General features: G+C 48.6%; 42 protein-coding genes and 1 pseudogene (1 of these 43 running past the window's edge). 29 read left to right on the top strand and 14 right to left on the bottom strand.

Annotated features, from left to right (window positions below; genetic code table 11):
- The 5 genes from Tfer_RS09935 to Tfer_RS09915 all read left to right on the top strand — a co-directional run.
- A protein-coding gene (locus Tfer_RS09935) for an EAL domain-containing protein (protein WP_052218273.1) crosses the window boundary here: on the top strand, window positions 1-1,857 show its 3' end. Its footprint begins 2,193 nt before the window's first position; only the last 1,857 of its 4,050 coding nucleotides appear in the window; its start codon lies beyond the left edge, outside the window; its stop codon occupies window positions 1,855-1,857.
- Between the two features lie 109 nt (window positions 1,858-1,966).
- Window positions 1,967-2,116 (top strand): DUF1540 domain-containing protein, encoded by a 150-nt coding sequence (locus Tfer_RS09930; protein WP_095522510.1) that lies wholly within the window; start codon window positions 1,967-1,969, stop codon window positions 2,114-2,116.
- 115 nt (window positions 2,117-2,231) lie between these two features.
- Window positions 2,232-2,585, top strand: coding sequence for a PadR family transcriptional regulator (locus tag Tfer_RS09925; protein ID WP_052218272.1), 354 nt, complete (start codon window positions 2,232-2,234; stop codon window positions 2,583-2,585).
- A gap of 14 nt (window positions 2,586-2,599) precedes the next feature.
- Window positions 2,600-3,079: a hypothetical protein gene (locus Tfer_RS09920; protein ID WP_052218271.1), complete on the top strand. Its 480-nt coding sequence runs from the start codon at window positions 2,600-2,602 to the stop codon at window positions 3,077-3,079.
- A complete protein-coding gene (locus Tfer_RS09915) occupies window positions 3,079-3,612 on the top strand; it encodes a permease (protein ID WP_052218270.1) in 534 nt (177 codons plus the stop codon). The genes Tfer_RS09920 and Tfer_RS09915 overlap by 1 nt, the downstream gene beginning before the upstream one ends.
- Before the next feature lie 94 nt (window positions 3,613-3,706).
- Here the strand turns inward: Tfer_RS09915 and Tfer_RS09910 are convergent, their stop codons facing one another.
- The 3 genes from Tfer_RS09910 to Tfer_RS09900 are packed head-to-tail and all read right to left on the bottom strand — an operon-like array spanning window position 3,707 to window position 6,203.
- Window positions 3,707-4,462 (bottom strand): ABC transporter permease, encoded by a 756-nt coding sequence (locus Tfer_RS09910; protein ID WP_013119886.1) that lies wholly within the window; start codon window positions 4,460-4,462, stop codon window positions 3,707-3,709.
- A complete protein-coding gene (locus tag Tfer_RS09905; protein ID WP_052218269.1) occupies window positions 4,459-5,208 on the bottom strand; it encodes an ABC transporter ATP-binding protein in 750 nt (249 codons plus the stop codon). Before Tfer_RS09905 ends, Tfer_RS09910 begins: the two co-directional genes overlap by 4 nt.
- 17 nt (window positions 5,209-5,225) lie before the next feature.
- Complete coding sequence (locus Tfer_RS09900) at window positions 5,226-6,203, bottom strand: ABC transporter substrate-binding protein (RefSeq protein WP_052218268.1); 978 nt, start codon at window positions 6,201-6,203, stop codon at window positions 5,226-5,228.
- A gap of 188 nt (window positions 6,204-6,391) precedes the next feature.
- On the opposite strand from Tfer_RS09900, the gene addB reads away from it, so the two are divergent.
- The 10 genes from addB to Tfer_RS09850 all read left to right on the top strand — a co-directional run bounded on the left by addB (window position 6,392) and on the right by Tfer_RS09850 (window position 22,379).
- Complete coding sequence (gene addB / locus Tfer_RS09895) at window positions 6,392-9,856, top strand: helicase-exonuclease AddAB subunit AddB (RefSeq protein ID WP_052218267.1); 3,465 nt, start codon at window positions 6,392-6,394, stop codon at window positions 9,854-9,856.
- Window positions 9,857-13,696 carry a helicase-exonuclease AddAB subunit AddA gene (gene addA / locus Tfer_RS09890; RefSeq protein WP_052218266.1) on the top strand — a complete coding sequence of 1,280 codons (3,840 nt, stop codon included), beginning with the start codon at window positions 9,857-9,859 and terminating at the stop codon, window positions 13,694-13,696.
- Window positions 13,697-13,713: 17 nt separating this feature from the next.
- Window positions 13,714-15,078 carry a metallophosphoesterase family protein gene (locus tag Tfer_RS09885; protein WP_052218265.1) on the top strand — a complete coding sequence of 455 codons (1,365 nt, stop codon included), beginning with the start codon at window positions 13,714-13,716 and terminating at the stop codon, window positions 15,076-15,078.
- Window positions 15,044-17,986 carry an AAA family ATPase gene (locus Tfer_RS09880; RefSeq protein WP_052218264.1) on the top strand — a complete coding sequence of 981 codons (2,943 nt, stop codon included), beginning with the start codon at window positions 15,044-15,046 and terminating at the stop codon, window positions 17,984-17,986. The genes Tfer_RS09885 and Tfer_RS09880 overlap by 35 nt, the downstream gene beginning before the upstream one ends.
- A gap of 150 nt (window positions 17,987-18,136) precedes the next feature.
- On the top strand, window positions 18,137-18,619 hold the full coding sequence (locus Tfer_RS09875) for a hypothetical protein (protein WP_052218263.1): 483 nt from the start codon (window positions 18,137-18,139) through the stop codon (window positions 18,617-18,619).
- A gap of 12 nt (window positions 18,620-18,631) precedes the next feature.
- Complete coding sequence (locus tag Tfer_RS09870) at window positions 18,632-19,105, top strand: nuclear transport factor 2 family protein (protein ID WP_013119894.1); 474 nt, start codon at window positions 18,632-18,634, stop codon at window positions 19,103-19,105.
- Between the two features lie 250 nt (window positions 19,106-19,355).
- Window positions 19,356-20,033 (top strand): rhomboid family intramembrane serine protease, encoded by a 678-nt coding sequence (locus tag Tfer_RS09865; protein ID WP_052218262.1) that lies wholly within the window; start codon window positions 19,356-19,358, stop codon window positions 20,031-20,033.
- 71 nt (window positions 20,034-20,104) lie between these two features.
- Window positions 20,105-21,325, top strand: coding sequence for a putative DNA modification/repair radical SAM protein (locus tag Tfer_RS09860; RefSeq protein WP_052218261.1), 1,221 nt, complete (start codon window positions 20,105-20,107; stop codon window positions 21,323-21,325).
- Window positions 21,306-21,989: a DUF4130 domain-containing protein gene (locus tag Tfer_RS09855; protein ID WP_160315551.1), complete on the top strand. Its 684-nt coding sequence runs from the start codon at window positions 21,306-21,308 to the stop codon at window positions 21,987-21,989. Before Tfer_RS09860 ends, Tfer_RS09855 begins: the two co-directional genes overlap by 20 nt.
- 195 nt (window positions 21,990-22,184) lie before the next feature.
- Window positions 22,185-22,379: a hypothetical protein gene (locus tag Tfer_RS09850; protein ID WP_052218259.1), complete on the top strand. Its 195-nt coding sequence runs from the start codon at window positions 22,185-22,187 to the stop codon at window positions 22,377-22,379.
- A 131-nt stretch (window positions 22,380-22,510) separates the two neighbouring features.
- On the opposite strand, the gene Tfer_RS09845 is transcribed toward Tfer_RS09850, so the two are convergent.
- The 3 genes from Tfer_RS09845 to nuoE are packed head-to-tail and all read right to left on the bottom strand — an operon-like array spanning window position 22,511 to window position 25,603.
- On the bottom strand, window positions 22,511-23,170 hold the full coding sequence (locus Tfer_RS09845) for a 2Fe-2S iron-sulfur cluster-binding protein (RefSeq protein ID WP_052218258.1): 660 nt from the start codon (window positions 23,168-23,170) through the stop codon (window positions 22,511-22,513).
- Window positions 23,163-25,067, bottom strand: a complete 1,905-nt coding sequence (locus tag Tfer_RS09840) for an NADH-ubiquinone oxidoreductase-F iron-sulfur binding region domain-containing protein (protein ID WP_052218257.1) — start codon at window positions 25,065-25,067, stop codon at window positions 23,163-23,165. Before Tfer_RS09840 ends, Tfer_RS09845 begins: the two co-directional genes overlap by 8 nt.
- Window positions 25,064-25,603: an NADH-quinone oxidoreductase subunit NuoE gene (nuoE, locus tag Tfer_RS09835; RefSeq protein WP_052218256.1), complete on the bottom strand. Its 540-nt coding sequence runs from the start codon at window positions 25,601-25,603 to the stop codon at window positions 25,064-25,066. The genes Tfer_RS09840 and nuoE overlap by 4 nt, the downstream gene beginning before the upstream one ends.
- A gap of 335 nt (window positions 25,604-25,938) precedes the next feature.
- Here nuoE and Tfer_RS09830 point away from each other — a divergent pair, with 335 nt between their 5' ends.
- From Tfer_RS09830 to Tfer_RS09775, 12 genes and pseudogenes are all read left to right on the top strand, one after another.
- On the top strand, window positions 25,939-26,838 hold the full coding sequence (locus Tfer_RS09830) for an ADP-ribosylglycohydrolase family protein (RefSeq protein WP_083436886.1): 900 nt from the start codon (window positions 25,939-25,941) through the stop codon (window positions 26,836-26,838).
- 346 nt (window positions 26,839-27,184) lie between these two features.
- Complete coding sequence (locus Tfer_RS09825; protein WP_052218255.1) at window positions 27,185-27,763, top strand: hypothetical protein; 579 nt, start codon at window positions 27,185-27,187, stop codon at window positions 27,761-27,763.
- Between the two features lie 18 nt (window positions 27,764-27,781).
- Window positions 27,782-28,435: a tetratricopeptide repeat protein gene (locus tag Tfer_RS09820; protein ID WP_052218254.1), complete on the top strand. Its 654-nt coding sequence runs from the start codon at window positions 27,782-27,784 to the stop codon at window positions 28,433-28,435.
- 40 nt (window positions 28,436-28,475) lie between these two features.
- Window positions 28,476-29,420, top strand: a complete 945-nt coding sequence (locus Tfer_RS09815; RefSeq protein ID WP_052218253.1) for an NHL repeat-containing protein — start codon at window positions 28,476-28,478, stop codon at window positions 29,418-29,420.
- A 58-nt stretch (window positions 29,421-29,478) separates the two neighbouring features.
- A pseudogene (locus Tfer_RS17315) lies at window positions 29,479-29,928 on the top strand (cytochrome c3 family protein); the annotation flags it as partial.
- 789 nt (window positions 29,929-30,717) lie between these two features.
- Window positions 30,718-31,716, top strand: a complete 999-nt coding sequence (locus Tfer_RS09805) for a 6-bladed beta-propeller (RefSeq protein WP_052218251.1) — start codon at window positions 30,718-30,720, stop codon at window positions 31,714-31,716.
- A 64-nt stretch (window positions 31,717-31,780) separates the two neighbouring features.
- A complete protein-coding gene (locus Tfer_RS09800; protein WP_052218250.1) occupies window positions 31,781-34,228 on the top strand; it encodes a fibronectin type III domain-containing protein in 2,448 nt (815 codons plus the stop codon).
- 14 nt (window positions 34,229-34,242) lie between these two features.
- Window positions 34,243-43,398: a cytochrome c3 family protein gene (locus tag Tfer_RS09795; protein ID WP_052218249.1), complete on the top strand. Its 9,156-nt coding sequence runs from the start codon at window positions 34,243-34,245 to the stop codon at window positions 43,396-43,398.
- 69 nt (window positions 43,399-43,467) lie between these two features.
- Window positions 43,468-44,448 (top strand): cytochrome c biogenesis ResB family protein, encoded by a 981-nt coding sequence (locus Tfer_RS09790; RefSeq protein WP_052218248.1) that lies wholly within the window; start codon window positions 43,468-43,470, stop codon window positions 44,446-44,448.
- Between the two features lie 14 nt (window positions 44,449-44,462).
- A complete protein-coding gene (locus Tfer_RS09785; protein ID WP_052218247.1) occupies window positions 44,463-45,308 on the top strand; it encodes a cytochrome c biogenesis protein in 846 nt (281 codons plus the stop codon).
- A gap of 17 nt (window positions 45,309-45,325) precedes the next feature.
- The gene (locus Tfer_RS09780; protein WP_052218246.1) at window positions 45,326-46,258 is read left to right on the top strand and encodes an NHL repeat-containing protein; all 933 of its coding nucleotides are present in this window, start codon (window positions 45,326-45,328) and stop codon (window positions 46,256-46,258) included.
- A gap of 46 nt (window positions 46,259-46,304) precedes the next feature.
- On the top strand, window positions 46,305-47,774 hold the full coding sequence (locus Tfer_RS09775) for a hypothetical protein (RefSeq protein ID WP_052218245.1): 1,470 nt from the start codon (window positions 46,305-46,307) through the stop codon (window positions 47,772-47,774).
- 87 nt (window positions 47,775-47,861) lie between these two features.
- Here the strand turns inward: Tfer_RS09775 and Tfer_RS09770 are convergent, their stop codons facing one another.
- Window positions 47,862-48,143 (bottom strand): zinc-ribbon domain containing protein, encoded by a 282-nt coding sequence (locus tag Tfer_RS09770; RefSeq protein WP_013119914.1) that lies wholly within the window; start codon window positions 48,141-48,143, stop codon window positions 47,862-47,864.
- A gap of 621 nt (window positions 48,144-48,764) precedes the next feature.
- The gene (locus tag Tfer_RS16555) at window positions 48,765-48,926 is read right to left on the bottom strand and encodes a hypothetical protein (protein ID WP_160315550.1); all 162 of its coding nucleotides are present in this window, start codon (window positions 48,924-48,926) and stop codon (window positions 48,765-48,767) included.
- A gap of 519 nt (window positions 48,927-49,445) precedes the next feature.
- On the opposite strand from Tfer_RS16555, the gene Tfer_RS09760 reads away from it, so the two are divergent.
- The gene (locus Tfer_RS09760; RefSeq protein WP_013119916.1) at window positions 49,446-49,661 is read left to right on the top strand and encodes a hypothetical protein; all 216 of its coding nucleotides are present in this window, start codon (window positions 49,446-49,448) and stop codon (window positions 49,659-49,661) included.
- Window positions 49,662-49,732: 71 nt separating this feature from the next.
- Here the strand turns inward: Tfer_RS09760 and Tfer_RS09755 are convergent, their stop codons facing one another.
- The 6 genes from Tfer_RS09755 to Tfer_RS09730 form a co-directional block, all read right to left on the bottom strand.
- On the bottom strand, window positions 49,733-50,158 hold the full coding sequence (locus tag Tfer_RS09755) for a gamma-glutamylcyclotransferase family protein (protein WP_052218243.1): 426 nt from the start codon (window positions 50,156-50,158) through the stop codon (window positions 49,733-49,735).
- Between the two features lie 239 nt (window positions 50,159-50,397).
- Window positions 50,398-50,937, bottom strand: coding sequence for a YpiB family protein (locus tag Tfer_RS09750; RefSeq protein WP_052218242.1), 540 nt, complete (start codon window positions 50,935-50,937; stop codon window positions 50,398-50,400).
- 400 nt (window positions 50,938-51,337) lie between these two features.
- Entirely contained in the window at window positions 51,338-51,691 is a 354-nt protein-coding gene (locus tag Tfer_RS16720; protein WP_052218241.1) for a hypothetical protein, read from the bottom strand.
- Between the two features lie 267 nt (window positions 51,692-51,958).
- Window positions 51,959-55,045, bottom strand: a complete 3,087-nt coding sequence (locus Tfer_RS09740; RefSeq protein ID WP_052218240.1) for a DNA polymerase III subunit alpha — start codon at window positions 55,043-55,045, stop codon at window positions 51,959-51,961.
- A gap of 11 nt (window positions 55,046-55,056) precedes the next feature.
- On the bottom strand, window positions 55,057-55,299 hold the full coding sequence (locus Tfer_RS09735) for a DUF6504 family protein (protein ID WP_052218239.1): 243 nt from the start codon (window positions 55,297-55,299) through the stop codon (window positions 55,057-55,059).
- Entirely contained in the window at window positions 55,280-56,398 is a 1,119-nt protein-coding gene (locus Tfer_RS09730) for a DNA polymerase thumb domain-containing protein (RefSeq protein ID WP_152909027.1), read from the bottom strand. Before Tfer_RS09730 ends, Tfer_RS09735 begins: the two co-directional genes overlap by 20 nt.
- A 239-nt stretch (window positions 56,399-56,637) precedes the next feature.
- Between Tfer_RS09730 and Tfer_RS09725 the strand changes: the two genes are divergently transcribed.
- A complete protein-coding gene (locus Tfer_RS09725) occupies window positions 56,638-57,375 on the top strand; it encodes an N-acetylmuramoyl-L-alanine amidase (protein ID WP_052218237.1) in 738 nt (245 codons plus the stop codon).
- Window positions 57,376-57,671: the final 296 nt, after the last annotated feature.

Here is a 57,671-nt window from a genome sequence, read left to right as displayed (position 1 = left end):
TTGCCCGGATTATATAAACAGGGTTATATTCGGACTGAGGCCGTTGGTCGCAAAGCAGACGGTTCCTTTTTCCCCCAGGAGGTATCCCTGACTCTGATAGAAGGAGGCGGCACGGTATGTGTGGTAAGAGATATTACTGAGCGTAAACAGGCTGAACAGGCTATTTGGGAAGAAAAAGAAAGGGCCCAGGTAACCCTCCATTCCATAGGAGATGCCGTAATAACCACTGACGGCCAAGGAATCATTACTTACCTTAACCCTGTGGCTGAGGTTCTTACGGGCTGGACCAACGATGAGGCCTGCGGCCGGCCGCTGCTGGAAGTCTTTAACATAATCAACGAAACAACAGGTCAGGTAGTAGAAAACCCGGTGACAAAATGCCTCCGTGAAGGCAATATTGTAGGCCTGGCTAATCATACGGTATTGATACATAGAAGCGGTAGAAGATATGCTATCGAAGATTCGGCGGCGCCCATTAAAAATAGAGAGGGAGAAATTATAGGTGTTGTTCTGGTTTTCCACGATGTCAGCGAAAAACGTAATATGATAGAACAGCTTACCCACCAGGCTTATCACGATCCTCTAACGGATATCCCCAATAGGGTTTTATTTAATGACCGCCTCAATGTAGCTTTGGCTCATGCCAAACGCAATAATGAAATGCTGGCAGTAATGTTCCTGGATTTGGACAGGTTTAAACTGGTCAACGATATGTTAGGCCATTCTATTGGGGACCGGTTGCTGCAGGAAGTGGCCAAAAAGCTAAGTATCTGCTTACGAAAGGGCGATACTATTGCCCGTTTGGGCGGCGATGAATTTACGCTTTTACTGCCGCAGATCAAAAGTGAAAAAGAAGCAGCCAAAATTGCGCAAAAGATATTAAAGGTTTTCCAAAAACCTGTAACCTTGAGCGGCCATGAGTTTTATATCACCGCCAGTATAGGCGTTGCCTTATATCCCAGTGACGGAGAGAAGGCAGAAATCCTGATGAAAAATGCAGATACGGCTATGTACCGGGCTAAGGAACAGGGACGCAATACGTATCAGTTATATACTCCTGCCATGAACAAAAAAATTGTCGAACGGATGGCTATGGAAAACAGCCTGCGCCATGCTTTGGAGCGCCGGGAATTGGTGGTTTATTATCAACCTTTGGTATGCATCAGGACGGGCCGGATTACGGGAATGGAAGCCCTTATACGTTGGCGGCATAAGGAATTGGGACTTGTTCCTCCGGCAGAATTTATCCCACTGGCCGAGGAAACAGGGTTAATTATTCCCATCGGCGAGTGGGTACTGCGAACTGCCTGCGCCCAAAATAAAGCCTGGCAGGATGCCGGGTATATGCCCGTGCGTGTGACGGTCAACCTGTCCGCCTACCAATTCCAACACCAAAACTTGGTGAATACGGTAGCCAAGACATTAAAACAAACTGGGCTGCATCCGCAATACTTGGAGTTGGAAATAACCGAAAGTATAGCCATGCAGGATGTGGATTATACTGTTGATGTTTTGCGTAAATTAAGGGAAATGGGGGTCCAGATAGCTATTGACGATTTCGGTACAGGATACTCTTCTCTGCGTTACCTGAAACGTTTTCCCATTAATACGCTTAAAATAGACCGTTCTTTTGTCAGGGATATTGCCTGTGACCCTAATGATGCCGCAATTGTTTCCACGATCATAGTTTTGTGTCGGAATATGAACCTGAAAGTGATCGCTGAAGGAGTTGAAACGGAAGAACAACTGAATTTCCTGAAGAATCAGCATTGCTATGAAATGCAGGGCTACTTTTTCAGTCAACCCGTTCCTGAAAAGGAATTTGAAGAGTTGCTGAAAAGGTATAATATGCCATAGTAATGGTTATTTCACCATTACAATATTATTAATTCATATTTAGTCCCGTATCAGGGAAAGATTAAAAATGGAGACGGAAAAACTAAACCAGACCGGAGGAGGTGATTCTGTGCCGGATATCAAATGCAATGTGGTAGAATGTCACTACAACAAAAACATTATGTGCAATGCGCCCATGATTCAGGTAGACCATAGCGGTGTTTCCAGGTCAACTAACTCTGAACAGACTAAGTGTGAAACATTCAAACCTAAAGCTTAAGAAAAACAACCTCCTGCACGGGAGGTTGTTTTTCTTGACAAACAAATGTTAATAACACTATAATGTTAATAACATATATATGTATAAAGCGATTTGCTGCAGGAGGTGAGAATATTTGCCTAAATGCAGATATGGCCGGCATATCCCTGCATTCGTATTATTGTTCCTGGCTCAGGAACCCGCCTACGGACTAACCCTATTTAATAAAATGGAAGAGCAAATGCCTCATAACAGGGCTGATAGCGCTGCTGTATACCGTGCTCTCCAGGAACTGGAGAAAATGGGTGCTGTTGAATCTTACTGGGATACTTCGGAACCGGGACCGGCCAAGAAGTGGTATAAAATTACTCGGCTGGGGAGAAAGAAATTGGTTGAATTTAAGGAAGATATCGAGATGAAGAAAAAAAACCTGGAATTCTTCCTGACTACTTTTGCGGCTTTGCCCGCGGTGGATGACAACGATGAATGAAGGTGGTGGATTGAATGAGCGGGGCAATTTTATATGGTTTGGCTATTGTAGGTTTGCTTTACTCTTTTGCAAAAGACCGGAAGAAAACAAAGATGGCTGTTCTTAAAGCCTGGAAATCTTTTGCGAACCTGGCGCCGCAGTTACTGGCCATTTTGATGTTCGTCGGTATATCCCTGGCAATTTTGAGTCCTGCTACCATTTCCCGATTAATGGGCGAAAAATCAGGTATTATCGGCATTATCATTGCTTCTGTGGTTGGTTCAGTCACGCTGATTCCCGGGTTTGTCGCTTTTCCGCTGGCGGCAGCCCTGTTAAAAGGGGGCGCCGGTTATCCCCAGATTGCCGCTTTTGTTTCCACCCTGATGGCTGTAGGAATAGTGACTCTGCCAACGGAAATAAATTACTTTAACAAAACGGTGGCGCTATTAAGGAATAGCTTTGCTTTTCTGGTAGCCATGATTTTTACTGTGATAATAAGTCGGGTGATGATGTGATGAATTTGCGACGGTATAGCTTTGCCTTTGTTTTTGCCCTGATAATGGTGGGTATGTATTTCTATGATCATTCTACAGGACTGAAAGCTGTCAATATTACAGTGCAAAATTTCAGGGAAATGCTTTTGTTTCTACCGCCCATTTTTATTCTGGTGGGCTTGCTTGATGTATGGGTGCCGAAGGAAACCATGATTAAACTTATGGGTGAAGGGTCGGGCCTGAAAGGGATAATGATTGCCTTTATTCTTGGCTCTGCGGCGGCAGGACCGCTGTATGCGGCTTTTCCGGTAGCGGCCGTGCTGATAAAAAAAGGAGCCAGGTTGGCTTATGTGCTTTTCTTCCTGGGGGCATGGTCGAGCACAAAACTACCCCTGGTAATATACGAGAGCGCTTCGCTGGGATTAAGGTTTACTCTCATCCATATTACAGTGAGTATTGCGGGCTTTCTTTCGGCTGCATTTTTTATAGAGAAAATGATACCTGCCCGATCCAGGGAATTAATTTATGAAAAGACCCGAAGCCAGGAGGTCTGAGTTCGAAGGGACGAACGTATTTATAAAAATCAAAATCTGCCCATAAAAAGTTTAAAAATTTCCATTAAAGGATAATTATAACCGGCAGTTTTTTTTAAAAGCGCTGCCAGCGGCAGAATATGGCTTCAGCCAAATCCACAATAGCGTACAGAATCAGTCCCAGCAGACTCATACCGATAATGCCGGCAAACATTTCGGCGTAATCCATCCTGCTCCAGGCATCCATAATGAAATAACCCAATCCTTCTGTGGTGGCGAAGGATTCTACAAAGAAGAGGACGGCAATGGCAGTACCCAGGCTGATTCTTAAAGAGGTAATGATTTTAGGCAGGCTGGCCGGGAAAATCACGTGGCGAAAAATTTGCCACCTGCCGGCGCCCAGTGAACGCATGGAGTAGATATTTTGCCGGGGCACCCCTTTGGCGGCATCGCGGGCCGTGACGAGAATCTGGAAAAAGACGATTAGCCAGATCATAAATATTTTTGACTGGTCGCCCAAACCCAATATTAAAAAGACAATAGGGAGTAGGACTATTTTGGGAATTGGGTAAACGATGTAGACCACCGGAGCGAAAAGGCGATCCAGTTTTTCAACGCGTCCCAGCAGAAGGCCCAAAGGAACTGCAGCCAGTAACGCCAGAGCAAGACTGGCGAAGACCCGGTAGGCGCTTACATAAAAGTGAGACCATAAACGCCCGGTAAAGACCTGAACAAAGGTGCGCAGGGCCTGGTAAGGTGTGGGCAATATACTGCTGTGCAGGACCAGGGCCAGTAGATGCCAACAGAGCAGAATGAAGATAAGAGCGACCAGCAATTCCGTAATTCTGGTCACTATAGCCTTCGTTTTCATATTGCGCCCACCCCCAGCATCCTGCGCAAATTATTGCACTGGGTATGAAAATGCTGAGACTGGCGAAAATTCTTGCTGCCGGAACCGGCGTTCTCGACCAGGGAAACTATACGACCTGGCCGGTCAGACATTACCGCAATATAGTCGCCCAGGTAGGCGGCTTCATCAATGCTGTGTGTAACCAACACTAATGTAAACCCGTGTCTCTGCCATATATCAAGAAGGAAGTCCTGCAGGTTTTCCCGGGTTAATGCATCAAGGGATGAAAGGGGTTCATCCATCAGCAGCAAATCAGGCTGCAGGGCCAATGCCCGGGCAATAGCCACCCGCTGTCGCTGACCACCGCTCAACTGCGTAGGGTAGTGGTGGGCAAATTCCCCAAGACCCAGTTGTTCCAGAATCGGTCCCACAATTTTGCGCTGCTCCGATGGAGCAACCCCTCTTATTTCCAGGCCCAGGCAAGCGTTCTGCCATACGGTCTTCCAGGGGAAAAGGCCGTAGTCCTGCAAAATTAGGGCTGTTTCCTGCCGCGGACCGGTAATCTTCTGCCCGGATATATAAATTTCTCCGGAAGTCGGCCGGTACAGTCCGGCGATTAAAAAGAGCAGGGAACTTTTCCCGCAGCCGGAAGGGCCGATTATGGCCAACCGGGAGCCTGTCTTGATTTCCAGGCTGACATTCTGCAGTGCCTGCACAGAAGTATTTGCTTGGTTATAGGTAAGACTCACGTTTTCCAGTCTGATCATGGCAAAAACTCCACCGATTACTTGAGTAAACTCACGTCGACCATTTCATCGTAACTGTATTTTTTGTCCAGTAATTTCTTGCCCACCATCCAGTTCAGGACTCTGTCAATATCTTCTTTTGACGGGACAGTCGGTTTGGAAAAAGTCGGTGATTTATAGGTGTCTTTGATTGGGTCGGGAATTTTGGCCTTTTCGATCAGCAGCGAACGGTATTTATCCGGATTTCTGGTTAAATTCCGTGCCGCTTCGCTGTACACCTGCACAAGTTTCTTGATGGCGGCCCGTTTTTTATCGATCGCATCTTTCCTAAACAGCAAAACTACCTGTGAAACATTGGTTTTTATCTTGGTATCGTCAATGATTACCTGCGCTCCCTGTTTTTCTGCCAAACTGGCCAGCGGGTCAGGCAGCAGGGCGGCTTTGACCTGATTGTTGGTCAGCATTTGCAAGCGGATAGGCATTTTGGGTACGCTGATTTTTTTGATTTCTGCAGGGGCGAAACCGGCGCCCAGCAACAATTGGTCTGTGATATATTCTATAATGGTATTTTCCGATACGGCAATGGGCACATTTTTTAATTCTTCGACCCTGGTAATATTTGATCCGGGAGCTGCCAGGAGGACAAACCGTCCTTCCTGCGGAGTGGCGCCCAGGGTAATAGACGAAATGCGCACATCGGTGCCGCCTTTTTTAAGCAATGCTGCTGCCACCAGGTCGGCAGCTTCACCGTCTATCTGGCCTGCCTGTAAGGCTGCATCCCGCTCTGCAGCGCTTTGGAAGGGTATCAGTTTAACCTTTAAGCCGGCCTTTTCAAAGGCGCCTTCCTGTTCGGCAATAAAAAAAGGCAGGTTATCTTCTATAAAAAGTACGCCTATGTTGAGGGGCTGGTTTAAAGTATTTTCGGCAGTTGATTTGGGGGTTGTCGCTTTTTGACAGCCGGTCAGGCCTGTGAAGGCTGTTAAACAGACTAAAATAGAGATAACAAATTTTTTCAAGTTGTTCTCCTCCTTTTTGCGACTTCCTTTTTGGGCCTTTTCGTCACCTGTACCTTTTTCGACAGAGGTACAGCGATTCCTGCTTTTCCGGGAAAAAGTAAAGGAATCCCCGGAACCGGTGGCGAATTAATTTTTATTCTGCACCTTTGTGTTCAATTTAAACATTTCTGCTGTAAGGAGTGTCCGGTTTGTCACTGCGTTTTATCATCGGTCGGGCGGGAACGGGAAAAACGCAATACTGCCTTGAAAATATCAGGCTGGCTCTGGAAAAAGAGCCCATGGGCAGCCCCATTATTTTTCTCGTCCCAGAACAGGCCACTTTTCAAATGGAATATGCCCTTGCCCATAATTACGGTTTGGGCGGGATTATCCGGGCCCAGGTTTTAAGTTTCCGCCGGCTGGCCTGGCGGGTACTGCAGGAAACGGGCGGCGCCGCCCGGGTGCCTATCGGTGAGTTGGGCAAGAGAATGGTATTACGCCGTCTCTTGGACCACCACCGGGGTGAACTGCGGGTTTTTGCGCGGAGCGCGGACAGGCCCGGGTTTGCCGATGCCCTGGCGAGGTCCATCGGAGAAATGAAAGTCTATCGGGTGGGTCCCGGGGATTTGGCTCTGGCGGCGGAAAAAACCGACGAGACACCGGGATTATTGAATGCCAAGTTACAGGATCTGGCCTTAATTTATAGAGAATTTGACGCTTTTTTGGCCGGCTGTTATACGGATCCCGATGACTACTTGACGCTCTTGGCTGAGAAACTCGACGGTTCCTCTATTCTTGAGGGGGCGGAGGTGTGGGTGGACGGATTTACCGGGTTCACTCCCCAGGAGCATTATGTTATTGAAAAAATCCTCGGTAAAGCTGAAAAGGTGCATGTGACTTTGTGCCTTGAGCCTAAAGATACCGGGCGGGAACTGCAAGAGCAGGACCTTTTTTATCCTACCTGGGAAACTTTCCGGGAAATTACCGACCGTGCGCAAAAAAACGGGGTAAAAATTGAACCGCCTGTATTGTTGGATGCGGCCATACCCTTTCGGTTTCAAAACAGTGACAGTCTAGCTCATTTGGAACGGTGTTATTTCCGGCATCCGACGGAAACGGCCGGAGCAGGGGAAGGGATCGAGCTGGCTGCGGCTGTCAACAGACGGGCAGAGGTGGAGGCGGTAGCCCGGAAAATTGTTTACCTTTGCAGGGAGCAAAATTATCGCTGGCGGGACATTGGTATCCTGCTTCGGGATCTGGGTCCCTATCGGGACCTGATTGCCGACGTATTTCAGGATTACGACATCCCCTTTTTTATGGACTGCAAGCGGAATATGCTACATCATCCACTGGTGGAACTGATCAGGTCAGCCGTGGAAACGGTGATTAAGGACTGGTCCTACGAGCCGCTTTTCCGGTGTTTGAAAACGGATTTGCTGCCGGTAAGTCGGGAGGATGCCGATTTACTGGAGAACTATGTTCTGGCCCACGGAATCAGGGGCTATGCCAGGTGGGCTTCCGGCCCCTGGCATTACCTGCGGCAATTTACCCTGGGAGAAGATGCGGAACCGGTGCCGGAAGAAAAAGCTGAACTGGCGGCTGTAAACCGGGGGAGGCTACAGGTAGTCAGCAGTTTGGGCCTTTTCACGGAAAAGCTAAGGCAGGCGGGAAATATTGCGGAAATTACTGCCGCCGTATATACCCTTTTGGAAGACCTGCATGTGCCGGAAATTTTACATAAGTGGGCGCGGGAAGCAGAATTGGCCGGCCGGCTTGAGCAGGCCCGGGAACATTTGCAGGTATGGGGCGGTATTACGAGCCTTTTTGACGAAATGGTAGAAGCCATTGGCGAAGAATCTGTTTCCCTGGAAGATTACCTGGCCGTACTGGAAGCAGGGTTGGAGAGTCTGCGCCTCGGGCTTATTCCACCGGGGTTGGACCAGGTGGTTGTGGGGACGATGGATAGGACGCGCAGCGCCAATACCCGGGCTTTGTTCATCCTGGGCGCCAATGAAGGGGCGCTGCCTGCGCGCCAGGCGGACGACGGTATATTTAATGATTCAGAAAGAGAGAGGCTGGCCGAGGCAGGAGTGGTTTTGGCTGCCGGGGGCAGGCGCAAAGCTTTTGACGAACAGTATTTGATTTATATGGCTTTAACCAGGGCCAGTGAAAAGTTATGGCTGAGTTTTCCCCTGGCGGACGAGGAAGGCCGGGCGCTGACTCCCTCGCCGGTAATCAGGCGGATTAAGGAGCTTTTCCCCGGCCTTAATGAAACCTTTTACCAGGTTGACAAGCTGCCGGACGGGACAGCAGGCGGGTTAGAATATTTTATCCACCCTCAGCGGGTATTGGCTGATTTGGCTGTCCAATTGCGGGAGTTAAAAGCGGGGCGGGCCATCGATCCTGTTTGGTGGGATGTCTACAACTGGTTTAACGGCAGCGCCGACGGGAGGGGCCGGTTGGCTAAGGTTCTACGCGGGGTTTTCCATACCAACACGGAAAAAAGAATCTCCCCTGAAGTGAGCAGGGCTCTCTATGGCCAGCCTCTAAAGGCCAGTGTTTCCAGGATAGAAAAATTCAAGGCATGTCCTTTTGCCCATTTTGCCGGTTACGGTCTGAGATTAAAGGAGCGACTGCTGTTTCGGCTGGCTGCTCCTGATATGGGAGAATTTTTTCATGCTGCCCTGAAGCTTTTTAATGACCGGCTGGCCGAAAGAGGGGTAGACTGGGCACAACTGAGCCGTGAAGATTGTGGCGACCTGGCGACACAAGTTGTGGAAGAACTGGCGCCTCAGTTGCAAAGTGAAATTCTGTTAAGCACTGCCAGGTACAGGTATTTGACGGGCAAACTAAAACGTTCGGTAAACAGGGCAGCCGTTATCCTCGCTGAACATGCCCGCCGCAGTATCTTCCGCCCGGTGGGAGTAGAGCTGAGTTTTGGCGCCGGCGGAGAACTCCCTCCGGTAACCGTTGAACTTGCCGGGGGCGGCACACTGCACCTGGTAGGTAGGATTGACCGGTTAGATGTGGCCAGGACGGAAGAGGCCGATTACCTGCGCGTGATCGATTATAAATCCAGTGATAACCGACTCAGCCTGGCTGAGATTTATTACGGGCTAAGATTGCAGCTTCTTACGTACCTGCACGTGGCCCTGACCCACAGCGCCCGCCTCGTTGGCCGGCCCGGTTTACCAGGGGCGGTGTTGTACTTTACCGTAAAGGAACCGGTTATAAGGAGCGCCGGTCCCATGTCCCCCGATCAGGTGGAAAAGGAAATTATGAAAAAGCTGAAAATGCAGGGTTTTTTGCTGGGTGACCCGGAGGTAGTCAGGATGATGGATAACCGGATAGAAACGGGGTACTCCGAATTGTTCCCCGTGGCCATTAACAGGGAAGGTAATTTTTATGCTACCTCGTCTGTCGCTTCCCTGGAGCAGTTTACGGCTTTACGCTGCTACCTGGAACAGGTATTCGCCGAAACGGGCGGTGAAATTCTAAACGGCGTTGTGGCAGTAAACCCCTACAAGTACAAAAACATTTCGGCCTGTGTATTTTGCCCTTTTAAGCCCGTGTGCCAGTTTGATTTACTTTTGGCCGAGAACCGTTACCGGGCGCTGTCCCATCTGGATGATAACGAAGTATGGGCCCGGCTCCTTAGAAAGGGGGACCAATAGTTGGGTGGTACAAAATGGACCAATGAACAGATAACTGCTATTACCACGCGGAACTGCAACCTGTTGGTTTCGGCAGCGGCGGGGGCCGGAAAAACGGCCGTACTGGTAGAGAGAATCATCAGGCGGATAGTGGACCCGATAGACCCTGTTGATGTGGACCGCCTGTTGATAGTCACTTTCACTAAGGCGGCGGCCAATGAAATGCGGGAAAGAATAGGCCTGGCTATTGCGCGGGAATTAGACAACAACCCTGCATCGCTCCACCTGAACAGGCAGGCGACCCTGTTGAGCAGGGCCTTTATCACTACTCTCCATTCCTTTTGCCTGGATGTGGTAAGACAGTATTTTTACCGTTTGGAACTGGACCCTGCCTTCCGGGTCGCTGACGATGCAGAAGCGGCCCTCATGCTGATGGAAACGCTGGAAGACCTTTTCGAAGAACTCTACAGCAGCGGGGATGAAGAGTTTTTGGCTTTAGTGGATGCCTATGGGGGAGAACGGGATGACTCCAGGCTGCACCAGTTAATTTTGGATGTTTACAGGTTTGCTGTCAGCAACCCCTGGCCGGAATATTGGCTGGACAAACTGGAAGCTGCTTACAAACCCGATTCTATTAGTTCCTTCGAGCAACAGCCTTGGGTGCAGATTCTGCTGCAGTGGGCAGAACTCCAGCTTTCCGGGTGCCTGGTCAAACTCAAAGAGGCGGAAAAGCTGGCCCTCAGGCCCGGTGGGCCGGCGGCATATCTGGACAACCTGCGGGATGACATGGTGGTTGTCCACGACCTGCTGGCTGCCGCCCGTTCATGGGACGGTCTGCACCGGGCCTTACAGGATCTACAGTTTGGCAAGCTGAAGGCCTGCCGGAATAAGGACATCGACGAGACCCTTAAGGAAAGAACAAAGAAGCTGCGGGAAGAAGCAAAAAAGACTATTGCTTCCCTGAGCAGGGATTTGTTTGCCCGGCCGCTTGGCGAGCACGTGGCAGACCTGGAAAGGACCGCGCCTTATGTCAGAACCGTTGCCGGGCTGGTAAGAGCTTTTATGGAGCGGTACAGGGAGATGAAGACTGCCCGCGGGTTGGTAGATTTCTCTGATTTGGAACACTACTGTCTAAAGGTATTGCTGGACGAAAAATCAACGCCCCAGAAGCCAATGCCATCCCCAGTTGCTCTTGAGCTCAGGGAATACTTTGCGGAAGTGCTGGTGGACGAGTACCAGGACATAAATGCCGTTCAGGAAACCATTTTGCACCTGGTATCAAGGCAGGGCGAAGACGCCGAAAGGCCAAACCTGTTCATGGTGGGAGATGTCAAGCAAAGTATATACCGTTTCCGTTTGGCGGAACCTTCCCTGTTTATGAGCAAGTACCTGGCTTATCCCCGTACGGCGGGAGAGGCCTGCCGGGCTGTCGACCTGACCAAAAACTTCCGCAGCCGCCGGGAAGTGATTGACGCGGTAAACTATATTTTCCGCCAGATCATGACACCGCGGCTGGGAGAACTGATATATGATAATAAAGCTGAATTGCATTGTGGCGCTCTTTATGCCGATGTCCCCGGAGGGGGACCCCCTGCCGGAGGCCCGGTGGAACTCCATTTATTGGAGAAGAAGGTGGATATAGGCGCGCCCGGCGGCGAAGATAATGAACAACCGGATGCGATCGATGCGGGGGATGATGCGAGTAATACCGATGATGACCTGGCAGAACTGGATGCTACCCAACGGGAAGCCCGCCTGGTTGCCAGAAGGATTAAAGAACTGGTTAGCGGTACAGCGGAAAGGCCTGGGCCCCAGCTCCAGGTTTTTGATAAAACCACAGGCGGTTATCACCCTGTCAGGTACCGGGATATTGTCATTCTTATGAGGGCCACCCGGGGAGCCGCCAATATATTTGTGGAAGAGCTGCGGGGCGCCGGTATACCTGTTTATGCGGACCTGGATACGGGGTACTTTGCTGCTACTGAAATTGAAATTGTCATGTCCCTGTTAAAGATAATAGATAACCCCCGCCAGGATATACCGCTGGCTGCTGTGCTGAGGTCGCCTATTGTAGGTCTTACCGCGGAAGAATTGGCCCTTGTCCGGCTCTGCGCCCCTTCCCGAAACAGCCGGTTTTATGATGCTGTACAGGCTGCGGCAGCAGACGGCCCTGTGCCTGAACCTGTCAAAACTAGGTTGCAGGCCTTTCTAACCTCCCTCGAGCAGTGGCGTACCATGGCCCGGCAGGGTTCACTGGCAGGGTTGGTCTGGCGCCTGTACAATGAAACCGGTTATTACACCTACGTTGGCGGAATGCCAGGCGGCATGCAGCGGCAGGCCAACTTGCGGGCCTTATATGACCGGGCGCGGCAATATGAGGCCACTGCCTACCGGGGCCTGTTTCGTTTCCTGCGATTTATCGAGCGGTTTCAGGACCTGGGTAACGATTTGGGAACAGCCAGGGCATTGGGTGAAAACGAAGATGTGGTAAGGATAATGAGTATCCACAAGAGCAAAGGCCTGGAGTTTCCTGTGGTTATTGTGGCCGGCCTGGGCAAGCAGTTTAATACCGTTGACCTGAGGCAAAATGTGGTCCTGCATAAAGAACTGGGCATCGGGCTGCCTGTCATGGAGCCGGAGTTGCCTCTTACCTATCCGTCACTGGTACAGTCCGCCATCAGGAAAAAGAACCAGATGGAAATGCTGGCGGAAGAAATGCGCGTTTTGTATGTGGCTCTCACCAGGGCCAGGGAGAAGCTGATTCTGATTGGGTCAGCGGCGGAACTGGAAAAATGTGCGGCCCAATGGTGCCAAAATATGCTACATAAGGAGTGGCCTCTCCCCGATGTTAGCCTGGCAGGCGCTAAGAGTTTTCTGGACTGGATCTGCCCTGCCGTGGCCCGGCACAGGGAAGGACAGTCCATCAGGGACCTGGCCGGGTGTGATGAGGCGCCTGCAGGAGAGCCGGCGGAAGACAGGTCCCTTTGGAGTGTGCGTGTTTGGCGGCCGGGAGAATGTCTTGTACCACAGCCTGAAGAGCCCGCCGATTACGAAGAACTGTTGGAAAAGGTCAGGAAAATGGAACCCGTGGATATTACCGCCGGGCAGACAAAGGTTATCAGCGAAGCCCTGAGCTGGAAGTATCCTTTTGCTCTTACCGTGGTTAAACCTTCCAAGGCGGCTGTAACAGAAATAAAAAACTCTTTCGCAGGGATGGAGATGGATGAAGCGCACGGCAGCCATCCTGCCGGGGAATTAGCAGTTTTGCGCAAATTTAATTTCATCAGGCCCAGGTTTTATCAAAATAAGAAGGGTCTGACGGCCGCCGAACGGGGTTCGGCTATGCATCTGGTGATGCAGCATTTAGACTTCAGGGGGGATTTGACAGAACAAGGCATTGCCCGACAACTGGCCCACATGCAGGCCAGGGAATTGCTTACCGCGGAGCAGGCCAAGGCGATCAACCCAAAAGATATAGCGGGTTTCTTTAATTCGGAAATCGGGCGCCGCATGTTACGGGCGGACGAAATATACCGGGAACTTCCCTTTACTGTCACACTGCCGGCAGAAGTTATCTACAGCGACCTGCCTGCCGGTTGTGGGGAAGCGGTACTGGTGCAGGGGGTTATTGACTGCCTGCTGAAAGAGGGCGACGGTTTTGTTTTACTGGATTATAAAACAGACCGGCTCCCGGTGGAGAAAAACAGCCCCCCTGCGGGAGATGTCCTTCAGGTATTGGCTGATAAGTACAGGGGCCAGTTAAATATTTATGCCATGGCTGTTGAGCGTATATTGCAAAAACCGGTTCGGGCCAAATACATATATCTGTTTGCGGTGGGAAAGGCAGTAGAAATTGTTTGAAAAAAGGGTGATGATTTTTGGCCAAGGTCAGTTTTATCCATGCCAGCGATATTCACCTGGGGCACCGACAGTTTAACCTGGAACAGCGTTTCCAGGATTTCGGATTGGCTTTCAAGCAGGTGGTGGATACGGCTCTGGCAAGGAAGGTCGATTTTGTACTCATTGGAGGAGATTTTTTCCACAAAAGGGCTATCGATGCCGAGACTCTCAGACAAGCCATGGAATTACTGACGCCGCTCAAAGAAGCAGGAATTCCTGTCGTTGCCATTGAGGGTAACCACGACAAGGCTTTTTACCAGGAAAAAAGTTCCTGGCTCAACCTTTTAAATGCACTTGGCTACATAAAACTGCTGAAACCGGTTTATCGGGACGGTAAAGTAGCCCTTGCTGGGTGGGACCGGGAAGAAGGCGGCTGTATTTTGGAGGAACAGGGGATTAGAATCATCGGCCTGGGTTATCTTGGAGCTACAACGGCTCAACGACTGGAAGAAATTGCCGGTGAACTTGCTTTTTGGGCCGGTGATAAGGGGGAGAAGCCTTTTACCGTCTTACTTTTGCATGCCGCAGTTGACAGGATGTTGGGTCAGGACCTGGGAGGAGTGAAAAAAGAAATTCTGGACAGCTACAGGGGGCAGGTGGACTATATTGCCCTCGGCCATATACATGCCCGCCAGGAAATTGACGACTGGGTCTATAACCCCGGTTCCCTGGAAAACTGTCATATTGATGAGGCCAAAGAGGGCCGGGAAAAGGGTTTTTATTATGTAACCGTAAACGGGTTGGAGAAAAAGGTAGAATATATCCCTGCTTCACCGCGGAGGGTATGTATTTTACCCATAGATATTACGGGTTCCGCCAATCCGGCAGAGGTGCGGGAAAAGATATGGCAGGAGCTCAGGAAGGCGGAAGTTGAAAAGCTTGACGAACCCATAGTTCAGATAGTCCTTAAGGGCGAAATCGAATTTTCTTCCCTGGCCATAGATGTAGCAGCTTTAACGAAAGAAATCAGGGAGGGAACGCAAAGCCTATATGTGGAGGTGCAAAACCACGCCAACCTGCCGGCTGAAAACATGGAAGGCAAGGACCGCAGTATGATGACCAGGGCGGAAATTGAGCGGCAGGTACTAAAACAACTGGTCGGCAGGCAGCATCCCGCATACCGGCACTTTGCCGATGAACTGGTCGGTCTTGTAATAAAGGTGAAAGAAGCATCGTTAAATGGGGAGCCGGCCCGGGAACTGATTGCCGAGATTGAAAAGCTGGCCTGCGAATTGCCGGAAGAGGACCTTTCTGCCGATATGGTTGCCGCGGCCGGGGGAATACCTGCCGTGGAAGGAGGGGAAGGCGTTGAAGATTCGGAAAATCAGGCTGCAGAACATTAAGAGTTACGTGGACCAGGAGATAACCTTTAACGAAGGAGTGAACTTCATTTCCGGGATTAACGGGGCAGGTAAATCTACCATTATTGAGGCTATCGGGTTCGCTCTTTTTGACCACCACCCGGGGACAATCGGCGAATTCCTCCGCTACGGGACGAAAACGGGGACAATAACGGTGGAATTCTGCGGCATTGATGAGCGCGAATACAGGGTGGTCCGTAAACTGGGTACCAGTTCCCTCTGGACCGTGTTCGATCTGGAAAGTGGCGGCGAACTTGATCTCCACGGAACCAGGGATGTGAAAAACTGGCTGAAGGAGGCCATGGGAATTGACCAGGACATGGAACTGGAGCACCTGTTCCGGGATATAGTAGGGGTCCCCCAGGGCACCTTTGTGGCACCTTTCCTGGAAACTCCGTCTTTAAGAAAAAAGAAGTTTGATGCCATTCTGAAGGTGGAGCAGTACAGGGACGCTTACTTGAACACGCGGGCGGCCGCAAAGTTGCTGGATGAGCGGATGCGCGAGCAGGAAAAGGACCTGGCTGTCCTTGCTGCTGAAGTGCAGGATTATGATGCAGTCAAAGCCCAGGTCCAATCGGTGACGACAACAATCAGGGAGTTGGAGGAGACACTGCAACAGTTGGAAGGTGAAGTACAAAACCGGGCTCAAAAAGTAACGGAACTGGAACGGTTAAAGGAGAGGCTGGAGAAAACGGAGGCGAGTTTGCAGGCCCTGGCGGCGACCATTGAAGGGCTGGAACAGCGGGAAAAGGACCTGAGGGAAAATCTGGCGCAGGCTGCCCAGGCCTACCGGGTCGTCCGGAATGCAGCGCCGGGCTACAAGGCTTACCTGGAACTGCAGGAAAAGGCTAAGCTGCTGGAAAAGCAGAAGCGGGAAAAGGAAGGGCTGGAACAGGAAGTTAACAGGTTGAAGCAGACCATGGCTGCGCTGCAGGCAGCTATTGGGGCCAAAGAGAAAGAGGCGGCCGCCCGGGCCGCAGATTTGCAGGCCGAAGAGAAAGAGCTTAATAACCGGTTGGCGGAGAACGCCGCTCTACTGGCCAAAGCAAAGGAAAAATATCAAAGGATAATGGCGGGTCAGGAGGCGCTTCTGCGTTGGCGACAAAGCGAAGAGAAGCTGGCCGGGGCCTGTGCCGGCCTGCAGGATATTTACCGTGAAATAAACGCCAAAGGCCAACTGCTGGAGGGGAGCCTGGTCCAGGAGGAAGCCGCCATATTGGAGCGGTTGGAAGAGCTAACTCCTTTGGAGGCGGTCGCCGAACAACTGGAAGCCCGGGAAAAGGAACTAAACCGGTCCCGGGAAGAATGGGCTAAGCTTAAAGAAAGACTCCACAGTCTGCAGAAAGACAGCCAGCAGGCCGCTGACGGTTTGTGTCCGTTTTTAAAGAGCCCCTGCCAGAATGTAGCGGGTGACCTGAGAGGTTTTTTTGCCAGGCAGATTGCGGAAGTGCAGAAAGAACTTGATTCCTTAAAGGAGACCGGCCTCCGACTGGCCGATGAAGTTAAGGAAGCCAAAGCGGCCAGGGAAAAAGTACTGGTCCTACGCGCTGAGAAAAAAAGGTTGCAACAGATACAACAGCAGAAAGAGGCAATGACTGGAGAAATTGCCCAGTTGACACTCCGTTTTCGCCGGCCGGATTTTGCCGAATTGTTGGATGAATTGCGGAAGACCGGAGATTTGCCGTCAGATGAATTGGAAAAGTGCTGTAATCTTTGGAACAGGGAATGGCAGGACGAAAGGGACTTGGACACTGTGTTGGCTGCTGTTGAAGCTGTTTTAGAGCAGTCTGGGACACGGCGGGCAGCTAAGGAAAAGGATTTTAACGAGAGGCTGCAGGAGGCTTCCAATACTCTCACCCGGTATTCCACGGAAAAGGAAAACATTATCCGGGCCCTTGACCAGGTACAGGCCAAAAAGAAACTGTTGGCAGACGACCTGGCTGCCCTGGAACAAGAGAAGAAAAAATTGTCAGATATGGAAGCTCGGGTTGGGGAGACAGCCGGGAAAGCCGCCGCATTCAAGGGGGTGGAGGAGGCCCTGGAAAATACCCGGACGGCCCAGGAACAGCGCCGCCGGGATTATGAACTGTACATGGAAAACCGGGCGACAGCCGCCAAAAAAGACAGCCTGGAGCGGGAACTGCAAAAATTATCCGGTGAAATAGCGAACAAGAAGGACCAATACATTAGGCTACAGGAAGAAAAACAACAGCTTGTCAAAAGTTTTAACCCTACAGCCTATAATTTGGAAAAAGCTGAGTTGGACATGATAAAGCAGAAACATATTGCCCAGAACCAGATATTGCAGGAACGCAAAAATGACCTGCAGGAAGCAATCGAAAGGCTGGGTAGCCTGGAGAAAAAACTGGCCGCTATAAAGAAGCTGGAGGAAGACATGCGCCGGACACGCAAAACCCAACGGCTTCTGGAGGCCATTCGCGGTATCCTGAATAACGCCGGTGCGCCAATAGCCAAAGTTTACCTGGAAAACTTGTCCCAGGAAGCCAACGAAATTTACCGGCAGATTTCTTCCGAAAACGCCATGCTCGAATGGCGGAGTGATTACGACATCTGTTTGACGGACAACTTCCAGGGCAGGGAACGGGTGCGCATTTTTAAGCAGTTTTCCGGCGGGGAACAGATGACGGCTGCGCTGGCAGTAAGGTTAGCGCTACTCAAACAGCAGTCGCAGGTGCGGATAGGTTTCTTTGATGAGCCGACGGCCAACCTGGATACCGACCGGCGGTTGAACCTGGCCGATACCATTCCCAGGGTCACAGGAGATTTTGACCAGTTGTTTATTATCAGTCACGATGATACCTTTGATTCCATGACCGATAACATCATCCAGATAAAAAAAGACACTGAAGCGGGATCAATGTTGGAATAGCTTCGGAAAAACGGTTGTTTCACCATTACAGGGCACAGGGAATAATTCTCAAAATGCGAAAGTCCAGTTAATACTCTTTATGTTAAGTGAATTTTGTATTATATTAAAATAGGGTTAGGTGTAAACAAGCGCTACTGGGAGGAACCTTAATTGACAAAGAAGAATTCCTTCATCTACATAATTATTGTTTTCTTGCTGCCGGTTTTGGTTGCTGCCGGATGCGGAAGCAAAGAATCTTCTATGGGTACGGTAGTTGCCGATGGAATTCCTCCGGAGATTGCCAAGGTTGCCGTAGGAGTACTTGATGCCTATATGTCCGCCGATTGGGCGGCCTTATATGATTATATTCATGTTGATATTCAGGGCACGGTAACTAAAGAAGATTTCATACGACTGCGCACAGAGGCCAGAAATCGTATAAAATTAAAATATCAAGGTTACAGGATTGAAAAATTAAAATTTATAAAAACATGGCGAGACCCGGCGAATCAGGAACTGCTTTTTAACAATGTAGCTGAAATAACCTACACTGTAACTGTTGAAGGCTCTAAAGGAATACAGGAAATTAAGAGCAACCTTTATCTGGCCAAAGGCCCTGATGGAAAATGGGCTTATCTCTGGCCAAAAAATTGAGGGGGATATAGTATGCATCGTAAGATACTTATATTTTTTGTAATAATGGTGTTGTTTTTCGGGGTAATGGGATGCGGTCGAAAGGGACCGGCGGCCAAGGTTAGCCCTCCAAAGCCTAACATAGCTCCTGACATAGCTGAAATAGCCACCCAGGTTTTGACCAGCACTGAGCAGGAAGATTGGGACAAGCTTTATGGGTATCTGCACCCTGATATTCAGGCTTTAATAACAAAGGAGCAATTTGCTAAACAGATGGCGGAAAAGAAAAGCCATATGAAGATTAAGTATGAGAACTTTGCCCTGGTAAAAGTAAAGATGCTCCCCGAGTGGCAGGACCCCTTTGAGTCAAAAATGCCATACAGGAATGTGGCGGAAGTCTACTATACTGTGAAAGTGGATACGCCCAAAGGAGAGAAAGAGATAACCAATACCCTGCACTTGGTGAAGGTCAACGGTGACTGGAAATATCTCTGGTCAAGGATATAACAGGATACCGGGGATTGATGAAGTGAACCGGATATAACAGAGGTCGTAACGCGGAAAGTTACGGCCTTTTTTGGCATAAAAAGCTAAGCTTTACCCGGAAGGTCTTGGCGAAGCCTACCTTTTTAAAGCATGTTAGTAAGGCAAGTGAATATTTGCTTCAATTAATTACAGGCAATAAAGCAGGAACCCTGTTAATTTGGTTATAATAATTCTATTATGGTATTAGAAAACTGTTATATGGAGGAGCAAGATGATACCCATTCGTGACAGCATTCGACCGCGGACCTTTCCTATTGCCAATGTTACTTTGATAATTGTAAACATACTGATATTCATTCACGAACTTAGTATGGGGCCGCGGGAACTAACTCTTTATTTCTACAGGTACGGAGTCGTACCGAAAATTGCCACAGCCAGCTTTTTGACAGGGAATTTTTCTCCGGAAGTCTTGATACCTTTTTTTACCACCATGTTCCTGCATGGCGGTTGGCTGCATGTTTTAAGCAATATGCTTTTTCTCTGGGTTTTTGGCGATAATATCGAAGACCGGTTAGGGCATTTTCGGTATTTGATTTTTTACCTGCTGGTGGGAATTGCGGGAAGCATAGGCCAGGTCCTGGCCAATCCCCTGGCGGAAGAACCGCTGGTTGGCGCCAGCGGCGCCATAGCCGGGGTTTTGGGGGCTTACTTTGTCTGTTTTCCCAGGTCCAGGATAGTTACCCTGATTCCTATTTTCTTTTTCTTTACTTTTGTGGAAATTCCGGCTTTGATATTTTTAATCCTCTGGTTTCTGATTCAGGCTTTTAACGGGTTGGCCTCAATCGGGGCGCCCGGTAATGTGGTGGCCTGGTGGGCTCACATAGGAGGTTTCATTGCCGGCATGATTCTTATCAGGCTGTTCCCCAAAAGAGCTCGCGCCTATCGCTAGATTTTTGAATTGACGTGCGAACGTTTGTTCTGTATAATTTTGTTAGGGAATCACCGGAGGTGTGGCGGGCCTTGGATACTTTGGAAAAAATGAGGATACTGGGAGGAGCGGCCAAATACGATGTTTGTGCTGCGACTGGGTGCAGTTCCGGCCACAGCAAAGGCTTTCAGGGAGCCATACGCAATGTGGTATGCCATAGTTTCCTGCCCGATGGAAGATGTGTTTCCTTATTTCGGGTATTGATGACCAACGCCTGCCAAAAAGACTGCTTCTACTGTCCTAACCGGGTACAGCGGGATGTTCCTAGAACCGGTTTTCAGCCGGAAGAACTGGCCAAATTATTTATGGAATTTTATCGGCGCAATTATGTAGAAGGTCTTTTTTTAAGTTCAGGAGTTTCCTACCGGCCGGAAAAGACCATGGCTGATATGCTGAACACCGTGGAACTCCTGCGGTTTAAATATCAATACAAGGGGTATATCCATTTGAAAATTTTACCCGGTGCGACCTATGATTATGTGGAAAAAGCCACCGAGCTGGCTACCCGGGTATCCATAAACGTAGAAGCTCCTAATCAAAAGCGTTTAAAGAGTTTAAGCAAAACCAAGAATTTGAGTGATGATGTGCTTGTGAGAATGAAATGGGTTAACAAACTCATGGGTCGAAACAGGTTGCCAGCCGGCCAAACCACTCAATTTGTCGTGGGCGCGGCAGGAGAAAGTGATGCAGAAATACTGGGCAGCGTCAACAATTTGTACCGGAATTACGGTTTGCATAGGGCCTATTTCAGCGCTTTTCAACCGATCCCGGAAACCCCGCTGGAAGATATGGCGGCAACGCCTTTGCTGCGGGAACACAGGTTGTACCAGGCCGACATTCTGATGCGGCAATACCGCTTAACCTTTGAAGAACTGTCCTTTGATAAGAACGGAAATCTGCCGCTGGAGATGGACCCTAAGCTGGCAGTGGCTTTAAAAAATATAGACCGGTATCCATTGGAAGTAAACAAAGCTTCGTATTACGAATTGCTAAGGGTGCCCGGCATTGGCCATACTTCGGCCGGCAGAATTATTAAGGCCCGGAAGAGTTGCCGGATTACCGAGATAACCCAATTGAAACGAATGGGTGTGGTGGTGACAAGGGCGCTGCCTTTTTTGACTGTAAACGGCAAAATCTATAACAGCTTTAAACATGTAGAACAATTGGCCCTATGGAGTGATGAAGGTGTTGATTTATCGCGGGTTAACTCCCCGCTCCTTTTTGAAGGCAGCCTTGCTTCTGCGGTTAAATAAGGGAGTTTCGTTTCTGGCTGATGAAGCCGGTGCGGGAGATCAAGATTATACCCTGGAACAACTGGCCGATGAATACTGTAAAAAGTACGGCCGGGTCGATTGGCTTTACCGGCCCAGGCAGCTTAATCAGTTGGAAAAAATACTGCTTTATGCGGCCCGTTTTCGGTCTGCTGACAATAATTTTCTTATTTTTACAGTCATAAATCAGGCTTTGGAGCAGGGAATCGGCGTTGTACTGGGGAAATTAACACCTGAAGCGGCGCAACTGTACTCCAGGGCCAGGCAGGTCTGGGCCGAAATTCACCGGGTCAAGGGGTTTATCAGGTTCCACCCGGCAAAAAACCGGACCAAAACCCTAGTGGGCAGGGCGGAGTTCAGACACCGCATCGAAGATATATTGCTGCAGCATTTCCGGCGCCGTTATCCGAAGGAGACAGTGGTTATTATAAGAGGTTCAGAGGCCTATATTTTACTAAACAACCAGGTTAGGGTTTACCCATACAGTCAATTGGGGTTGGAATTTGATGAACATGAATTCGACTCTTTCTGGGATGTTTATTATGATTCGCAGACGGTGGAAGGCCGCCTGAACAAGAAATTAGCCAGGAAGCACGTCCCGAAAAAACTTTGGTCCTGGGTGCCCGAAGGAAATAAGCTAAAATAAACAGGGGCCCGTTATCTTGAATTTCGAGAAGCTTTGGCCAGGGTAAAAGCGCTTTTGCAGCTGCATGTATTCAAATCCAAACCGAAATACCTGGGGCCGGTTATCCCCATTTGTAAATTTCTCATTTTCAGGAGGTTTTTTAGTCTGTATCATCCAATATAATATTATATAAAATTGAATTAAGGAGTGGTTGAAATGGCGGAGTACAGGGTTGTTGAGGTAGCTCGGCTGGACGATTGTGGTGATCTTGGGGAAAGGGAGTCCCAGATCAAGGAGTTCGAGACCACGTTGAACGAATTTTGCTCGGTAGGGTGGGATATCGTTTCCACTAAGCTCTTGTATACCGACAACGGCTCCGTGCGAAGAGCGCTAATCGTGCTGGCCAGGTAACCTCGCAGCCTCAGCTATTGTACTAAAAGCCGCACCTTGTATTAACTACACTCCTTCCAATTAACACTGCTCTAATTCATTTGGAAAATTAAATAGGGTAAAAAACTTAATAATTAAAAGGAAAGAGAGCCTTAATGGCTCTCTTTTTCCGAAGATGCTGTCAGTGCGCCCACGGGGCATACCTTGACGCATTCACCGCACTGGGTGCAGCGGGATTCGGCCAGTTTTACCTCCCCAAAAGTTGAGACCTTTCGGTCCATACCCCGCTTGATAAAACCGATGGCGCCTACCTTGACTTTATTCCTATCTACCCAAACGCACTGCCCGCAAAGAACGCAGCGGGAAGGATCGAAACTGAACGATTGGGGACTGTCATCCACAGGCGTTTCCTTTACAAGGCTTCTTAACCGGGTAAGCTTAAGTTTTAGTCCCCGTTCTTTGGCCATTTTTTGTAAAGCACACTTACCGTTTTTGGCACATTTGGCACAACCTAAACGGTGATTGGACAGCAGCAGTTCGAAACCTGTCCGGACTAATCTGTCTACCCGTGGGCTGCGTGTCCTGACTACCATGCCTTCTTTTACAGATAGGGTACACGACGTAACCGGATTAGGCATTCCTTCGACCTCTACGAAACAAAGCCGGCAACTGGCCTCGGGACGTTCAGCTTCCTTAACGCCGCAGAGATGCGGTATATAAATGCCGTTTTCCAGCGCTGCCCAAAGGAGTTTTTCGCCTTCGGTAACCGAAATTTGTTTATCATCGATTGTTATTGTTACCGTTTTACTCATGGTTGCCACCCCCTTCTACCGCAACAGGCGGTGATACTTTCACGACTGCCTGGTACAAGGGTAGGCAGGTAACCAAACAGTTATCGCACTTGACGCATTTATCCTGGTGAATGTCTTTTAGCATGTCGGGCTTGGTGTAAACGGCTTCAACAGGACAACTGCCTACGCAGGCATCACACAGTTTACTGCACTTTGCGGGGTCTATAATATAACTGATTAAGTCTTTGCACATGAGTGACGGGCACCGTTTTTCCTGAATATGGGCTTCGTATTCATGGCGGAAAAAGCGAATGGTGGTTAAAACCGGGTTGGGAGCAGTCTTACCCAGGCTGCATAAAGAACCTGCTTTGATATCTTCTCCCAGCTCTAAAAGTAAGTCTATATCTTCTGGCTTGCCCTGGCCTTTAGTGATATCTGTAAGGATTTCCAGCATCTGTTTGGTGCCCAGACGGCAGAAGGTACACTTACCACAGGATTCTTTTTGCGTAAATTCCAGGAAGTACCGGGCTATTTCCACCATGCAGTCGTCTTCACTTAACACAACCAGACCGCCTGACCCCATCATTGCTCCTGCCTGCTGTAAGGAATCAAAGTCTATTGGTAGGTCGAGTGAGGATTCGGGAAGGCAACCGCCTGATGGCCCGCCGATTTGCACGGCTTTGAAGGGTTTGTCATCTTTAATGCCGTTACCGACGTCATATATCAGGGTCCGTAATGTGGTACCCATCGGAACCTCGGCCAGACCAGTGCTGACAACCTTACCGGCCAGCGCAAAAACAGCGGTGCCGGGACTATCAGGGGTACCGATACTCTTAAACCAGTCAACACCTTTACGAATGATATGCGGAACGTAAGACAAGGTTTTGACGTTATTTATTACCGTAGGTTTTCCACGCAAACCGGAAACGGCAGGGAAAGGAGGCCGGTGGTTAGGGATCCCGGGTTTTCCTTCCATGGAGGCAATTAAGGCTGTTTCTTCTCCACAAACGAAAGCTCCCGAACCCTGGAAGATTTCTATGTCAAACCCGAAATCACTACCGAGAACAGAACTTCCCAGTATACCCTTTTCTCGCGCCTGTTCCAGAGCTGTGCGCAACCGTGTAATAGCCAGCGGGTATTCGGCTCTTACGTAAAAGTAACCTTTGGAGGCTCCAACGGCGAAGCCCGCAATCATTAAGCCTTCAATTACCTGATGCGGATTTGATTCCAGCAGGGCCCGGTCCATAAACGCCCCGGGGTCGCCTTCATCCGCGTTGCAGATTACGTATTTTTCGGGGCTTACAGCCTGGTGGCAGATTTCCCATTTTACTCCCGTTGGGAAGCCGGCGCCACCGCGGCCCCGCAGTTTGGCATCTTTTATTTCGGCCACCACTTCCGCGGGCTTCATAGACAGGGCTTTGGCCAGGGCACTGTAACCGTCACGGGCCAGGTATTGATTAATGTCTTCAGGATTAATCAGACCGCAATCGGCCAGAACAATTTTTTGTTCATAAACACCGCGCGGAAAATCTTCGAAAGTAGGGAACATGTCATTGGGTTCAAGGGCCGCCATGGCAAAATCAAAGCAAGGGTCGTCATTTTCCAGGTAATCTGTGACCAGGCGTTTGGCGATACCCTCATCGACAGAGCCGTAACATAGCGGTGGGAAGCCTGGCTTGTAAATAATGACCATGGGTTCGGCGTAGCAGTGTCCCATACAGCCTACTTCCATAACCTCTACATCCAATTGGCGGTTTTCAACTTCTTTCCGAAAAATATCGAGAACTTCCAAAGCTCCGGCTGCTCTCCCACATGTTGCTGTTCCAACAAGAACGCGGGCTTTTTCCTGCCACTTAGAAATATCCTGCAGGGCATCGTTTTTCAGGATTTCATAATTTTTTTCTACTGTAGCATTCATTGGCTCTCACCTGTTTCTTCCTGCTTTTGTTTTTCCTGCGATTTCTTTTCCATTTCAAAGCCCAGGAGAATACCATCGACACGTGTAGGCCTTACTTTTCCTTCAATTTTTTCATCAATAACAACCACGGGGGCCAGGGCGCAGCAGCCAACGCAGGCTACCCGTTCCAGGCTGAATTCGCGGTCCGGTGTGGTTTCTCCTTCTTTAATGTTTAAACGGCGGGCAAAAGAGTCCATAATGATATGGCCGCCCGTCATATGGCAGGCCGTGCCCATACATACTTTAATCTGGTGCTTACCGGGCGGGTTCAACCGGAACTGGTTGTAAAAGGTGGTGACTCCGTAGATTTCTACTTCGGGAATATCGAGTGCTTCAGATATTTGCTGCATTGCCTGTTTTGGTACGTATCCCAGATTGTGCTGTACTTCCTGGAGAATGGGCAGCAATTTTTCTCGGTCAGCATTATTCTTTTGCAGCGCTTTCTCCGTGACCGAGCGAATTTCCGTCAATTCCTGTTCTGAAAGCTGAATACCCATACGTTATCCTCTCCCTCCTTAAAAAATGGCTGGCAACCTGCTAAAATACGAAACTTCCCCAAATTATCGCAAAATTCTGCTCATTTCCACAACTCTATTTTAAACTAAAACTTTAAATAGGACAACAAAAAAACTAAAAATAATATATACGGAGTATTTAATAGGATATAAATTTATCTTATATATTATGGAAAAAAAGGAGCCTTAACTTGAAAGTCAACCGGCCAATTACTGCTAAGTATTTAAGAAAATGAAATGAAAAAGGGATTTTGTTTGTCACCGGCAGGACGACAAAGTATAATGGTTAAAGGAAAATAATAGGAGGAAGCATTGGTATGACTAATATGGCGGATAAGATCAAGGGTTGTCTTTTTGGCGTTGCGTGTGGGGATGCTTTGGGAGCGACTTTGGAATTTATGAGCCGGGAAGAAATCAGGAAGAAATACGGACGTTTGACGGAACTTACCGGCGGTGGGCCCTGGCGGCTTAAACCGGGTGAAGTCACCGATGACACTAAAATGACTGTTGCTGTCGCCCGGGGCATTGTCAGTAACCCTGTTGACCCACTACCTTGTATTCGGGAAGAATTTATCAAGTGGTATCAGACGGATCCGCCAGATATCGGGACCACGACGAAGATTGCTTTAAACCTTCTCACCGAAGGTTTGACCTGGGAAGAAACGGCCGGGCGGGTCATGGAAATCAGAGGCGAGCATGCGGCCGGCAACGGTTCTTTGATGCGTACTGCGCCCGTTGCATTGGCGTACCTTGATGAACAATTATTAAGGGACATGGCCCGTATGCAGTCTATGCTTACCCACCCCCATCCTGATGCCTTATTTGCCTGTGAATTATATTGTTTAATTTTGCGGGAGATTCTCACCGGTTCGGGGATAAATAGCGCTATTTGGAGTATGCTGGAGCGTGAGGACAGGGAAGATACCTACCATAGCTTTCTGCAAAATGCCGGGGAATCGGAGATTGACAGCGGCGGTTATGTGGTCAGCACGCTTCGCACAAGTCTGTGGTGCCTACTCAGGACCAGCAATTTTGAGGAAGCTGTGGTTAAAGCCGTCAATTTTGGGGATGATGCGGATACTTGCGGGGCGGTAACAGGGGGCCTGGCAGGAGCGTATTACGGATACAAAGGTATTCCGGACAGGTGGAAGGAAGCCATAGTTTGCAGGGACGAATTATCGCAGTTGGCACAGGAACTACATAGAATAAGAAGTTAAGAAGGCATAAGGGGCCAACTTAAATCGGCTTTTCCAAATAAAAGCAATGTAAGCCGGGACTTTAAAATATTTAGAAAGCAGCATGATAAAAGCAGGAGAATTTCCTGCTTTTTTTGCCGAAATGATGGTGAAAAAAGTAAAAATAATTGGTTATACAGAAAAATATTTCTAATATCGGAAGGGAATTATAGGGGCTTGTAGAAAATATAACAAAACATAAACAAAGCCTTGTCTTTTGCTTAACTTTTTATTAAGTTTTTTCGATATAAATAATAAGTAGAAAGGCCGGTTTTTATATAATATGTAAACAATATGAACTTTAATAAACTAAGGAAGGGTCTGGTTCATGCGTACTGGTAAAAACTATGTTAAATGGGTTATCGGCGGTTTTTTATTCTTTGCCATTTGTGGAGGTTTATACTGGTTGCTGCACCAGTCGGATAACGAAACAAAAAGGGAAACCCGAAACCAGGAATTTATCTCTCTTCAGGTGGTGCAGTTTTACCTGCATCTTCCGGGCGGGGACATTATAATTGGCAGGAAAAATCCTAATTTCAGAAAGGTATTGCAATTAGCCGAAGATGTTGTCACTTCGGTAAGTGAACCTTTGGTTTCACCTTTAGAAGGGGTTCGGGAAGTGGAAAAGGCTGTTTATGAAATTCAGAGTAACAGTGTGGCACTGAGTGTATGGCTTATCAATCCGCAAAAAATAAGTACAAAGATTCCGGCTAAAGATGGAGAAATAGCTGACAAATTTAAAAACAGGGTCATTGAAACAGACCGTATTATGATTGTACTTGGCGGCAAATACATGGGGCAGGTGCTGACAAAGGAACCGGGAAGAGATGATAAATGGTTAGCCTGGAAAGTATCCCATGAACAATTAATGCGATTGGTGGATGTGGTTAGGGTCGGAGGACTTTAATTTTTTGGAGGGATGGTAATGGATGGGCGCTATAGTAACGAAATTCCATTTACCAAAGCTTTGGCTATATTTGCTGTTATTGCCATTGTTATATTTGCCTTGGGTATTGGGATTGGAGAGATGTTTTTTTGGGACCAATATGAGACCATCAATCCCCTGGACAAAGAAATAGAATATTATAAAGGTATTGTAGCCAGGCAAAAAGACAACGACAATGCTTTAGTTGAACTTGGTTGGCGTTATTACAGAAAAGGAGATTATCAACAGGCCATAAAGAACCTTGAAGAAGCTGTCCGGATTAATAGCAGTAATCCGGCGGCTCACTTTAACCTTGCTTTAAGCTATAAAGAAATAGGTCTGCTGGAAAAAGCGGAAGAGGAATTCAACAAGGTTTTACAAATTAGCCCTGATCATAAATTGGCTCCCTTTTACATGGGGAAGATGTATTTTGAGCAAAACAGGTATGATGATGCTATCAAGCAGCTTGTTAAGGCTACAGAACTGGACCCTGCTTCGGCGGATGCATCTTATCTGTTAGGACAAGCTTATCAAGCAAAAGGATATAATGAAGAGGCACTGGCTGCATATGAGAGGGCCTTGGAACTGGTTCCGGGCCATTCGGAAGCCAAAGAGGCCTATTATAAGCTGCAGGCTCAGGTAAAAAAGAAGTGAAATGGATGAAGACTGATACAGCTTTGGAGGTAAATTGCCGATGCTGGAGATGAAACGCCTGATATCGCCAAACAAGATTGCTGTGTCATTGCTGCTTATTGTTTTCCTGGTATTGGCAATAACCGTTTTGGGGCAGCGCAATACCCAGCAATGGGCCTATTCGGGTTTGCGGGTTTATAATGTTATATTTGGTTATGGTTCAAACACCTTAAACCACCCTTCTGCCGTGGCAGTAGGCCTTAAAGGCGAGGTTTTTGTAGCAAATGCCGGAAACAGAAAAATTATGGTTTTTGCTGAAAATGGGAGATATTTATATAGTTTCAGCGGGCCTGGAACGGGTTTGGCGGAACTTAAAAATCCGGTGGCAATGGCGGTGGGGCCGAACGGAGATCTATACGTATCCGACCATGACAGGAAAGAAGTAATAGTGTTTAAAAGTTCCGGTGAATACAAATATACCGTTTCTGCTGACAGACCAGCGGAATTTATCCCTAATGGGATTATAGTGGGGGAAAAGGGCCGGGTGTTCGTTGTGAACGAACATGACCGGAATTTATATACATTTTCATCAGAGGATAGAAAACTGAAAAAGCTGCCGGGCGGCGCAAAAAAGGATGGCTTCAACATTAACGGAGATTTGTGCTGGGACCCGGATACAGGGAAGATCTACGGTACAGATATTGAAAATAAACAGGTTGTGGTTTTGCAAAACGGAGAGATTACAAAGTCATGGGGACAGAAATATCTGTCAACGCCGGGCGGAATTGCATTCGACAGATCCCGCAAGCTTGTATTCGTCAGTGATTCAGTGCGGTCACGGGTAGTAGTTTTCGGAACGGACGGTGAATACAAGGGTGAGTTTGGCAGCCTTGGTGAAAAGAAACACAATTTCAATTTTCCTGAAGGGCTGGCCATGGACCAGCGAGGAAGGCTGTACGTTGCCGACAGGGGAAACAACCGGGTAATTATATATGAGTTCAGATAGTTAATTGACCAGGATTCTTTAAGTTTAAATTTTACCGGTGAAATCACCAAAGGGGGAGATGCCAGGAATGTTAATGAGAAAATCGCTTATATTGGCTTGTTTTTTTCTCTTTACTGTTATTTCCCCCGCCCTGGCAGCAGTTACTATTGACGGGGTTAAGATCACTTATGAATCTCCTACAACGAGTGTCAGCACCGTCTATTTCCAGGGTACTCCTCCCTTTACCATATACTGCAGTCTTGACGGCCAGGATTGGAGCCAGAAGGCAACTGGTGTGACTGTGTCTTCTTTTACATATACCGGATGCAGGAACTACGTAAATTATTACTTTAAAATACAGGACAGCACAGGGAGTACTGCGGTGGGGGTAGCTTTTCCCCCTGACAACAACCCGCATGGTTCGTATAAAACCGATAGCAGTTACTGTGCTGCCTGTCATGTCACCCATGCCGCATCCGGAGTTTATCTGATGAAAGCGCCCAATGCTGTGGCTCTTTGTACCACCTGCCATGACGGAACTCAAAGCAAATATGACGTTATGAACGGCAGGGTCAAACTTCCTAACGGGGACTGGGCTGAGACTTCCGGCGGGCCATTCGGAGCGTTGCGTACAGAGGAGAATTTGCCCGTGGGAGAATCGGTATATTCTGCTGTTTATGCAGGATATACGTCTGAGAGCAATGTAGCCATTAATAACAGTCCTACTTCCATTCATAACCTTGGTGTTTCTTTTAATGTGGCTCCCGGTGGCGTGAGTGACCGGCTGACAGGTCTGAGCTGTGAAAGCTGCCACGACCCCCATGGGAAAGGCGGGAACTTCAGGAACTTGCGAACAGTTATCCGGGTAACGGATACGCTGTCTGTAAATGTTAATTTTCGGGCTTTTGCGGAAACCGATCCCGCCAAATCGAGCGGGTACGGTGAAAATATTACCTATGATACGGGCAGTATCTATTTTTGTTCGGCCTGCCACAGTGATTACAACCAGCCTTCGGGAAGCGGAAGCGTGGCCGCCACCTCCACCCAGCAGCCCGGTTTTCCACTTACTGCCGCTTCTATGAACAAGTTTATCCATGCAGTAAACACTCCCCTCTACTATAAAGGCGAGTACCTCACAACGTCTTTGCCCCTGGAAGTTGGGACAGGCGTCAACACTATAGTTTGCATTACCTGTCATCATTCCCACGGTACTGCCAGGAAGGGAATAAGCCAGAGAACCGGTTCCACAGCCTTGATTCGTCTTGACAGGCAGGCTGTCTGCGAAGAATGCCACAAAAAGTAAACCGGAGGTACTGTAATGCGGCTGAATACTTTACTGAACAAAATCAGAGAGAAAAAGGTAAATAAAAAAGATTTAATAATAGCCATTTTGGTTCTGATCATTGCTGCGCTTATTTTCTTTGGCTGGTACTACTTCCGAACCAAGCGCAACCCTTTTACTGTAACCTTTGCTCCACCGGATAAGCATAAATACCTGTTCAGTATTTATGAACCCGGCGTTATGAGCAGGCCATTGGGAGTGGCTGTCAGTGAATGGGGCGATGTTTTTGTGGCCGACAGCGCTAACCACCGGGTGGCAGTTTTTGATGCCAACGGAGCTTTTAAAACCGTTCTCGGCAAACAGGGCGCAGGCCCAGGGGAATTTAACTACCCGACAGGAATTGCGGTATACGGCCGGAAAATTTATGTTGCTGATTTCTACAACCGCCGTGTCCAGGTATTAAATTTTGACGGCAAACAATTGAGTGTTTTACCCAGGGGAAAAGACCTGAGAGAACTTGGCGGCAACATTTTTCCGGTTACTGTGGCTGTTGACCGGAGTGGGAATGTTTATGTTTCGGATGTCAGTCAACACCGGATTGTGGTGTTCGATGACAGCGGACGGTTTGTCCGGTACTTTGGGCGCGCCGGCAGTAATCCCGGTGAATTGTCATATGTGAACGGGATAGCTGTAAATGAAGATGCAGGTGAAATTTATCTCGCTAATTCAAATAATGGGCGGATAGATACTTTTGACCTTAACGGCCGGTATCTGCCCGACAGGATAAGCGGTAAAGGTGCGGCCAACCCGAAAGGGATTGCTTTTGAGGAAAGCACGGGCAGCCTTTATGTCGCCGATACCCTGGCCCACAAAATCCATGTCCTGGACAAAAGAGGCAATGAAATTGAAACAATAGGCCAGCGGGGGCTGGATATAGGCCAGTTTAATTTTCCAACGGCTGTTGCTGTGGACAACAGAGGCAGGATTTACGTGGCTGACCGGGAAAACAACAGGATTCAAGTCTTTGGCAGATAGATGTTTATTGCGCACAGAGAATACTTTGAGACTTCAGTTGGCTGTGATGAAAGGGGAGAGAGGCATGCAGAAGTTTAGATACAAAAAATTGTTAATTTTAATTGCCGTTGCAACTGTAGCGGCCAATGTAGCCTATTTTGCCTCTCCGGCCCGGTCACAGCAGGGTACCTACTTCAGCGACGAATTTAATATGGGCGCCTATGACTGGACTTCTGTAAAGGGTAACTGGGCAGTTGTCAACGGCCAATATACGGAATTAACCAAACCTGATACGGAAACCAACTGGGCTGCCGCCGGGTCACTCAGTTGGACGGACTATGCGGTGGAAGCCAAAGTATATTCCAATGACCGGACAGGCAAATTCTATATTGCCGGCAGGTGGCAGGACGAAAACAACCACTACGGCCTGGAATACAGTTGTGATGAGACAGGGGCTGCCGGTGCCAATTCTGCCAGGTTTGTCTTATACAGCAAGAAAAACGGAGTAAGATATAACCTGCTGACTATGGAGCGGGCAACGAACCCGAAGGTACCTTATATAGGCGAGGACGCCGCTACTGTTCCCAATAATCCTTACCCGGCAGTTATAAAGGTCAAGTTTAAGGGTTCAAATATTGAAATATATTGCAACAACCAGTTAATCGGATTCACAGCCGATACTTCCTTGAACTACGGCAAGATTGCGCTGGGTGAATTTAACAGACAGGTGTACTTTGATGATATTTTTGTCTGGGATGTTACCCCGCCTGTTATTTTATCTGTGACTGAAAAAGAAATTGCCGGAACTGCTGCAACCATCAGTTTTTCCACCAATGAATCCACCTCCTACCGGATTGATTACGGCCCGACGGAAGCTTACGGGTTTTACAGGACGCAAACGGCCAGGGACTTTAAACATGAAGTTGATTTGACAGGCCTCTCTTTAAATACCCAGTATCATTATAAGATTACTGTTACCGATGCGGCAGGCAATACCGCGGTAAGCGAGGACCGGGTATTTACTACCGCTGCCGAACTTGATACGGTGGCTCCCAGTGTGTACAATGTTTCTTCCGGGGATATTGCTGCCGATACGGTTACGATCTACTGGAATACAAGTGAGCCCGGCAACTCCATTGTGGATTACGGCACCGAACCGGGTGTTTACAAATGGTCAATTTCGTACGATGCCAGAACTACTGCCCATGCTGTTTACCTGAAGAGGTTGGAAAACCTGACCACCTATTACTTTCGTGTTAAGTCACGGGATCTGAGCGGTAATCTGGGTATTTCGGGGGAGTATTCCTTTACCACTTTAAATGACCTGAGGCCAAAAATAACTGCGGTTAAGACAGGTTCAACACCTACGGTTAACCTTTCTGTGTACTGGAAGGACGTTCCTGAAGCTGTAAGTTACAAAGTTTATGTTTCCACCTCAAATGATTGGGGAGCGCCGGTGGCGACCATCGCCGATGAAGCGGGCAAGACACAATATACATATTATCAAGGTTCTCTAACGGCGTATACAAACTATTTTGTCCGGGTTTATGCCATTAACGGAAGCGGCCAGGTGGGTTACAGCACCATTAGGGCTTTTCCTCCGGGGAACAACCCGCACGGCAACCCACACGGATACTATTGGGACAACCCAGAGCTTTGCGGCAACTGCCATTATACCCATTCGGCCCTGGGACCCAAGTTGATAAAGGAAGTCAATGCCGACCGTTTATGTGTAACATGCCATGACGGGACCCAGAGCAAGTATGATGTAATTAACGGCAAGTTACTTGGGCCCACGTCAGATCAGACGAAAGACCCCAACGGTGTTTGGACAGATGTTTACAGGACTACCTGGTACAATTCCATTGCCGGACCTTACGGGTCCATAGGAGGGGCAACGGCGGCCGGTTCTGCCTACATACCGACTTCCAGACATGATCTCAATATATATAACTACGCTGCACCGGGCAATAATATTGAGAACGTTGAGGTGGCTGATGCCAACCTGTCCTGCAGTTCCTGTCATGACCCCCATGGGTCCGATAATTACCGCAACTTACGCACAAACATGAATGTTCTTAATACCGAAAATCCCCCGCTTATCACGGTGGAGGCCTATGCTGTCACAGACCCTGCCAACAAAAGGGAAAAAACTGTCTATGTGAGGGGGGCCGTTGAATTCTGCGGCGCCTGCCACAGTGACTTTAACCAAGGGGCCGGTGCCAGCCGGAATGCTATTAGCACTACGCAGCAGCCTGGGATGACCTTGTCGAATGCATCCATGCATATGTACATGCACCCGGTTAATGTCAGCGCACAGTATGTGACCAAGACGGCTTACGCAGTGCCCCTGCCTGATTATCTGCCTTACGAAAACGGAAAAATTATCTGCCAGACCTGCCACTACACCCACGGTACCACAAATACCGGTAAACATATCAGACGCGACGGGTTTGAGTCCACCTGCCTGAAACGGTTTGACAAAACCACGGGTTGTGAAGACTGCCATGATAAGACCAACCATCCCGATTAAAAGGGTGAGGGACTATGAGAATGTATAAGGAAATAATGAAAAACAGAAAATGGCTGGTAGTCCTGCTGTTGGTGGGGACGTGCCTAATTGTGCCGGCCGTGGCCCTTAGCTGGCCCAATAACCATGTGGACAGTTCCACCACCGGGGATGTGCCCTATTGTACCTCCTGCCATACATATGAAACGGGCTATCTGACTATCGAAACGCTCAACGGCAAAGTACCGCGGACCAACGCCGTGACTGTCACCAGGGGCGGCAGTTTCAACATGACTTACCGGACCGTCGGCCTTGGCTACGGCCGGTTTACTGTGGCGGGGGCCCTGCAGGTGGCTGATGCCTCCAAGTGGACCATGTCGCAGATGTCCGGAGGAGATGTACCCTGGGCCAGGGCCGAACAGTCCACCATGTACGGGGCGCCGGTGGAAAGCCCCTATATCTGGGTGACGGCCTTTCCGGCTACAACAAACCCAAATGGGCAAAAAGGTGTTACCCTTGATGACGGGTCCACTTCCGGGCCGTACATAGATCGCAATGGGACCGCTCATGATGAGGTGTTTAGCGTAAATGTCAAAGTTGATGACCAGATGCCCTTTGGAACTTATAACTTGAGAGTGCTTGGAATAGGCACATCCAGTACAGGCAGGCTGGGGTACAATGAGCAGACGGTGGCCGTCACCGTATATGATGATACAACTCCGCCGGACTGGTCGCCATCCAAAACAGCCAATATCAGGTTCAGCAGCCTAACGGCCGGTTCTGTGACACTTACCTGGGATCCCGCATCAGACCCTGCTCCCAACAGCACCGGGGTCGACGGGTATGAAATTTACCGGGCTACCTCGGCTTCCGGCCCCTATGAATATATCGGTTATTCCACATCCACGTCCTACACCGATCGGGAACTGCTGGCGGAAACCACCTATTATTACATGGTTACGGCCGTGGATAAATGTGGAAACGTTTCGCCTTACAGTTTCAGCAGTTCCACTACCACTCTGGCACCGCCGCGGACTGACGGTGCAGCTCCACTTGCGCCCCAGGGGCTGAAAGCGTCGCTGACTGAGAACCCTTTGGACCCATCCAAGAGAATTGTTAGACTTGAGTGGAGCGCCAATACGGAAGGTGACATAATCGGGTATCATGTTTACAGGTCCACCGAACCGGCGGGAAATTACGCCAGGTTGACACAAACCCCCTGCAATTCAACCGTAAGTTATCAAATCAGCAGTTCGCCCAATGTTGTAATGAAAGCGGTTTATTTTACGGACAGTACGGCCAAATACGGTACAACTTATTACTACAAAGTGGTGGCTGTGGATGTGGCCGGAAAAATGTCGGCCATGAGTTCTTATGTATCGGCTACACCCACGGTAGACTACGGAGTTAGTCCCCACGGGAATTACAAGTCCAGTTCCAATGATACCCTGTGCCAGAACTGTCACTCTACTCATTCATCCAGGGGCGCCGAACTGATTTACTATAGTTCTATAACAGATTCCTGTTATACCTGCCATGACGGCTCACAGAGCAAATATAACACCAAGGCGGCCTTTGATCCTGTCAATAATCCTTCGCACCACAAGGTTCCGGAGGGCAGGTATTCGTGCGATGTCTGTCATAACCCCCATTACAGTTCGCCTATGGTAATTAAGAAAGACGGGGATACGGTGACCGAAACGGTTTACCGGTTATTGTCAACTGTTTCCAAGGAAGACGGCAGGATAAAAAGGCGGGGCAATGACTTCTGCTGGGCCTGTCACGGGCTGAATTCCGACTTGCCCAACCCCTTCGGCCAGGACCATAAAACGGCCTTTATCAATTCAAAGCACAATACCCTTGAGCCCAGTTCAACGCTGACAGGTATCACATGCCGGAACTGCCATGCGCCTCATGGGTCCAAGGATTATCCGCTGATTATTACATCCAATTCTGCCAATTTCTGTATTACCTGTCATAAGGACCACGGGTTTACATCCACAAAAGTGCTCAATGATGACGGTACTGTGAAAACTGGCGTTTATTTATGGAACCAGTCCAACAATTACCTGGGAACTACCCATGAACAGAATTTTTATGGCCGGAATACCTGTACCATGTGCCACGAACCGCACGGGCATATTTCTAACAGGTATATGTTAAGAAATTACTATAATGATAAGTTCACTACCACTGTTGTAAATAGTAAAGTTTACGGACCGGTGGAGTGGAATGCCAATTGGAATACGGAGAAAGAAACTATCTGTTTCCGCTGCCATGACAGCCAATATTATACCGGCATAAATGGAAATATGAACCCGACCGTGGGAAGTAATTTTGGAAATGGTAATGGTAAAAACTACCATACTCACGTTAAGTGGAAAGTGAGCTGCCGGGCATGCCATGACCCGCATTCCGGCAAAAGTATGTTTAACAACAGTCAACCGGGGTGGACGCTGGATAACGGGCATTACATCAGTTTTGACTGGGCTGTACAGACGGGCATTGCCGTGGCTTCGACAGCTTATTCGCCCAACAGGCTTGCTTTTATTCCGGCTTATGGCGTCAATCTTCAGGAGACTGGCTTTTCCTGTGCCATCAAGTGCCATAATTACGACCACTATGTCTCCGGCGGCACTTACAAATCCTATATCCGCACCGGTAACTCGCCGGCATTGAAGTGCGCCGCCTGTCACGATTTTGATACTTTTGACCGTAATTCAAGGCATCCGGTCCTTCAACCGGGGCCTGTCAGCCAGGTAAAGGTTACCTGTGAACAGTGCCATCTGGAAGACCATACCCTGCACAACAGCACCAACCCGTACGGGCTGCGGGCCACCGTTACCAGCAACTGGGTCTACAAGCCTGATTCCACCACGCTGGGTACGGTAATTGACCCTGATACGGGAGAAGAAGTACCGGCCTACAAAGATTTTTGCTGGCACTGCCACGGCACCAGCCCTGATCAACGGACCATTCTCAGCGACCAGAAGTCCAAGTTTGCCGGCAAAAAGCATTCTCTGCTGGAACGGGATGCCTCAAGTAACCCTTATGGCCCCGGGATAGATAACCCGTGCCTGAAATGCCATGAACACCATGCTTCTACCAATGTGCGTCTGTTGAGAAAAACCATAGACGGAGTGGCCATAGACGCCGCAACGGACAATGGGAAAATTTATGCCTGTATGGCCTGCCATGACGGCTATCCCGGCGAAGTGGACATCTCGTCCAAGTATAATGCGGCCAGCCACGGCGGCCATTACATCAAAGCCAATCCGACCAAGAAACTGTTGTGTACGGAATGCCATGACCCCCACGGGACAGATAACGTTTCTTATCTGCTGGATACCAGTAACAAGTACCAGACGGGGATTACCTTCCCCAATAATATATCGGTTCAGGGCAAGTCGCGGCAGTTCTGCCTGGCCTGTCATCCCACGTCGGATCAACCTGCCCGGGTTTATAATACTGTTTATACCATCAAAGTGGGGCAGGTGACGATTCAGCCGCTGCCGTACCCGGACAGGATTGCCGACCATAAATCTACCGGGACCAGGGAATGTGTCATCTGCCACGATCCCCACAAACCGTGGCCACCGACCGGAGGCGAAGACAAATGTTACAACTGCCACAGTTCTGATGGAGAAGCCGTGGATATCCGCGCTCTGGCGGGTCTGGAAGGGGTATACCCCGGGCTGCAGTCTCACCACCGGATAACAGATGCTGACACCAAAGACAACACCTGCATGACCAGGTGTCATAAGCCGCATCCCCATGACCCGCGGGCGGACCTGATTAAGGAGGAACTGCCCGGCCTGGATGAGAGGTCCCTGTGCCTGAAGTGCCATTCCAGTGTGGCGGATGCAGCCTACAGGTCGCCGTATACTATAAATGTAAGCCTTTATACCGGTACGCCCCATGATTACGAGATTCCGATAAAGACCTTTTCCGACAACAGCACCTTCCGGGGCAACTGTGACAAGTGCCACGTACCGCACGGGTCCATGTTCCCGCCCCTGTTAAAACTGCCCAAGGACGAACTCTGTGTGGACTGCCATAACGGGCAGACCAGGGACGGCAAAGGAGACCTGATCCCTGACCTGAAGACCCAGTACGAGGCCAAAGGGCACCGGTACAAGAACTATCCGACGGCCAAGATGTACTGTGCCGAGTGCCATGTACCGCACGGTTCCACTAATAACAAATACTTACGGGACAAGAACAGTTATGCCCGTAACCAGACCATTACCTGGGTATACCAGGGGGTTTCCCAGCAGGTATATTTCCCAGAAAATATGAACAATGTCGTGAATCCGTATAAACCGCGCCAGTTCTGTATTACCTGCCATAAGGAGTATACCGGTGAGGGTGTATCTTCTTATGTATACTACACCAGTGAGACATCGCCGGGTGCAATGGTAAAGATTGATAGCATACCGCTGGTCGGCCCCCATGGGGTAACCATTCCCGAACACTGGAAAGACAATCCGACCCAGTGTACCATATGCCACAACCCCCATGATCCCGATCCGGTGGGCAGTGACTATAACTGCTTTACTTGCCACGGTGAAAATGGTTATACCACGCGAATACAGAATCTGACAGGGTTTATGCAGGAGGTGTCGCCCGGCGTTTATCAGCAGACCTGGCCTTATGGTGTGGTAGCCAAGACAGCTTACCATCCGATAACAGATGCAAACAGCAAGGGTACCAACGACTGTATGGTTATGTGCCATAAGCCGCATATGCATAATCCAAGGGCCAATATGTTGAAAGATAAACGGCCTACGGCAGGAGATGTGACAGCGCCCAAGAACCCGGTTAGTTTGTTCGCTCAGGCAACCAGCGCGGTAGCCGCAGAGGTTTACTGGCCTGCTTCCGAATCTGCCGATGTGTACGGTTATTATGTTTACCGCAAAGTAGGCGCTGACGGCACCTGGACCAAATACGGTACGGTGAATAACAGGGTTTACAACGAGGCAGGGCAGACGACCAACATGGTGTGGTTTGAAGATGGTGGCCTGAAACCGGGTATACCGGTATGGTATCAGGTATATGCCCGGGATTATAACGATAACGTTGATTTGACGCCCCTTGCTGCTCCTGTCACCGTGACGCCCGGCCTGAGCAGTGACCATACGGCGCCGACAGTGCCGACAAACCTCAAGGTATCTGTGCCCGAAAACGCCGGCAGCACCCGGCTGACCCTGAGCTGGACGGCTTCCACTGACAATTACAAGGTGGTCCAGTATCATGTTTACCGGGGTACCAGTCCTGATTTTACTGAGGCAACGGGCGTGCTGGCGGGAACAACAGGTCTGACCAGCTTTACCGATTCTGCCCTGACGCCGGAAAAAGGGTATTATTACAGGGTTAAGGCAGTTGATGACAACGGCAACTTCTCGGTATTGACGGCTCCTGTATATGGGCAGACCTTGTCGGCGGACAATTATGTGAAAAAGGGATATTATACGGAAGACGATACCGTTTTTGAAATTCTGGATGTAAACGCCAACCATACCACGGAATTCCCTCTTGGTTCAAACGCTGTCGTTAAGGTTAAGCGCAAGAAGAGCTCAGGTGGCCTGAATCCGTCGGCCAGCAACAAGGTTTACTTTAAGGACCACCTGAATGTGACCCGAGCCACCTTTACGTCGGCTGTCTATACGGAATCGGAAGATGGGTTATGGGATATACTGACCTTTAATGTCCAGCTTCCCACGGCCAATATTTATAGCGGCGCTTATCGCCTGGAAGCTGATGTTTACACCAATACCAGCATAAATCTCAAACCCTATCAGGTGATTAAGTATGGGGCGACAGTTAAAGGTTTCAAGTTTTACAAGGATGCAGCCAGGACGCAGGAAGCCTTTGTCTTTGAACCGGGGCAGACTGTTTACGCCAAAGTTTTCACCGAATATCCCGGTGGTACTACCTACGTCTCACCGGCGTTAACCTGGAGTGATTTTGACGGCCCGGCGTCGTCTTTGACACCTACCTGGGAAACGCCACAATATGAATACGGTTATGCTCGATTCCGTTTTACCGTGCCAAGCGGAACTGACGGATGGTGGTATATTTTTAACTTCAAGGCATACAGCAGCGCCCGCCGCAATCCGCTGGTCGCCGATTACGGTGCCATGCTGATGATTAAGAGAGCCGACACCACAGCGCCGGAAGGGGTGTCTTCGGGACCGGTGTTAACCCCCGGGACTACCACCATGCGGCTGTCGTGGGGCGCTTCGGCCAACACGGCCGGTGACCTGGGTGGCTACAATGTATATCGTGCACTGCAGGCCGGAGGGCCCTATTACCTGGCCGGTTCAACCACGACCACCGGGTTTATGGATTACGGGCTGAAACCGGGAACTACGTACTATTATCAGGTGAAGGCTGTTGACCTGCACGGCAACCAGTCCACGGCAACGACAGTATCCGCTGCCACTTTGCCATTTAACCTGTCAGACGATACCACACCGCCAAATAAACCAAAGAACCTGAGTGTTCAGGCCGGCGGCAGGAACGAGATGGTACTTGGGTGGACCAATCCTTTCGCTGAGACCGACGGTGTGGTGGCCTACGCCGTTTACCGCAGCCGGAACAATATCGAATACCTGCGCGTGGGTGAGACAGAAGACCTGACCTTTACGGATACCGGTTTAAGGGGTAATACCCTGTACTATTACAGGATTGCCGCATATGACCGGTCCGGCAATATGTCCGAATTGACAGCGCCGGTGTCGGCAATTACTGCCAGGACAGGCGATGATTCCATTGAACTCTGGCTGTGCATGTCCTGCCATGAACAGGGGAAAGCCCAGCCTGGTGATTATAATAAGTTTACGGTCAATCATAAAATTACTGCCGCTTATTATAAGTCCAAACACAATGTTGATTTTCCGGTTTATAAAATGTCGGACAACAGCCAGTATGAAAGTAACTGTACCAAGTGCCATGTACCGCATGGGTCTGACTATAAGCACCTTTTAAGGGCGCCCGATGACAACAACCTGTGCTTTATCTGCCATACCAATCCCTCGGCCAGCGGCAGGTATGCGGGAGCTGTGGAGTACAACAAGACCGCCCACGGCAAGGCCTATGACAGCACCGATTATGTGTTCCATGTGACATATTCAGGCGGTTATACTCCGCGCTACTGGGTAGGGGAGAGGGTATACGAAGATGCGGGCAGATGCTACAATTGCCATGACCCTCACGGCAGATTTGTGCCCGGGACGGAAAATACGACCAGGGAATATATCAAGAGTTCCGCCAATGCCGGTACCGGTCAGAACCTTAATCCGTTGTGCTACGGTTGTCATGGCGACGCTTATGCTTATGGCGAATACGGTGGCAAGACAGTATACGAAAAGACCTACCACGGTAATTCCAGTATTAACCCGTCTACCGGAGTGCCCTATAACAGTAAAATGAAGCTTGCTGATTACGGCAGCGGTGAGTGTATCAACTGCCATGAACCCCATAAAGATGCGGAGGGGGCCATGCTACGGTACCCTGTAAACGAGGCGGGAGCAGAAAAGAACCTGTTATGTCTGAAGTGCCACGACAGGGAAGATGTTGTGGCCGATACGGGGCTCTTTGACGGGTCCAAAGTATACAACAACTCGAAACACGGTCTTAATGCCCAGTGGCTGGCCGACTTTAACACGCCGATAGTTTACAACAAAACTGTGTGGGAAAAAGGTGTCTGCCTGAACTGCCATAACAGCCACGGGCGCACCACCGACGGCAGTACTGACCCGGCCAAGGTTATTCCCAAGATGCTGGTTATGAATGACGGACCGAACAGCGAAATCTGCAACAAGTGCCATGAATATCCAGCCATTAAGGCCAAAACCAGCGGTTACCCGGGCTTTGCCGTATTTAGTGCGGGGGTGCATAAGGCTAAGGCGTCCTGGCCGGGCGGGACCTATTATACTGAACCTGCTGCGGCAGACCAGAAAGGAAAATGCATCAACTGCCATGATCCTCACGGTACGGCTGTTATTGATGCCTGGGGCAATGTAACAAATATTGTAGGTAATGTCTTTGACTGGGAAGAAAATGTGTGCTATACATGCCATAATGGAATAACCGCCGCCAGTAACCTTAAATTCTGGGAGGACAAAGGCATCGGGCACCTGCCGGGCGGCACCTTCCTGGTCCACTCCTTTGATGAGGATATCAAGACCGCGGAGCGGCATGTGGAATGCCTGGACTGCCACAACGTGCATGCGGTGCAGGACATGGATGCATCAGAACCCTTAACCACCCGGTTATCCAAGGCCTTTAAAGGAGTCAGCGGGGTCAAGGTTATTGCTTCGCCGGCTGTAAATACGCCGGACCCGAACAGCAGTACGTGGAAGAACAACCCCTATGCGATTGACGGCTATACTTATGAATTTGTGCCGGATGTGTCCACAGAACCGGCTGAACTGCAAGAATATATGGTATGCTTTAAGTGCCATTCCAGTTATTCGGGGGCGACATCGGGCGGTAAACGGATAGTGGCCTATCTCAATCCGAATAACGTTTCAACCCACGGTTTCAGTTTCACTAAAAAGACATCTTTTAACAATGCAACGATTAATGCGAAGGCCGATAAACTGTTTCCCAATGACCCGTCAAAACCGGGGTATGCCTTCCACCCGAGCAATCCGAACCGGCGGTTCAATATGACCTGTTCCGACTGCCACGGTAACCCCGATACCACCGGCGGTAAGCCGCGAGGGCCGCACGGGTCTAACTGGGATTATATCCTGAAAGGAAACCCGCGGAGTGCCAGCTTCTGCAACGAGTGTCACCCGGCGACGGAGTACGGTAATGATTCATCTGCCGCAACACTGGCGGATAGTGACCCTACCGGCAGTTATCACAGGAAGTCCAACCATTACGGCGACCTGACCACCAAGGTCAGCTCGGCGGCAGCAGACGCTTTTATGGCGACCTTTGGCACCAATGTATGCCGCTACTGCCACTTTGCCGGATACATGCAGAACAGCACCCAGTATGTTTCCCTCCATGGTGAAAATGCCGCTTTTTCAACGCAGTCTGACGGAAGTTACCGGGCGGTGAAAGGCCTTAACGGATTCTTTATCCAAACTGTCGATACGACAGGAACCCGAAGCTGTAATACTTTAGCCGTGGCGGGAATATCATCCTATTCCTGCAACCATGGCGCCAAGACATATTAACAGTGACAGGTGGTGAACTGCCACCTGTCCTGTTTTCATATTCCGTTGCCATGAAGGGTGGACATTGCAATGACAGGGAAAAAATATATAAATACGGCCCTCGTACTGATGCTGGCTCTGCTAGGCGGGATATTGGTCAGATTTTACCTTTTGCCGGGGCGGAACGGGCCGGGGTCTCTGTTTGCTACGGTCTTAACCGGTATTGTTTTTTTCGGCCTGGCCGCGAGCATGACGGTCTGTACCCTGCTAAGGGTGTCTGCCCGGTTCAGAGAGCCCCGAGGTACCAGATTTAATGTTGCCGTTTGGGGATCCGTTATCTTTCATACGGGAATGGTGGTGATTCTGTTCGGCTTTGCTGTTTCATCCCTTTTCGGCATGAGAGGAAGCGTCATGATTCCGGAGGGTGTGGCTATAAAGTTTCCTGCTGACATGGAAAGTATGGAAAAAGGCCGGCTTCATGTTTTTGAGGAATACACCGTAGGTCTGAAAAAACTGGAGCTGGTGCGGGAAGGCAACAACGTCGGGCAGGTGCGGAGTGATTTGGACTTTTTTACGGGGACTTTTCCAAACCGCCGGGTAATGGAAATAAACCGGCCCGTAAAGTTTATGGGTTACTACTGGCGTTCCATGAACTGGGGGTATTCGGTTCGCCTGCAGGTAAAAAAACAGGGGAAATTGGTACTGGATGATTTCCTGAATATTGCCACCCACAGGGACGGGGTTTATTACGACCGGTTTTCCATCCCGGACCTGGGCGAATGGGAAGTAAGGTTCTACCCGGATATTTCTCCCGGTGGAAGGCCGGTGCAGAATGAGGTATTTCCCGTAAAGCCGGCCACCGAAATAAAAATATCCGGGCAGCAGGATGGCAAAAATATTATCCGGCAGGGTCAGAGCAAAAAAGTCGGTAAATTTGAAGTTAAGTTTGTAGAACACCGTTTCTGGGAAAAGTTTGACGTTTCCAGTGATCCGGGTGAAATTTTTATTTACCTGGGCAGTATACTGGCAGTGGCCGGGCTTTTTTTCAGAGTTTTTTTCAGCCGCAGATGAGGGGGAGAACACAGATGTCCAAAACGGAGATGTTCTTTTTTTGGGTTACCGTTGGCAGTTACATTGGGGCCACCCTTTTTTATATTGCCTGGTTTGCCCGCGGCAAGGTATTTGCCGAAAAAACAGAAAAAGTTATCATCTGGGCAGGATTTTTGGCCAATACGGTGGTGGTGGTGACCCGTTCCGTAACTTCCGATCACCTGCCGGTCAGGACCTTATATGAATTAAACATCACCGTTGCCTGGCTGGCTGTGGGGGTGTACCTGGCCGCCAGACGTATATACAGCCATACAGGACCCGTCGGTTTAATTTCCGTACCTTTTGCTTTCCTGGTCATGGGCTGGGGTTATGCCGATAACCCTGCGATTGAGCCGTTAACAGCCGCCTATAAGAGCAACTGGCTGGTGGTTCATGTGCTTTTTGCCCTGCTTTCCACGGCCTGTTACGTTTTTGCCGCGGGAACAAGTATTTTGTACTTGATAAAGAATAGTTGTAAGGAAGAAATGCCCGACAGGTTCCGTTTTCTCCCTGAACTGTCCAGGCTGGACCGGATTTCGGTGAAGCTTGTCCTGGTCGGTTTTATGGCAGGGACTGTAATGCTCTTGAGCGGTTCTATCTGGGCAAAACTTTTATGGGGCAGTTACTGGAGCTGGGACCCTGTGGAAACCTGGTCCCTGCTTAGTTGGCTTGTTTACGGAATTTACCTGCACCTGCATTTTACCTTTGGCTGGAAAGGAGAAAAATTGGCCTGGCTTTGCCTGGGGTGCCTGTTAACAAATATAATCAGTTTCTGGGCAGTCGGGATTGTAACGCCTGATACCTATCACAATCTTGATCTGATTACCAGACCGGTTGATTAGAAACAGGAGAGGGATTTATGGCAGAAAACAGGTGGAAGAAAAAAAGCTTCATTATAACCGCCCTTTTTGTAATGATAGCGGTAGCAACGGGAGCAGCCTGGATGGTTTACAGAAAGGCCGATAAACCTTTAACCCTGAAGCATCGCAGTTTAAGAGAGAAAGATGTGCCTGTTTATTTGGGGGAAATCAGGGTTCCGGACGACAAAAAACCGGCCTGGGTTTATGTTTACGAGAAGAAACTTTTTGTCAGTTATTTTGGAGAGGAAAGGGTAGATATATTTTCGCCGGAAGGTGTGAAAAAAGGTAGTTTCAGGGCAAAGATAACGAAAAGTCGGGGAGCGCCCCAGGGAATGGTCAGCACTGCGCGAGGACTGCTGATTGCTGACTACCTGAACGGGGGTATAGGCTTCTATGCCCCGAATGGCAGGCTGCTGGATGCTTATTATGAAACGGCGGAAGAACGGCAGATAAAACCGGTCAGCGCTGCGGTTTACGGGGAAGTACTTTATGTCACCGATGTGAATATTAACGGTTGGTTGGCCGTATTTCAGGACGGGGAAATGATCATGGAGGTGAAGGGGGACAACGAAAAAAAGAAGCTGGAATTCCCCTATGGCATTGTTGTAACATCAGACGGCCGTGTGGTGGTCACTGACCCGGCCGGAGGAAAGGTCAAGGTATTTAACTGTGCCGGTTGGTTTGCTTATGATTTTCCGACGGCGGATATCGGGATGAAAAACCCGCAGGGTATAGCCGTGGACGGATTTGGCCGGATACATATAGTGGATAACGGAGTGGGAAAAGTTTTTGTTTTTGATAATCTGGGGAAATTTATGTTTACTTACGGGAAAGAACTGCTTAATCCGTCTACACTGGCCATTGACCGGAAAAACAGAATTATATACATAGCCAACACAGAAAAGCATGCCATATCAGTGTGGGGCTATTAATCTGTCGACCGGGTAATACATGATGAACAACCTGAGGTGAGAGGCCATGGAAGTTCTGAAAAGCAACTGGAAAGTTGTTATACCTGTGATAATTGTTTTTGCGGCAGCAGCCGTCATGGAAAGTATACAGGTCCATGATGATACATGGTATCACTTACTGGCAGGACGGTATATATACACTCACCATAGCGTTCCCCAGACAGGTTTTCTGGTCTATAACCATGAAGCCAGCCCCATGATTTATCACTCCTGGCTTGCTCAACTGTTTTTTTATATGGTTTATAAAATGGGCGGTCTTTTTTCCTTAGAAATGATCGGGGTATTCCTGTCAGTTCTTATAGGACTGATGTTTACTTATTTGGGCTTAAAGTACTTTAGCCGACGGGCGTTTCTGCTGCTGCTTTCATTCATTATGTTTTTTACCATTCCTTTTTTAAATATCAGGCCAAACATCCTGTCGTTAATTTTTTTTATGATTTTTTTCATTGCTGCCGACAGATGCAGGCAAAAACCGACAGCCGGTCTCTTTGGCGGGATAATACTAACACTGATGGTGTGGAGCCAGGTACACGGTTTTTGGGTTTACGGTTTGATGGTTCTGGTCTTATTTGCCGTAAATGCCTATGTTGACGGGGAGAAAGAAAAGTTTTATTTTTTTACAGGGGTTTTGCCGGTATCACTTGGTTTGATAACTGTACTTTTTATTTTAATACATAACCGCTACGATTTTCTAATTGACCTGTTTCATTCCGGTGTAAATATCCGGCACAATGAAGTGCTTGAATGGTCTTCGCCTTTTTCGGTACTGCAGCGTTATTTCGAACACGATTATAAGTTTCCCCTGTTCCTCGTATTCAAATTCTTTTTTGCACCTTTTTTGATGGCTGTTCTGATAGTATTTTCTCTGGTATATAAAAAGAGAGCTTTGCTGGATTATCTTTTGGGTTTGGTTTTTACCGGCCTGATTCTTTACAGTTACCGGAATATGATGTTTACAGTTCCCGTATTTATTTTTATTGCAGGGCCTGTTGTTGACGATATTCTGAAAGAGAAAAGAAAAATCGGAGCGGTTCTTATAGGTACCAGCATCATTGTCGCGATAGGATTAACGGGATTTTTCGTTTCCCAAAAGATGTCTGATGAACCTTTGCCTGCCGATCCTTTGCCTCTGGAAAACCTGCTGGCCAGGCTGCCCATGACTCAGAATCTAATTGTTTGCAAGCAATATCTTTCAGATTATCTTCTTTTTGTTCTGAACAAAGATGACTGGCGTGAAAATAATTATGTTTATTCGGATATCAGGATTGAATTGTACAGCAGGGAAGAAATGCATAATTTTCATGACGTTTTGGCAGAAAAAAGGGCCTTAAATGAAGTATTAAAGATAAAGGATAGAAACGTCATCTTTATTGTCGACAGTGAAATGCCCGTTCTGGAAGATCTGCTCCGAAATGATAATTATGAAGTGATTGGTGAAGAGGACGGAAGATATCTGTTTGTCCCGAAAAGGCTTTAAAAATAGGTAACAGTCTTAAATAAAGCTGGAAAATAGGAAGACCGGAGTATTGTTATCCTCCGGTCAGTTATACATGAATATCAACTTTTACCTGAGATTTTCAAAACAGTCCCTGCAGTATACGGGCCTATCCTGGGACGGTTTAAAAGGAACCCGGGTTTCTGCGCCGCAATTGCTGCAGATAACGTTGTACATTTCCCTGGGGCCTCTGCTGCCTTTATTCGTTCTCTGTTTGCGTGCTGCGCGGCACTCAGGGCATCTGGCAGGTTCATTTTGAAAACCTTTTTCGGCGTAAAATTCCTGTTCACTGGCTGAAAATACAAAATCAGCGCCGCATTCCTTACAAACGAGAGTTTTGTCCTGGAACATTTTCTAACCTCCTTACCTTAGGGGATTCACTTATTCTGACCGTCGAGAGGTTAGTTCACTTCCGTTTATAAGGATGAGGCATTGAACTATACCGACGCGAATAAGATGCTATGCCAATTATAATCGAATTATGGTAAAAAATCAATAAATTTTATAAGATAAAAGAAAGAGGTCAAATGTTCGCGGGGTGGGACTAATGTCCAAGGAAGCATTTGACCTCTTTTTTTCAGTTGGTATTAGTATTTTATTTGTTGTGTTTTTGGTCCAACAGTTTCTACCAAACTCCGTCTCCGAAGAAGAGAAGGATAAGAACTAAGAAGAGAATAAACGCAAAGTTACCCCACCATTCTTGAGTTTTAACATCAGCCATATATAACCCTCCTTATGTTTATTTTTTGAGTTGAGTGCTAACCTCGGTTTATCTTATGTTAAACCAGGGTAATTTGTGCATATTAGAGTTTTCTTAGTTTGCCGCTGTGCCGGTGAAACAACCGTTGCTCCGAGGCTATGCCTCCCCATCTAAGGAGGGGTGGAGGGGTTCTCCGCTACCAGGGAGCTTTGTGCTGCAAACCCTTGCCGTTCAGGCAGCGTTCCCGAACTCGATGGCTCATATTGCATTTCTCACAGGTCAGGCCGCCTCCCGTCCGGGCACTCAAGATAAGTTAAGTACCCGACTTCCCGGCGGCCTTCGCCATCTTCAAACATGCGGGAACTCCCTGCCTGCCCGGCAGCGGTTTTGCGGGCGCAGTCGCTCCCAAACGGTAGCCTGTGAACCCTACCCACCCCTCCCTGTTGCCGGCAGGCGCTGCATGGTGAAATAACCATTGCTTTAAGAAAAACAGAAAATACCGCTATGGAGGTAAAACATTAAGTTGCGACTTGGTGGAGGGCGGATAGACAGTGTTAACGACAGTGAGGACTTGAAATTGCCGTTTCCGGCACGGACGCCGGAAACCCGGCCATTGAGTCACGGATGACGATTTGGCCGGGTCCGGCAATTTCAACCGAACGGAGTTTACACTGTCTCCGCCCGTAACCTCGGAGCAACAGTTGTTTTACCTCCGTAGCGGGTATTTGCCTGGCCAGGGTTTGCAGCACCAAGCTCCATGGTAGCCGGGACACCCCACCCACCCTTCCAGATGCTGTATAAGCAGCGCTACTTTTGATCTCTGGCTGGATGAACCTTAAAAATCTTTTGTTCCAAAATGTTAATTAGCGGAAAATTCTTTCCTTTTGCCACCTCATTAATTATAATTAACTTTAAGAACAATTATAACAATTTAAAAAAGGGAGGGTGACAGAATGACAAAAATTGCCTGTGCCAATTGTGATATGTGCGGCGCTGAAATGGGGGAGTTAAGTTGTACGTTGATCCTGGAAGAAGGAGACAAGATTGACAAAGCGTGCTGGTGTATCTGCAAAGACTGCGCCAAAAAGTTTAAAGAAGATATTGTTAACTTCTATAAACCCCTGGTTAAAGAGGTAAAAGAACAGAAAAAGGCTGCAAAAAACAAATAGTGGGCGGGCCGGTTCGAAAGTAATGCCGACGTTTAGAACGCCGGCATTAACTTTTCACCAGTCCTTCAAAATTATTCCATATTTCCAAGAAATCTTTTCCAGTCGCCGTCTTTAATTACAGCGCCGTTCTTTTTCAGCCAATCGGCCTTGGATGGGGGCCATAAAAACATATGAGCTTTGACAACTTCCCCGGTCTCCAGATTTTTCACGTCTCTGATTTCTCTTATCAGGTGGCTCTGACTTTCTACCCCGGTAAATTTCTCGATTTCATCCAGTTCGGGCAGGATTACCGGTAATTCCCGGGTTACAAAAAGAACACCCTTTATCTCCCCGTCACCTTCGTCCAGTACAACCGGGTAATTGTCTTCAGGAATGTAGTACATGGTTCCTTTAGCGCTGGCTTTATAGACTTCCGGCCGGTATTTTTTTATGAATTTTTCATGGTTTTCAAGACCGGGTAATAAAGTGCCGTAAACAAAGAGGTTGTTTAAATACATAAGCTGATCTCCTTTCCTTTATAAATATGAGAAATTTTATGCCAAGGAAGCAACGGTTCCTTGCGTCTTCAGTAAATCCCGTTTGACAGACAACCTGTTAGTTAATCTTTTACCGGAATTTTATCCTTTTTTATTTTTTCGTTATTAATATATGAATTTCCTTTTCATGAAATAATTAAGGGAAAAAATCTGGCGGGTTTTGCGCAAAAAAGTCCATGACGTTAGTCGCCATGGGCCTTTTATCCTTGTTGAATCTTCTTCAATTGATGTGTCAGGCGAAAGAACTCTTCTTTGCTTCCCTTGTCCAGCGCCTTGTCAATTAACTCCAGCAGCTTTTGTTCCGCTGATTCTCTAAGGAGGATCTGTTCTGTAATTTCTCTTTCCAGGTTGCGTATCTGCCTTCTGGTCAGACTGCTTGATGCTGATTTTTCCTGCATATGCGGGCAAAAGCTGCAGATAAAATCCTTGTTGAATGATAACCAGACATACAGCCTATGGGGTGGTGATGCCGCAAGACAATGGATGAATTCTTCCACGTCGAAATAATATTGGTTTTCCAAACGCAAAATATAAGGAATAGTATTTGAATCAGTGGAAGAAATAAGCACGGCATCAGAGTAATAGCGAATGTTTTCCACAAATCTGACCTTTTTTAAGATATGGTCATTTTCTAATATAAATCGGAGTAATCGGGCCGCTTCAGGACTTTTTAACTGGTGTTTACCAAGGAACCAACGTATAAAATCTCTTTTTCTGTTTAAGTTAGTTGTTCTCTTCAAGTAACTCACCTGCCCTTAATTGATTCTTAATTATTTAGACGTTGAAGAGAAAATACCTGCCGTTTTGCCCTATGTAAGTTATTCCTGAACTGGTAATCCTTTAGCTGAAGGCTCACAGTGGTTATTTGTTACCATGTCCAACCAACCGGCCATCGCACTGTAACCGGAGCCATTATGCAGCACCTGTAATTGCGTAGGGACAGAAGTTTTACCGTTACAGCGTTAATCGAACTGTTGAATTAATAATACATATGCAGTCAAATGAAATAAATACCGCTGATTTAGCGGCATTTTAGGTATCCAAGAAGGTCATTCTGAGAAAATTAGGGGGACGAGCCCGAATTAAAGAATTGCCGCTGTGGTTTTACCTCCATAGCGGCACTGTGCAGCGGCATTCCCTTTAGCCTTTCGGCATTTTCATTTTCATATCTTTATGCATTTGCATCATCATATGGTGCATTTCGTGGCAGAGATGTTTGATTTCAGATGTCATGTCATGGATTTCCCTGACCAGGGCGGCTGTTTCCGCATCGCCTGGATAACCGGGGAAATATGGACCGGTATAATCAGGCATTCCATAACCGGGCATTCCATAACCGGGCATTCCCGGCATTCCGGGCATTCCATAACCGGGCATATAGCCGCCCGGGGGACACGGTATTCCTGCACCGTAATCAAAATCGGGCATCATCCCATAATCGGGCATATGGCCGGGGCCTGGATAATGCTTTCTACATTGTTCACTGTATTTCATGCTTATCCTCCTCTTTTTTGATAAAGTATTTTTTGTTTTAACATATGAGGTTAACTGGCAATTGGTGACCTCAAAAGACAAGCCCCAATACCCAGGGTATTGGGGCGTGTTCTTCTATATGTTTATGTGGCCAGCTTTTTTGTTGTTGATATTACTGTGGGTGAAACGATCAAATCCGGGGGTGAGTGGTTGTTTTTGGGGGGCAAGCGGTTTCGACAACGGCTTGACGGGGTCGATAGCTGACAGGGTCCTGACGTGGCAGACAGTTTACAAGGTTCTGACCTGGTGGGCTATGATACTGACTCCGTTACCACGGCGTTGCAGGGTACCGTAGATTTGCAGCGGAGGCGTCGGCCTGCTGAAAATTATATTGCCGAATTTCTGATAGGTCTTTTCGAAGAGGGTAACATCCACCAGGCCAAATTCGTCTTCCAGGGATAGAAAAACGGCAACTTTACCGGACCTTGTGGGCGGGCGGTGAGGACGGATAGGTAGGCCCGCCACCTTGACCTTTGTTCCGTGGGGCAGGGATTTTATTTTCAAACTGTTTGTAAAACCGTGCTTATCAAGGTAAGCCCGCCAGTAGCTCATATAGTGCCTGCGTACATCAATACCCAAAATCTTATACTCCCAGTTGAATTTCTCCACTTCCGAGTAGTCAGCGATTTCCGGCCAGGGCAGATTTACCGGTAAGCTTCCGTTTTGGCAAACCCGTTCTTCTTTTTGCAGTTTAAATGTTTTCTGTTGGTTAACCCACCAGAGAAGCTGTTTCCTGTTTGAATGTAGCGAGTCAAAAGCACCGCATAAAATCAGGTGGGTCAGCAGCGCTCTGTCGATTTTTACCCGGTTTAAAAAATCGTCGATACCGGAAAAAGGGGCAATATTTCGTTCGGTCAGTATGTTATCAAGGACAGAAGCCTTCATTCCTTTAACCTGGCTTAAAGATATGCGAATATTTCCTTTTTCTACGGTAAAATCCAGCTGGCTTAAGTTTATGTCCGGAGGCAGGATATTTATCCCCCGGCGCCGGGCTTCCACGCAAATAGTATTGCTGCCATAAAAACCCATAGGCTGGTGGCTGAGGATAGCTGCGTAGTATTCAGCGGGATAATGCTTAACCAGATAAGCAGTTTTATATGCCGTGGTGGCAAAAGCGGCAGCATGGGCTTCGCAAAATCCGTAACTGGCATACCCCACAATATAACCGAAAATGGTTTCCGCTATTTCTTTGCTTATTCCATTGGCAATTGCTTTAGCCACAAATTCCCGGCCAATGCCCAGCATGTCTTCGTGCGAGCGGGCGTGAGTCATGACCCGGCGCAGGCGATCAGCTTCTCCGGGCGTGAAACCGGCAATTACTGTGGCTATTTCTATAACCTGTTCCTGGAACAGGACTACGCCATAGGTTTTTTCCAGGATCGGCTTTAATTTGGGGTGTAAATAGGAAACGGGTTCTTTGCCGTGGCGGCGGGCGATAAAAGGTTCCACCATATTCCCTTTAATAGGGCCGGGCCTGATTAAAGCCACGCTGGCTACGATATCTTCCAGGCAGGAGGCCTGTAGCCGGCTCTGCAGGGCTCTTTGGGCGGGGCTTTCCAATTGAAAAACGCCTATTGTTTGGCCTGTGTTTAAAAGTTCATAGGTGGCCTTGTCGTTAAGAGGAATGGTTTCGTAGTCAAATTCCGGGTTTTCCGCCCTGATGGTCAAGGTAGCATTTTCTACCACTGACATGGTGCGTAAAGAGAGCAAATCCAGTTTTACCAACCCCAAATCTTCAATATATTCCTTGTCAAACTGGCTTACGACAATTCCCTTGGCTGCTTTCTGCAAGGGGGTTAGGTTAACCAGGGGGTCCCTGCTGACCACGATGCCTCCCAGGTGGGTGCTGATAAAACGGGGGAAACCTGATACTGCTGCACAGTAACCAAAAAGCTGCCTGTACTTTTCGAGGGGGAGCCCCCCCTCGCGAAGCTCCGGGAATTTTTCCAGGGCCAGGTCTATCTGGTCGGCGCGGATGAAGGGCAGCCTTTTGGCGATTAAATCGATTTCTTCTGCGGGAAAGTCCATGGCTTTGCCCAGGTCACGGAAAGCCGACCGGGCCCGGAAAGTATTGTAGGTACAGACACCGGCCACTCTGTTGCTGCCATATTTTTTGTATAGGTAATCAGCCACCCGGTCCCGGTAACGGGAGTCAAAGTCAATGTCTATATCAGGCTTTTGGGCCCTTTCCAGGCTCATAAAACGTTCAAAAAGAAGGCCGCGGTTGATAGAGTCCACCTCTGTGATAAAAAGGCAGTAAGCGACCGCTGAATCGGCCGCAGAACCCCGGCCGGCGTATCTGATTTTCTGTTTTTTCGCATAATCAACCAAATCCCAGACCAACAGGAAATAATCTTCGTAACCCAGGCGACAGATGATATCAAGTTCATGCTCCAGGCGCTCCGTAATGGCCCGGGTAAGGCGGCCATATCTTTTCCGGGCTCCTTCGTAAGTAAGCCGCCTTAAGTAAGCGGCGGCCGGTTCGCCGGAAGGGACCTGAAAAGAAGGGAAAATCTTTTCACCCAGTTCCAGGGCGGGGGCACACTGGTCGGCAATCATAAGGGTATTGTGGACGGCCCGGGGGTATTGATAAAACAAATTTGCCATTTCTGCCGGTGATTTCAGGTCGTTTTCTGCGTTTAAACGGCGTTCAGGGTGAACATCTTTCAGTTTAGTCAGGGTCCGGATACAGGTCAGCAAGTCATGGACGGGAAAGCCTTCCTTTGTACAATAATGAACGTTGTTGGTAGCCACAATATCCATTTTTAACTGTTCGGCCAATTGCGTCAGGTAATTATTTAAGGCCTGGGAACCGGGCAGCAGTGGCGGCTGCAGTTCCAAAAAGAAATTAGACCGGCCAAACAGATGCAGGTATTCGGCGGCTGTATTTAGGGCTTCCCGGAACCTGCCCCGCAATATTAAGGAAGGAATTTTTCCCATCCGGCATCCGGAAAGGATAATTATATCCCGGCAATGTTTTGCAAGGGTGGACAGCTTTACTGTCGGATAACCTCTTGGACTATTTAAATGGCCATCGGTCAGGATCCGGCATAAGTTGGCATAGCCCAGCGGGTTACGGGCCAGCAGAGTCAGGTGATGGCCGTCTTGCATGGTAATTTCTGTGCCAATTATGGGCTTAATTCCGGCAGCGGTGGCCAATTGGTGAAATTTTACGGCGCCGCAAAGGTTGTTATGGTCAGTCATGGCTATAGCCGGACAACCCATTTCCACCGCTTTGGCTATTAAATCTTCGATTTTGCCGGCTCCATCCAGAAAAGAAAAAGGGGTATGGACGTGTAAGTGCACAAAAGACACAGAATTCCTCCCTAATCATATATTTTATATAAATACCATTCTGTGTTTTCGCGGTATATTTCCCAAAGGCCCTGGTTTTCTGTTTGGATTCGGAAAAAAGTTTTTTCTCCTTCGCCATCCCACCATGCCCCCGTATCTTTCCAGATTTCCAGAATTTCCGCTACCCGCAGGACGTTACCATCGAAGCATATGCTTACCGGGCCTTTTTCGGCGTTATAATTTACAGCAATAGGTCTATCGATAAGTTTCCCCAAGCATTTTCACCTTTTCTTTGGTAAAACGGTAAGGGTCCCACAACTGCAGCATTTTTTCCCGCCTGCTGATGGTTAACAGTCCTCCGAGGCTTACCGGTTGCGAAGGATATTTGCGGTTCAGGTTTTCAATAACCTCAGCCAGTTTTTCCCGGGCCGGTTTTGCTTGCGGTTTGGCGAGCGCCTTTTCGGCAAACAGTTCTGTCTGTTGTGCCGGGACCGGGGTGATCCCCTGCAGGCAAATCATGATGCTGCGCAGGGGGCCGGACAAACTCAGCCGGTTTATCAACAGGTGTAAATTGGTTTGAATTGCCGAAGAAGTAAATAGGACGCGGTTAAATTTCTTGGCTGCTGTTTTTATCCGATGGTCTTCATCCTGAACGATCAGTTTTAACTCCCGGAAACCTTCCAGCCGGGCGGAAAGTTCCGCGGCCAGGCTGTCGGCGGCCTGGCGGAACAGCAGATCCCACTGCAGTCTGTCAGCACATCCTCGCAAAGGGTAATGCCTCATTAACTGCCTGTCTGAACCTGTAACGGAACGAACCCGTTCATAATCAATGCCACGGCAGTACCGGTAAATGAAATGGGCCTGGCTGCCAAAATGCCGGGCCAGTTCTGCTAGGGAAATTTCCTGTACCTGTTTACAACTGTTCAGCCCCAAAAACTGCAGTTGTCGGATAAGCCGGTTATCTAACGGCCAAAGCAAATGAACAGGGAGAAGAGACCAAAAGTTTTTTTCATCCGGACCGACCGTGGCCAGGATGACATTTTTATTAACTACCTTCAACGTTACCGGCAGGGTCCCGATATATTTTTTTGGCATGTTTACCACCGCCAGTGAGCAGGCCCTGGACGTAAGTTTTGTGCAGGCAACGGAAATAACCATGGTATCACAATAGGCAGGCGTCAGCAATTCGGTTAAATCTTCCAAAATTTTGTGAACATTTTTTGCACCGGTCAGGTCGAGAAAAAATTCCCTGTCTTTGTAAATTTCCGCTCTGGGAGAAAAGTTGGCCAGCATGTCCAGCGCTTCCCGGGTAAAATTTTTGTAACCATCGTTGCGATATTTTAAGCCGGTATAGATATGGGCTACGGTGTACAAAAGCATCACCACCAAACATATGTTCGATAAACTTATTATAAAAATTTTTTTTTCCCGTGTCAAGGAAGGAAAAAAATCAGTGATGTGAAGCTACCTCTCTATTTAAGCTTTCGTAGTAATGAAGGCTAGTTTTTTGTTCGGTTTGCCCGGTTCAATAAAAGCTGCATAGTGGGTACCGAATTATTTTTTACGCAGCGGGAACATAAAATAGAGTAAATAAATTACAAGGAGGTTCCGATATGGCTAAAAAGCTTGTCATTGACCCCGGCCACGGGGGAGACGATCCGGGAGCGCTGGGTTATGGCCTGCAGGAAAAGAATATTGCTTTTGATATAGCGCTTAAATTAAGAAATAAACTGGCTAATTATGCCGATGTGCGGTTAACACGGACTACGGATACTTTTGTCAGTTTGGCGGAACGGGCTCTATATGCCAATAGGGTTGGGGCTGATCTTTTTCTGTCTGTTCATGTCAATGCCGGCGGCGGCACAGGATTTGAGAGTTTCATCTATACGGCCGCCTGGGAAGAGACGCAACGCCTAAGGGATATAATCCATAAAGAAATAGCTGATTTCTACAGAAGGGCTGGGTTTCCTGACCGGGGCAAAAAAAAGGCCAACTTTGCCGTACTGAGAGAAACGGCAGTCCCGGCCATACTCCTGGAGAACCTTTTCATTGACAGGCGGGAAGACGCCTTGAAATTAAAAGAAGACGGTTTTCGTGAAGAGGTGGCCGGCGCCATAGCGCAAGCGGTTACGAAAGCTTTGCGGTTGGAAGGACCGGCGAAACCGCCTGTGCCGCCGCCGCAACCGCCGTCTCAACCACCCACCCATTGGGCTATCAGGGATTTTCAGCGTCTGAAAGATGCAGGGCTTGTTTTTGGCGAACATAACCTGGATGCTAATGTTACCTGGGGCGAAATGGCGGCCACACTGGCCAGGCTGCTGGATAAACTGGACTCCGGCGCCAACATCTAAATTATGGCAGAGTGGGTGGGGTGTCCCGGCTACCACGGAGCTTTGTGCTGGAGAATACCGGCAGGGTAGGAGGGTGTCTCCGCTACCTGGGAGCTTTGTGCTGCAAACCCTTGCCGGGCAGGCAGCGTTCCCGAACTCGATGGCTCATATAGCATTTCTGATAGTCAGGCCGCCTCCCGTCCGGTCACTCATCCTATGTTGAGCGCCGGACTTCCCGGCGGCCTTCGCCATCTTCGGACATGCGGGAACTCCCTGCCGGCCCGGCAGCGGTTTTGCGGGCGCAGTCGCTCCTTAAC

Origin of the sequence: Thermincola ferriacetica, from assembly GCF_001263415.1 — a bacterium.
GTDB lineage: Bacteria > Bacillota > Thermincolia > Thermincolales > Thermincolaceae > Thermincola > Thermincola ferriacetica.
The sequence above is the reverse complement of the archived record's forward strand: the minus strand, read 5'-3'. Positions and strand labels throughout refer to the sequence as shown.

Excerpts from the sequence above, each read along its gene's own strand:
- Tfer_RS09920 (WP_052218271.1), top strand. The coding sequence starts at position 2,600 with ATGAGCGGGGCAATTTTATATGGTTTGGCTATTGTAGGTTTGCTTTAC.
- Tfer_RS09915 (WP_052218270.1), top strand. The coding sequence starts at position 3,079 with ATGAATTTGCGACGGTATAGCTTTGCCTTTGTTTTTGCCCTGATAATG.
- Tfer_RS09910 (WP_013119886.1), bottom strand. The coding sequence starts at position 4,462 with ATGAAAACGAAGGCTATAGTGACCAGAATTACGGAATTGCTGGTCGCT.
- Tfer_RS09905 (WP_052218269.1), bottom strand. The coding sequence starts at position 5,208 with ATGATCAGACTGGAAAACGTGAGTCTTACCTATAACCAAGCAAATACT.
- Tfer_RS09870 (WP_013119894.1), top strand. The coding sequence starts at position 18,632 with ATGCATCGTAAGATACTTATATTTTTTGTAATAATGGTGTTGTTTTTC.
- Tfer_RS09865 (WP_052218262.1), top strand. The coding sequence starts at position 19,356 with ATGATACCCATTCGTGACAGCATTCGACCGCGGACCTTTCCTATTGCC.
- Tfer_RS09850 (WP_052218259.1), top strand. The coding sequence starts at position 22,185 with ATGGCGGAGTACAGGGTTGTTGAGGTAGCTCGGCTGGACGATTGTGGT.
- Tfer_RS09845 (WP_052218258.1), bottom strand. The coding sequence starts at position 23,170 with ATGAGTAAAACGGTAACAATAACAATCGATGATAAACAAATTTCGGTT.
- Tfer_RS09840 (WP_052218257.1), bottom strand. The coding sequence starts at position 25,067 with ATGAATGCTACAGTAGAAAAAAATTATGAAATCCTGAAAAACGATGCC.
- nuoE (WP_052218256.1), bottom strand. The coding sequence starts at position 25,603 with ATGGGTATTCAGCTTTCAGAACAGGAATTGACGGAAATTCGCTCGGTC.
- Tfer_RS09830 (WP_083436886.1), top strand. The coding sequence starts at position 25,939 with ATGACTAATATGGCGGATAAGATCAAGGGTTGTCTTTTTGGCGTTGCG.
- Tfer_RS09825 (WP_052218255.1), top strand. The coding sequence starts at position 27,185 with ATGCGTACTGGTAAAAACTATGTTAAATGGGTTATCGGCGGTTTTTTA.
- Tfer_RS09820 (WP_052218254.1), top strand. The coding sequence starts at position 27,782 with ATGGATGGGCGCTATAGTAACGAAATTCCATTTACCAAAGCTTTGGCT.
- Tfer_RS09815 (WP_052218253.1), top strand. The coding sequence starts at position 28,476 with ATGCTGGAGATGAAACGCCTGATATCGCCAAACAAGATTGCTGTGTCA.
- Tfer_RS09805 (WP_052218251.1), top strand. The coding sequence starts at position 30,718 with ATGCGGCTGAATACTTTACTGAACAAAATCAGAGAGAAAAAGGTAAAT.
- Tfer_RS09800 (WP_052218250.1), top strand. The coding sequence starts at position 31,781 with ATGCAGAAGTTTAGATACAAAAAATTGTTAATTTTAATTGCCGTTGCA.
- Tfer_RS09795 (WP_052218249.1), top strand. The coding sequence starts at position 34,243 with ATGAGAATGTATAAGGAAATAATGAAAAACAGAAAATGGCTGGTAGTC.
- Tfer_RS09790 (WP_052218248.1), top strand. The coding sequence starts at position 43,468 with ATGACAGGGAAAAAATATATAAATACGGCCCTCGTACTGATGCTGGCT.
- Tfer_RS09785 (WP_052218247.1), top strand. The coding sequence starts at position 44,463 with ATGTCCAAAACGGAGATGTTCTTTTTTTGGGTTACCGTTGGCAGTTAC.
- Tfer_RS09780 (WP_052218246.1), top strand. The coding sequence starts at position 45,326 with ATGGCAGAAAACAGGTGGAAGAAAAAAAGCTTCATTATAACCGCCCTT.
- Tfer_RS09775 (WP_052218245.1), top strand. The coding sequence starts at position 46,305 with ATGGAAGTTCTGAAAAGCAACTGGAAAGTTGTTATACCTGTGATAATT.
- Tfer_RS09770 (WP_013119914.1), bottom strand. The coding sequence starts at position 48,143 with ATGTTCCAGGACAAAACTCTCGTTTGTAAGGAATGCGGCGCTGATTTT.
- Tfer_RS09760 (WP_013119916.1), top strand. The coding sequence starts at position 49,446 with ATGACAAAAATTGCCTGTGCCAATTGTGATATGTGCGGCGCTGAAATG.
- Tfer_RS09755 (WP_052218243.1), bottom strand. The coding sequence starts at position 50,158 with ATGTATTTAAACAACCTCTTTGTTTACGGCACTTTATTACCCGGTCTT.
- Tfer_RS16720 (WP_052218241.1), bottom strand. The coding sequence starts at position 51,691 with ATGAAATACAGTGAACAATGTAGAAAGCATTATCCAGGCCCCGGCCAT.
- Tfer_RS09725 (WP_052218237.1), top strand. The coding sequence starts at position 56,638 with ATGGCTAAAAAGCTTGTCATTGACCCCGGCCACGGGGGAGACGATCCG.